This is a genomic window from Maribacter sp. UBA3344 (genome assembly GCF_002362375.1).
Classification (GTDB): Bacteria; Bacteroidota; Bacteroidia; order Flavobacteriales; family Flavobacteriaceae; genus Maribacter; species Maribacter dokdonensis.
Map to the genome: position 1 here is coordinate 57,672 of NZ_DERI01000001.1, position 57,671 is coordinate 115,342.

At 34.9% G+C, this 57,671-nt stretch carries 58 protein-coding genes and 1 pseudogene (1 of these 59 only partly in view); 14 read left to right on the forward strand and 45 right to left on the reverse strand.

Annotation, left to right across the window (positions count from 1 at the left end):
- Window positions 1–148 precede the first annotated feature (148 nt).
- A complete protein-coding gene (dprA, locus tag B2Z27_RS00275) occupies window positions 149–1,267 on the reverse strand; it encodes a DNA-processing protein DprA (RefSeq protein WP_286812104.1) in 1,119 nt (372 codons plus the stop codon).
- A 92-nt stretch (window positions 1,268–1,359) separates the two neighbouring features.
- On the opposite strand from dprA, the gene B2Z27_RS00280 reads away from it, so the two are divergent.
- The gene (locus B2Z27_RS00280; RefSeq protein WP_215996809.1) at window positions 1,360–2,331 is read left to right on the forward strand and encodes an SPOR domain-containing protein; all 972 of its coding nucleotides are present in this window, start codon (window positions 1,360–1,362) and stop codon (window positions 2,329–2,331) included.
- A gap of 60 nt (window positions 2,332–2,391) precedes the next feature.
- Entirely contained in the window at window positions 2,392–2,904 is a 513-nt protein-coding gene (locus B2Z27_RS00285; RefSeq protein ID WP_058104512.1) for an acyl-CoA thioesterase, read from the forward strand.
- Between the two features lie 5 nt (window positions 2,905–2,909).
- Here the strand turns inward: B2Z27_RS00285 and B2Z27_RS00290 are convergent, their stop codons facing one another.
- From B2Z27_RS00290 to B2Z27_RS00440, 31 genes are all read right to left on the reverse strand, one after another.
- Window positions 2,910–3,230, reverse strand: coding sequence for a hypothetical protein (locus B2Z27_RS00290; RefSeq protein ID WP_091607828.1), 321 nt, complete (start codon window positions 3,228–3,230; stop codon window positions 2,910–2,912).
- Window positions 3,231–3,377: 147 nt separating this feature from the next.
- Entirely contained in the window at window positions 3,378–4,223 is an 846-nt protein-coding gene (locus tag B2Z27_RS00295; RefSeq protein ID WP_286812105.1) for an aldo/keto reductase, read from the reverse strand.
- A gap of 11 nt (window positions 4,224–4,234) precedes the next feature.
- Window positions 4,235–5,458 carry a murein hydrolase activator EnvC family protein gene (locus B2Z27_RS00300; protein ID WP_286812106.1) on the reverse strand — a complete coding sequence of 408 codons (1,224 nt, stop codon included), beginning with the start codon at window positions 5,456–5,458 and terminating at the stop codon, window positions 4,235–4,237.
- A gap of 4 nt (window positions 5,459–5,462) precedes the next feature.
- Window positions 5,463–6,221, reverse strand: coding sequence for a DUF4292 domain-containing protein (locus B2Z27_RS00305; protein ID WP_286812107.1), 759 nt, complete (start codon window positions 6,219–6,221; stop codon window positions 5,463–5,465).
- Window positions 6,222–6,255: 34 nt separating this feature from the next.
- The gene (locus B2Z27_RS00310; protein WP_286812108.1) at window positions 6,256–7,191 is read right to left on the reverse strand and encodes a tetratricopeptide repeat protein; all 936 of its coding nucleotides are present in this window, start codon (window positions 7,189–7,191) and stop codon (window positions 6,256–6,258) included.
- 16 nt (window positions 7,192–7,207) lie between these two features.
- Window positions 7,208–7,642 carry a dUTP diphosphatase gene (gene dut, locus B2Z27_RS00315; protein ID WP_286812109.1) on the reverse strand — a complete coding sequence of 145 codons (435 nt, stop codon included), beginning with the start codon at window positions 7,640–7,642 and terminating at the stop codon, window positions 7,208–7,210.
- Complete coding sequence (locus B2Z27_RS00320) at window positions 7,639–9,099, reverse strand: lipopolysaccharide biosynthesis protein (RefSeq protein ID WP_091607839.1); 1,461 nt, start codon at window positions 9,097–9,099, stop codon at window positions 7,639–7,641. Before B2Z27_RS00320 ends, dut begins: the two co-directional genes overlap by 4 nt.
- Window positions 9,100–9,150: 51 nt before the next feature.
- Entirely contained in the window at window positions 9,151–9,591 is a 441-nt protein-coding gene (locus B2Z27_RS00325; RefSeq protein ID WP_286812110.1) for a hypothetical protein, read from the reverse strand.
- 80 nt (window positions 9,592–9,671) lie between these two features.
- Window positions 9,672–10,232, reverse strand: a complete 561-nt coding sequence (locus tag B2Z27_RS00330) for a hypothetical protein (RefSeq protein ID WP_286812111.1) — start codon at window positions 10,230–10,232, stop codon at window positions 9,672–9,674.
- On the reverse strand, window positions 10,225–10,719 hold the full coding sequence (locus B2Z27_RS00335; protein ID WP_286812112.1) for an RNA polymerase sigma factor: 495 nt from the start codon (window positions 10,717–10,719) through the stop codon (window positions 10,225–10,227). Before B2Z27_RS00335 ends, B2Z27_RS00330 begins: the two co-directional genes overlap by 8 nt.
- Window positions 10,719–11,561 carry an alpha/beta fold hydrolase gene (locus tag B2Z27_RS00340; protein WP_286812113.1) on the reverse strand — a complete coding sequence of 281 codons (843 nt, stop codon included), beginning with the start codon at window positions 11,559–11,561 and terminating at the stop codon, window positions 10,719–10,721. Before B2Z27_RS00340 ends, B2Z27_RS00335 begins: the two co-directional genes overlap by 1 nt.
- A 73-nt stretch (window positions 11,562–11,634) precedes the next feature.
- Window positions 11,635–12,855, reverse strand: a complete 1,221-nt coding sequence (locus B2Z27_RS00345; protein ID WP_286812114.1) for a TCR/Tet family MFS transporter — start codon at window positions 12,853–12,855, stop codon at window positions 11,635–11,637.
- Window positions 12,856–12,991: 136 nt separating this feature from the next.
- Complete coding sequence (gene atpG, locus B2Z27_RS00350; protein ID WP_074670923.1) at window positions 12,992–13,852, reverse strand: ATP synthase F1 subunit gamma; 861 nt, start codon at window positions 13,850–13,852, stop codon at window positions 12,992–12,994.
- Window positions 13,853–13,882: 30 nt separating this feature from the next.
- Window positions 13,883–14,221: a four helix bundle protein gene (locus tag B2Z27_RS00355; RefSeq protein WP_286812115.1), complete on the reverse strand. Its 339-nt coding sequence runs from the start codon at window positions 14,219–14,221 to the stop codon at window positions 13,883–13,885.
- A gap of 24 nt (window positions 14,222–14,245) precedes the next feature.
- A complete protein-coding gene (atpA, locus tag B2Z27_RS00360; RefSeq protein WP_210707752.1) occupies window positions 14,246–15,823 on the reverse strand; it encodes a F0F1 ATP synthase subunit alpha in 1,578 nt (525 codons plus the stop codon).
- A gap of 60 nt (window positions 15,824–15,883) precedes the next feature.
- The gene (gene atpH / locus B2Z27_RS00365) at window positions 15,884–16,423 is read right to left on the reverse strand and encodes an ATP synthase F1 subunit delta (protein ID WP_210707753.1); all 540 of its coding nucleotides are present in this window, start codon (window positions 16,421–16,423) and stop codon (window positions 15,884–15,886) included.
- An 8-nt stretch (window positions 16,424–16,431) separates the two neighbouring features.
- Window positions 16,432–16,932: a F0F1 ATP synthase subunit B gene (locus B2Z27_RS00370; protein WP_058104527.1), complete on the reverse strand. Its 501-nt coding sequence runs from the start codon at window positions 16,930–16,932 to the stop codon at window positions 16,432–16,434.
- Between the two features lie 87 nt (window positions 16,933–17,019).
- Window positions 17,020–17,214, reverse strand: coding sequence for an ATP synthase F0 subunit C (atpE, locus tag B2Z27_RS00375; protein ID WP_027065438.1), 195 nt, complete (start codon window positions 17,212–17,214; stop codon window positions 17,020–17,022).
- A gap of 38 nt (window positions 17,215–17,252) precedes the next feature.
- Window positions 17,253–18,431: a F0F1 ATP synthase subunit A gene (gene atpB / locus B2Z27_RS00380; RefSeq protein ID WP_414673396.1), complete on the reverse strand. Its 1,179-nt coding sequence runs from the start codon at window positions 18,429–18,431 to the stop codon at window positions 17,253–17,255.
- Between the two features lie 90 nt (window positions 18,432–18,521).
- The gene (locus tag B2Z27_RS00385) at window positions 18,522–18,914 is read right to left on the reverse strand and encodes a DUF6168 family protein (protein WP_286812116.1); all 393 of its coding nucleotides are present in this window, start codon (window positions 18,912–18,914) and stop codon (window positions 18,522–18,524) included.
- A 4-nt stretch (window positions 18,915–18,918) separates the two neighbouring features.
- Complete coding sequence (locus tag B2Z27_RS00390) at window positions 18,919–19,152, reverse strand: AtpZ/AtpI family protein (protein WP_058104529.1); 234 nt, start codon at window positions 19,150–19,152, stop codon at window positions 18,919–18,921.
- Complete coding sequence (locus B2Z27_RS00395) at window positions 19,130–19,552, reverse strand: bactofilin family protein (protein WP_058104530.1); 423 nt, start codon at window positions 19,550–19,552, stop codon at window positions 19,130–19,132. Before B2Z27_RS00395 ends, B2Z27_RS00390 begins: the two co-directional genes overlap by 23 nt.
- A 3-nt stretch (window positions 19,553–19,555) precedes the next feature.
- Entirely contained in the window at window positions 19,556–22,066 is a 2,511-nt protein-coding gene (locus B2Z27_RS00400; protein ID WP_414673397.1) for a tetratricopeptide repeat protein, read from the reverse strand.
- Between the two features lie 410 nt (window positions 22,067–22,476).
- On the reverse strand, window positions 22,477–23,196 hold the full coding sequence (locus B2Z27_RS00405; RefSeq protein WP_058104532.1) for an ABC transporter ATP-binding protein: 720 nt from the start codon (window positions 23,194–23,196) through the stop codon (window positions 22,477–22,479).
- A 215-nt stretch (window positions 23,197–23,411) separates the two neighbouring features.
- Entirely contained in the window at window positions 23,412–24,881 is a 1,470-nt protein-coding gene (locus B2Z27_RS00410) for a DUF5687 family protein (protein ID WP_286812118.1), read from the reverse strand.
- A 377-nt stretch (window positions 24,882–25,258) separates the two neighbouring features.
- Window positions 25,259–25,879 (reverse strand): hypothetical protein, encoded by a 621-nt coding sequence (locus B2Z27_RS00415; protein ID WP_286812119.1) that lies wholly within the window; start codon window positions 25,877–25,879, stop codon window positions 25,259–25,261.
- Window positions 25,870–26,541, reverse strand: a complete 672-nt coding sequence (locus B2Z27_RS00420; RefSeq protein ID WP_286812120.1) for a hypothetical protein — start codon at window positions 26,539–26,541, stop codon at window positions 25,870–25,872. Before B2Z27_RS00420 ends, B2Z27_RS00415 begins: the two co-directional genes overlap by 10 nt.
- A 10-nt stretch (window positions 26,542–26,551) precedes the next feature.
- Window positions 26,552–26,890 (reverse strand): PadR family transcriptional regulator, encoded by a 339-nt coding sequence (locus tag B2Z27_RS00425; protein WP_286812121.1) that lies wholly within the window; start codon window positions 26,888–26,890, stop codon window positions 26,552–26,554.
- A 73-nt stretch (window positions 26,891–26,963) separates the two neighbouring features.
- The gene (locus B2Z27_RS00430) at window positions 26,964–28,208 is read right to left on the reverse strand and encodes an RNA polymerase sigma factor (RefSeq protein ID WP_286812122.1); all 1,245 of its coding nucleotides are present in this window, start codon (window positions 28,206–28,208) and stop codon (window positions 26,964–26,966) included.
- 5 nt (window positions 28,209–28,213) lie between these two features.
- Window positions 28,214–28,561, reverse strand: a complete 348-nt coding sequence (locus B2Z27_RS00435; protein WP_286812123.1) for a YciI family protein — start codon at window positions 28,559–28,561, stop codon at window positions 28,214–28,216.
- Between the two features lie 442 nt (window positions 28,562–29,003).
- A complete protein-coding gene (locus B2Z27_RS00440) occupies window positions 29,004–29,249 on the reverse strand; it encodes a hypothetical protein (RefSeq protein ID WP_133671313.1) in 246 nt (81 codons plus the stop codon).
- Between the two features lie 249 nt (window positions 29,250–29,498).
- Here B2Z27_RS00440 and B2Z27_RS00445 point away from each other — a divergent pair, with 249 nt between their 5' ends.
- A complete protein-coding gene (locus B2Z27_RS00445; RefSeq protein WP_286812124.1) occupies window positions 29,499–30,548 on the forward strand; it encodes a ferredoxin--NADP reductase in 1,050 nt (349 codons plus the stop codon).
- 158 nt (window positions 30,549–30,706) lie between these two features.
- Entirely contained in the window at window positions 30,707–32,554 is a 1,848-nt protein-coding gene (locus B2Z27_RS00450) for an SLC13 family permease (protein WP_286812125.1), read from the forward strand.
- A gap of 4 nt (window positions 32,555–32,558) precedes the next feature.
- On the opposite strand, the gene B2Z27_RS00455 is transcribed toward B2Z27_RS00450, so the two are convergent.
- Together B2Z27_RS00455 and B2Z27_RS00460 are read right to left on the reverse strand one after the other, a co-directional pair.
- A complete protein-coding gene (locus B2Z27_RS00455) occupies window positions 32,559–33,332 on the reverse strand; it encodes a patatin-like phospholipase family protein (protein ID WP_286812126.1) in 774 nt (257 codons plus the stop codon).
- Between the two features lie 78 nt (window positions 33,333–33,410).
- Complete coding sequence (locus B2Z27_RS00460; protein WP_286812127.1) at window positions 33,411–34,925, reverse strand: Do family serine endopeptidase; 1,515 nt, start codon at window positions 34,923–34,925, stop codon at window positions 33,411–33,413.
- A gap of 373 nt (window positions 34,926–35,298) precedes the next feature.
- Between B2Z27_RS00460 and B2Z27_RS00465 the strand changes: the two genes are divergently transcribed.
- The 8 genes and pseudogenes from B2Z27_RS00465 (at window position 35,299) to B2Z27_RS00500 (ending at window position 45,424) form a co-directional block, all read left to right on the forward strand.
- Window positions 35,299–35,988: a TIGR04282 family arsenosugar biosynthesis glycosyltransferase gene (locus B2Z27_RS00465; protein WP_286812128.1), complete on the forward strand. Its 690-nt coding sequence runs from the start codon at window positions 35,299–35,301 to the stop codon at window positions 35,986–35,988.
- Between the two features lie 53 nt (window positions 35,989–36,041).
- The gene (locus tag B2Z27_RS00470) at window positions 36,042–39,245 is read left to right on the forward strand and encodes a SusC/RagA family TonB-linked outer membrane protein (RefSeq protein ID WP_286812129.1); all 3,204 of its coding nucleotides are present in this window, start codon (window positions 36,042–36,044) and stop codon (window positions 39,243–39,245) included.
- Between the two features lie 10 nt (window positions 39,246–39,255).
- Complete coding sequence (locus B2Z27_RS00475) at window positions 39,256–40,680, forward strand: SusD/RagB family nutrient-binding outer membrane lipoprotein (RefSeq protein ID WP_286812130.1); 1,425 nt, start codon at window positions 39,256–39,258, stop codon at window positions 40,678–40,680.
- A gap of 80 nt (window positions 40,681–40,760) precedes the next feature.
- Window positions 40,761–42,101 (forward strand): sodium:solute symporter, encoded by a 1,341-nt coding sequence (locus B2Z27_RS00480; RefSeq protein ID WP_286812131.1) that lies wholly within the window; start codon window positions 40,761–40,763, stop codon window positions 42,099–42,101.
- Window positions 42,086–42,715: pseudogene (locus B2Z27_RS00485) on the forward strand (metallophosphoesterase family protein); the annotation flags it as partial. The gene B2Z27_RS00480 and the pseudogene B2Z27_RS00485, both read left to right, overlap by 16 nt.
- A 240-nt stretch (window positions 42,716–42,955) precedes the next feature.
- A complete protein-coding gene (locus B2Z27_RS00490) occupies window positions 42,956–43,291 on the forward strand; it encodes an arsenosugar biosynthesis-associated peroxidase-like protein (protein WP_082642972.1) in 336 nt (111 codons plus the stop codon).
- 212 nt (window positions 43,292–43,503) lie between these two features.
- The gene (gene arsS, locus B2Z27_RS00495; protein ID WP_074670891.1) at window positions 43,504–44,559 is read left to right on the forward strand and encodes an arsenosugar biosynthesis radical SAM (seleno)protein ArsS; all 1,056 of its coding nucleotides are present in this window, start codon (window positions 43,504–43,506) and stop codon (window positions 44,557–44,559) included.
- Window positions 44,560–44,806: 247 nt separating this feature from the next.
- Window positions 44,807–45,424: a TetR/AcrR family transcriptional regulator gene (locus tag B2Z27_RS00500; protein ID WP_058104546.1), complete on the forward strand. Its 618-nt coding sequence runs from the start codon at window positions 44,807–44,809 to the stop codon at window positions 45,422–45,424.
- On the opposite strand, the gene B2Z27_RS00505 is transcribed toward B2Z27_RS00500, so the two are convergent.
- Genes B2Z27_RS00505 through B2Z27_RS00515 form a run of 3 tightly spaced genes read right to left on the reverse strand, consistent with a single transcriptional unit; the run spans window position 45,421 to window position 48,031 of the window.
- Window positions 45,421–46,473 carry a glycosyltransferase family 9 protein gene (locus B2Z27_RS00505; RefSeq protein WP_339633774.1) on the reverse strand — a complete coding sequence of 351 codons (1,053 nt, stop codon included), beginning with the start codon at window positions 46,471–46,473 and terminating at the stop codon, window positions 45,421–45,423. The genes B2Z27_RS00500 and B2Z27_RS00505 overlap by 4 nt on opposite strands.
- Window positions 46,460–47,062, reverse strand: a complete 603-nt coding sequence (locus tag B2Z27_RS00510; protein WP_286812132.1) for a DUF4254 domain-containing protein — start codon at window positions 47,060–47,062, stop codon at window positions 46,460–46,462. Before B2Z27_RS00510 ends, B2Z27_RS00505 begins: the two co-directional genes overlap by 14 nt.
- 39 nt (window positions 47,063–47,101) lie before the next feature.
- Window positions 47,102–48,031, reverse strand: a complete 930-nt coding sequence (locus B2Z27_RS00515) for a DUF6427 family protein (RefSeq protein WP_286812133.1) — start codon at window positions 48,029–48,031, stop codon at window positions 47,102–47,104.
- A 40-nt stretch (window positions 48,032–48,071) separates the two neighbouring features.
- Between B2Z27_RS00515 and B2Z27_RS00520 the strand changes: the two genes are divergently transcribed.
- On the forward strand, window positions 48,072–48,293 hold the full coding sequence (locus tag B2Z27_RS00520; RefSeq protein WP_058104550.1) for a DUF6341 family protein: 222 nt from the start codon (window positions 48,072–48,074) through the stop codon (window positions 48,291–48,293).
- Window positions 48,294–48,352: 59 nt separating this feature from the next.
- On the opposite strand, the gene purD is transcribed toward B2Z27_RS00520, so the two are convergent.
- From purD to B2Z27_RS00545, 5 genes are all read right to left on the reverse strand, one after another.
- A complete protein-coding gene (gene purD, locus B2Z27_RS00525; RefSeq protein ID WP_286812134.1) occupies window positions 48,353–49,624 on the reverse strand; it encodes a phosphoribosylamine--glycine ligase in 1,272 nt (423 codons plus the stop codon).
- Between the two features lie 29 nt (window positions 49,625–49,653).
- Window positions 49,654–50,634 (reverse strand): UDP-glucuronic acid decarboxylase family protein, encoded by a 981-nt coding sequence (locus B2Z27_RS00530; RefSeq protein ID WP_286812135.1) that lies wholly within the window; start codon window positions 50,632–50,634, stop codon window positions 49,654–49,656.
- A 7-nt stretch (window positions 50,635–50,641) separates the two neighbouring features.
- Complete coding sequence (locus B2Z27_RS00535) at window positions 50,642–51,994, reverse strand: exopolysaccharide biosynthesis polyprenyl glycosylphosphotransferase (RefSeq protein ID WP_286812136.1); 1,353 nt, start codon at window positions 51,992–51,994, stop codon at window positions 50,642–50,644.
- A 136-nt stretch (window positions 51,995–52,130) separates the two neighbouring features.
- A complete protein-coding gene (locus tag B2Z27_RS00540; RefSeq protein ID WP_286812137.1) occupies window positions 52,131–53,249 on the reverse strand; it encodes a glycosyltransferase in 1,119 nt (372 codons plus the stop codon).
- A 117-nt stretch (window positions 53,250–53,366) separates the two neighbouring features.
- Window positions 53,367–54,170, reverse strand: coding sequence for an O-antigen ligase family protein (locus B2Z27_RS00545; protein ID WP_286812138.1), 804 nt, complete (start codon window positions 54,168–54,170; stop codon window positions 53,367–53,369).
- 25 nt (window positions 54,171–54,195) lie between these two features.
- Between B2Z27_RS00545 and B2Z27_RS00550 the strand changes: the two genes are divergently transcribed.
- On the forward strand, window positions 54,196–54,597 hold the full coding sequence (locus tag B2Z27_RS00550) for a hypothetical protein (RefSeq protein ID WP_286812139.1): 402 nt from the start codon (window positions 54,196–54,198) through the stop codon (window positions 54,595–54,597).
- Here the strand turns inward: B2Z27_RS00550 and B2Z27_RS00555 are convergent.
- The 3 genes in view from B2Z27_RS00555 to B2Z27_RS00565 are tightly spaced (each overlapping or abutting the next) and all read right to left on the reverse strand, a layout consistent with a single transcriptional unit that may run on beyond the window.
- A complete protein-coding gene (locus B2Z27_RS00555) occupies window positions 54,580–55,806 on the reverse strand; it encodes an O-antigen ligase family protein (RefSeq protein ID WP_286812140.1) in 1,227 nt (408 codons plus the stop codon). The two genes, B2Z27_RS00550 and B2Z27_RS00555, sit on opposite strands and share 18 nt — an antisense overlap.
- Window positions 55,778–56,743, reverse strand: coding sequence for a polysialyltransferase family glycosyltransferase (locus B2Z27_RS00560; protein WP_286812141.1), 966 nt, complete (start codon window positions 56,741–56,743; stop codon window positions 55,778–55,780). Before B2Z27_RS00560 ends, B2Z27_RS00555 begins: the two co-directional genes overlap by 29 nt.
- Window positions 56,722–57,671 carry the 3' portion of a polysaccharide biosynthesis C-terminal domain-containing protein gene (locus B2Z27_RS00565; protein WP_286812142.1) on the reverse strand. 292 nt of this gene lie beyond the right edge of the window, so 950 of the gene's 1,242 nt are visible here — the last part of the coding sequence; its start codon lies beyond the right edge, outside the window — the gene reads right to left on this strand; the stop codon is at window positions 56,722–56,724. Before B2Z27_RS00565 ends, B2Z27_RS00560 begins: the two co-directional genes overlap by 22 nt.

Here is a 57,671-nt window from a genome sequence, read left to right on the forward strand (position 1 = left end):
AGACCCTTTGGTCGGTTTTTGTCTTTAATATACTTATCCCATGTCTTAAAATCATCGTCATCATAAAGTCATTTCACGTTAAAGTACAAGAACCTAAGGAAAATACGTAACAAACCTAGAAAAACAGACCCAGTAGTTTGCTATAACTTCATATAGCCTCGAACAATTTCCCTGGCAATGGTCGTATCACCCCTTTCATTTCCATCGTCAATAAGGTAGATGACGTTCTAAAAATTGGCAGTTTACAATCTAAGGCAATACTATCCAATAACTGCTTGCCATTATTCTGTAAATATGTGTAGATGTCTTGCTCAATTTCATCAAGCTCAATGAACAATTGTTTTTGAATAGGCTTGGTTTCCTTTTTTCCTATATCCCAATCTAACAGATAAATCAAATCTGCCGCTGCGGTCATTACATGTGCCTTTTGCTGCTTTATTAAATTATTACAACCCAAACTGTACTTGTCCGTAGTTCTTCCAGGAACAGCAAATACATCCCTATTATAACTATTGGCAATATCAGCGGTAACCAGGCTCCCACCTTTTTCAGCAGATTCTACAACCACTGTAGCCTCACTTATACCAGCGATTACACGGTTTCTTTTTAAAAAATTTTCTCGTTCAGGATTACTTGTACTCCAAAATTCAGTATAGAATCCGCCATTTTTAAGCACTTCAGCTTGATATTTTGCATGAACTTTAGGGTAGATTTGATTTAAACCATGTGCTAGGCATCCTACAGTCTGTAGCCCATGTTTTATGGCTTCCCTTTGAATACAAATATCCACTCCGTACGCAAAACCGCTTATGATTACAGGATCCAGTGGTGCCACATCTTCTATAAACTGCTCACAAAAAGCCGTTCCATAACTAGTTATTTTACGGGTACCTACTACGCTAATAATTTTTCGTTGGGCTAGGTCAATATTTCCTTTCTTGAATAATAATATAGGTCCATCAATGCAATGCTTTAAATATTTAGGATAATGATCATCTAAAAAATATGTGCATTCAATATCATTTTTAGTAATATAATTGAATTCTGCCTCAGCAGCTTCCAAATGCTCAAGATCAAAAAGATGTTTGATTGTATGGGTACCTATACCATCAATTTTTAATAAATTTTGCTTTTTGTCTTCAAAAATTTCTGTTGGACTCCCGCAATGTGAAATTAATTTTTTTGCGAGGACATCTCCAATATTGGGGACATGTTGCAAACGAAGTATTGCAACAAGTTCATCGGCAGTATGTTGTGTAGTTTTCATTTCTTGTTCACAAATTAGGTGAAAAAATATGTTAATAAAAAGTTACGTAAGAGGTTTTTATACCTCTTTATTTTTTCCATATTTGCGCAACTATGGTTTTAGAACACTATATAAGCGATTTACTTTATAGGTACAACTGTGTTGTTGTCCCAGGGTTTGGAGCGTTCCTTACCCAAAAAAATTCTGCGAAATTAAACGTAGTTACCAATACGTTCAGCGCACCCAATAAATCCATTGTTTTTAATAGACAACTGGTTTCAAATGACGGGCTTTTGGTTTCTTATGTATCCAATGCCGAGAAAGTTTCTTATGAAACTGCATTGGTAGAAATAGAAAACCAAGTGAAAATTTGGCAAGAGGCCTTGATACAAGAAACGTCATTGCACTTAAAGAATATTGGATCTCTTACTAGGAACAACGAAGACAAAATATTGTTTCAGCCTGCAAATGAGACCAACTATTTAACGTCCTCTTTCGGACTTTCCAATTTCAATTCAATTCCTGTCTTAAGGGAAGAACTAAAAGAGGAAATCATAGAAATTGAAGAAAAAATACCGTTCGTTATTAGTCCTGAGCGTAGAGAAAGCGGTCGTTTTAGACCATACTTGAAATATGCTGCTATTTTAATGTTGGCCTTTTCAACAGGAATTACAGGATACAGAGTATACCAGCAGCAACGTACCAATGAGCAAGTTGCAAGACAAGATGCCCAAGAGTATGTTAACAAGCAAATACAGGAAGCTACATTTTTTGATCTTTCACCATTAGAATTACCAACGGTAACCATTGATGCCTCTTCTACTTCAACTACACAACCAACAGTTAACGAAGGTGAAGAAATGCATTATATTGTTGCTGGTGCCTTTAGAGTTAAAGGAAATGCGGACAGAAAAATAGAACAGCTAAAGTCACTTGGCTTTAATGCTGGCTATTATGGCACTAATGCTTATGGATTGCACATGGTTACATTCGATAGCTTTACAAATGCAAACGATGCTTTAAAAGCACTGCGTGAAATTAAGCTTACACAGTCCAAAGACGCTTGGTTATTATCTGAAAAATAAACCTGCACACATTTTATAAGTATCATTGATGCCCGTATCTTTGCGGAAAATTTCTATTTAATGGAAGCAAAATCGCCTTCAGCATCTCGTACTACAATGACAGATATGGTACTCCCTAGTGAGACCAATGCCCTACAAAATTTATTTGGAGGTGAATTATTGGCCCGTATGGATCGTGCCGCTAGTATAGCCGCAGGAAGACATAGCCGCAGAATAACGGTAACCGCATCTGTAAACCACGTTGCCTTTAATTTGGCCATTCCATTAGGAAGTGTAGTTACTGTTGAAGCAGCCGTTTCTAGAGCCTACAATACTTCTATGGAGGTGTATATAGATGTTTGGATAGAAGACCGCTATAACGGAAAACGAACTAAGGCAAATGAAGCAATTTATACCTTTGTTGCCGTAGATGAAACCGGTAAACCCACCGAGGTACCAGAGTTGGTTCCTGAAACACCCTTAGAGATCACTCGTTTTGAGGGTGCCCTACGCAGGAAACAGTTAAGTTTGGTTTTAGCAGGTAAAATGAAACCGGACAATGCCACAGAATTAAAGGCTCTATTTACCAAATAATTACTTTAAGCCACTTGTTCGTATAACTCCCTTTCCAATTCAGACTGATCAACATCAATTTGAAAAGAAACTTCCATGTCCGCACCTTTTGTATTGACCCAAACATAAAGTGCTGCTAGGACTACACTGCCTACTATAAAGAAAATACTGGAGAACAGCAATGAACTAAATAGGGCAATCATTAAACTTACTATAAGAAATACGGCATAGACCATCATAGGAATATATGATCTAAAACCCTCATAGGTTTCCGCTTTTAACTTTGTACTTCTTTTATTATAATTTTTATCGGTAGTTGTCGAATGTAATGTAAAGGTATTTTCCATGATAGTCTCCTTTTAATCAGTTAACCAAATTTCGCAAAAAAAATGAAACCACCTAAACATAACTTCATGTAAATCAGCATAATAACTAATTTTTAAAGAAATGATATTATTCAAATAACATAAAAATCATTATCACAAAATAGGGTATCAAAAATTGAAGTTATCGGGATCAGGACCAATACGTTCACCAGTTTCCAACCCATCTAAAAAGGAAATGTCTTCAGATGATAGTTCAAAGTCAAAAATTTCCGCATTAGCCGCTATACGTTTTGCATGAACAGATTTTGGAATAGCGACAATACCTTTTTGAAGATTATAACGTAGAATAATCTGCGCTACGCTCTTATTGTACTTTTTCGCCAAATCTGCACAAATATCCAACTCAAAAACCTTACCCTGCATAAAGGGAGACCAAGATTCATATTGAATTCCTTTAGCCGCACAAAAATCAATAAGGTCTTGTTGTACCAAATGTGGATGAAACTCCATTTGGTTAACCATAGGCACCACCTTACAATCTTGCAAAATATCTTCTAAATGATGTTTAAGAAAGTTACTTACCCCAATGGCCATTATTTTCTTTTGAGCATACAAATACTCTAAAGCTCGCCAGGTTTCTTTATACTTACCACTAACCGGCCAATGAATAAGGTAAAGATCTAGATAGTCTACACCCAAACGTTTTAAACTCGCATCAAATGCTTTTAGCGTTTCATCATAGCCTTGATCTTCATTCCAAACTTTAGAAACCAAAAATATTTCTTTCCTATCTATACCACTTTCACGAATACCCTTACCAACACCTTCTTCGTTTTTATAGATTGCAGCAGTGTCTATGTGCCTATAACCAATTTCAAGTGCACTTTTAACGGCATTAACCACTTCTTGATCATTATCTGACTGATAAGTACCCAAGCCTAAATACGGCATTTGTACTCCGTTATGTAATGTAAAAGCCCCTGTAAGGTCGGTAATATTGATGTGTTTTTCCATTTGAATACAGTTTAAAGACGGTACACCCATTCTTCTGGGTTTAAACGAGACGTATCTTGATATAAATAAAATTTTAACCTGGTCTGTCCATTGTTCCTATTGGTATATACGATACCCAACTCTTCCTTACTTGATACCTTATCACCTTTCTTCACATAAAGTTCAGATAGATTGTAATACGTACTTATAAAGTTACCATGCTTAATTTGAACACCTTTGTTACCACCGGGTACTGCTAAAATTGCAATGACCTCGCCTTCAAAAATCGCCCTGGCTTTGGCTCCTTCATCCGTGGCAATGATCACACCATTACTTTGGTGCTTGATCCCTGGGTAAACCGGGTCCGCATACACTCCAAACCCCTGACTCTTAATTCCCTTTTCAACTGGCCAGATCAGCTTTCCCTTATTCGCTGAAAAACTGCTGGCTATTCTAGAAGCTTCGGGGGTAAGAACAAATTTGCTGGTATTCTTGGAAGTGCTACCAGATTTTTTGTTAGAAGCAGCAATAGCACTTCGTATCAATTTTTCTATTTGTTGATCGATCTTTCTTGCCTCTTTCTTTTTAGCTTCGATTGCACTTGCATACTTGCTTTCATTTTTACGAATAGTTCCTAGAAGTGCTTTTTGAGATTGAATTTCGGCAAATAATTGATTCTTTGCTTTTTTGTTCTGGGCCAATAATACCTCTTTTAATTTTCGTTCCTCGTTAAGGTCGGCATTCAACCGTGAAAGCTCATCAGTTTTAGCCAATATCTCAGCTCCCTGTTCTTTTCTGTAATCTGTATACTGCTTCATATATTGAAGCCTTTTAAAGGCTTGAAAGAAGCTTTCTGAAGATAGCAGGAACATTAATCTATTTTGTTTGGATTTATTCTGATAAGACTTTTGTATCATCTTAGCGTATTCATCCTTTACCTCTTGTAGTTCGGTTTTTAATTTGCCAATATTTCTGATGTTGGTATTAATTTGCCTGTTCAACAAATTAGATTGTTGATTGGTTACCCGAATTAATTGTTGGCGCACCGTAATTTTTTTATCCAAGGCTTCCATCTGATCCAGAACATTGCCTTTCTCCTTTTTCTCAGCAAATAGCAATCTATTGATATCGCGTATTTCAGATTGAAGTTGTTCGCGTTTTTCCTCTAAAGCTTTTTGTTCGCTAGTCTGCGCTATTAGGTTTACCGAAGTAAACAATAATAGTAACAAAACACTAGGTTTAAATCTGAACAACATCTGTTTAAAGCTCTATTTCATTAAAACCCTTAGGAATTGAATATGGAAAATTGACCGTGCCGTTCAACTCCAAATTCTTAAATTCAAGGTCTATATTATTTTCACTATCCTTAGTAATTGCTTTTACCATAATTTCATTAGGTAAAATTTCATTATCCAAACTTTGATAATTTTTATAGGCAATCTCTAAAACTCTTTTCTCCAGCGGTTGCGAAAGTTGCTGTAAAGCCATCTTAAAGTTCTTTGGCTCAACCTGAAATAATGTTTTGTATAAAATGTCTTGCTCTTTAGGAGTTAAACGATAACTCTCATTTGAGATGCCTATATCGTATTTTCCTTGTCTTAAATCTATAATTGCCTGCCCTGTAAGCAAATTTTGTAAAATGGAAAAGTCAACTTCTGTACCCAATAAATCACTTAAATACGAGAAGTCGCCATCAAAATATTCATTTTCCAATTTATTATAAAAAGACACCCTATCTGGAGTAATATATGCCTTAACAATGCCAAGAGGAGCACTCATCCATATTGCCTTGTCCTTTTCCATACGTAGGCTCACTGATACGTTCTGTGAAGTTTCACCATCAGAATAACTAATTTTTACCCTACCTGCCAATGTTTTAAATCCAGCTTCATTTTGATAATGTGCCTTTATAACTGATTTGGATGATAGCTTAGCATCTACCGTACCACCAGAAATCACCTTTGTACTTTTACAAGATGCCATGAAAATTATCATGACCATAGGTAAGGCATATTTCATTTTTATTATTTTTAAAAACTTCATCATCTATACATCAAGATTTAATTTTACTAAGGTACATATTTGCTTTAGACGTATTATTGGTTGCGGTATAGGCTTTGACCAATTCTTTATAAATGGCATTTTCCAAAGGAATATCATCTATTAAATAATCTAACGCACCCTCTAATATTTCAATAGCATCTTTATGCTTTTGTAAGCTGTTCAAAGCAGCTCCGTTGGCATAATAAAAATAGGGTTGCGACGGAAAACTCTCCATTGCTTCTTCCGTAGTTTTTAACAACATATTATTCCCCGTATCTGTTTTGAGCATTGCCTCTATTCTAGATTTAAAACCTTCTATACTGTTTAAATCTTTATTGGGTGCAGTATTTACGGCTCTAACTGAATGTACAAAAGTCCTTTTCTGGTTAGTAATAGAATCCGTAATCTTTTTTGCCAAATACTCTTGCTTTTTAGAGATGTTTACACCTTTTAACAGCGTTTGTGCGGTAACATAATCTTCGTTCAAATAATAGATCTCCGCTAAATTCACCCTCATCTGAACATTGTTCCATGGTAATTCTTCTCTAACATCGTCTATTACGGATTTTTTGGCGTTAATAACGTCTACAAGTGTTTCTGCATACCAATAATTTTCTGGTTCTCCGTTCAATGCCTCTACCGCATACTCTTGTGCATTGATGTATTGCTTCTCGTACAAATGAAATTTGGCCAACTCAAAAGAAACAACGGTATTTTGAGGTTGTAAACGCTTACATTCCAAGAAATACGTAATTGCACGGTCATAATTTCTAATGCCTTTCTGCTTTAAGCCTTCGAAAAAATTTTCTTGAAAAGTATCAGAATACTCTTCAAGGAAAACTTCTGAACTTTGTTCAATATCCAATTCAGGCGTTTCTTGTGCACAAATGGTTAAGGGGGTACATAAAACCCCGATCACAAAACCCAAAAACACCGCCTTTACCATACTATTTATCAGATTTCTATTTTACACCTGTACTCCCAAAACCGCCTTCTCCCCTAGCAGTTTCAGACAAAATTTCTACTTGGTTCCATTCAGCACGTTCGTGTTTTGCAATGACCATTTGAGCAATACGTTCGCCGTTTTCAATTACAAAATCTTCATTGGACAGGTTTACTAAAATAACACCTACTTCTCCTCTATAATCAGCATCAATTGTGCCAGGTGCATTAAGTACGGTTATTCCCTTTTTAGCCGCCAAACCACTTCTTGGCCTTACCTGAGCTTCAATACCTACAGGCAATTCAATGAAAAGACCAGTTGGTATAATAGCTCTTCCTAAAGGTTGTAGTGTTACCGCTTCGGTAAGATTAGCTCTTAAGTCCATACCAGCAGACGCAATAGTCTCATAATTGGGTAAATCGTGACCTGACTTATTGATAATTTTTATGTTCATCTGTTTAGATATAATTTTTTAAGATTTTCAAATTCCAGCTTATATACCAAGCCCAAGAATACTAATAATAAAGGTATGCCAATAAATAGGTTCCTATCAAAAATGTAAAATGAAAGCGTAGAAAACAAGATGGACATTCCTAAATAAAAGATAATTTTTCTAAAGTTATATGGAATGGGATAATACATACGCCCAAAATAAAAAGAAAGCATCATCATAGTACCATATGCCATTAATGTAGCCACTGCTGATGCCATATAGCCGAAATACGGAATAAAAATCAAATTGATAATTATAGTCAGTACGGCACCTATCATTGAAATATAAGCGCCAAATTTGGTGCGATCCGTAACTTTATACCAAACGGACAGGTTATGGTAAATTCCTAAGAAGAAACTTGCCAAAACAATTAATGGAACTATAGGCATGGCATCCCAATATGATTCATTTAGAACAAGAAAACGCTTTAGAACATCAGAAAAAACCACAACTGACAATAAAATAATACTGCCCAAAACCACAAAATAATTTGTAATCTGAGCATATGCTTTCTGGGGGTTTTTGGTATCTGAATGACTAAAGAAAAAAGGTTCAATTCCCATTCTAAAAGCAGTCGCAAAAAGTGTCATGAACAGGGCAAGTTTATAGCATGCTGAATATTTTCCCATTTCACTTTTGGCAATATCTATTGGCAATAACTCTGATAACAGATAGCGGTCAAAAACCTCATTAATGGTAAAAGCAATACCGGCAACCATAACCGGCATAGCATAGCGGACCATCCTTTTCCAGAGATCTTTATCGAAAACATATGGCTTACGGATGTAAACCCTGATCATCAATAATAATGTAACACCACTAGCAATTAAATTAGCAATTAAAATATAAGGTATCTCATAATCTGGTTTATATAACGAGTTGAAAAAACCTGTTGATGAGCCTGTAGCTATCTTAGGTAAAAAGATCAAGAAAAATAAGGTGAGCCCTAGGTTAAGAGATACGTTTAATATTTTAACAATGGCGTATCGCATTGGCTTTTCATTAGCCCTTAACCAAGCAAAAGGAATAATAGCTAAAGCATCTAATGCCAATATCCCTAACACATAATTCATAAAAGGCAAGTCAATATTCAACGCAGTGGACAATGGCGTCTTAAATAATATGCCCACTAAAACCAATAAAGCTGTTGAGCCCATTATGGATAATAACGACGTGCTAACTACCTTTTTTCTATTTTCTGACTCCTTGTAAAAACGAAAAAACGCCGTTTCCATACCGTATGCCAAAAAAACATTGAAAATCGCAAACCAAGAAAATATTAAAGTAACCTCACCATATTTGCCCGGTGCCATTACATCGGTATAAATAGGTACAAGTAAAAATGAAATCATCCTTGGCAAGACAGTTGCCAAGCCATAGATCGCAGTTTGTTTAAAAAGTTTTTTGAGTGGATTCAAGCACTGTACATTAAGGCGATAAAAGTACCTATTAAAAGCCTAGTTACAAAGTTAGTTTTTGGGTGCGCCTTTATAAATTTGGGGTTGTTTTTGTTTTATGTCTGATACCTTTGCATATTTCAACTTTCCATTTTCGCTGTAACTCACAACGGCCTCATCTTTACCTAGGTTTAAATCTATAGCTTCAGGAGATTTTGAAGCAGTATTAGGTATTCTGACAACGATCACATTTTCGCCATTCACTGTATTGACAATGGCATCTACCTGTTTTTCCCTAAAATAAATATGATTCATTTGAATATCGGAATTCTCAATCAACGAAACCGGAATTCTCAATTCTGTACCAGAACCACTTTCTTCACGACCACTCACATATTCCTGACAAGACGCTTTACCTATATCAAATGAAGGTTCTGCTTGCAACTTTTTCTGAGAAGTACAACTAGTTAAACAAAGACAAAAAAGTAAAAAATAAGTATTAAGATATTTCATTAGACCATATTATACTTATAAAGATAATAAGTAATATGGGTTTAATACGTCATTTAACATGGCTATCACAATTTAATGCACTAATCTGCCTTCTGCAATTGCCTTAATTTATTAAGCTCGTTTTTTACCTGCCTGTAAATAAATACACAGAAAACCGTTAAAAAAACTATGGATGAACATAGTATATATACATAAAAACCATGTGACAGCGATACTTTGAACAGAGGTAACAGAATAATAAACCCAACGGTATAAATAATAATTGCCAATGGAGTAATTATAAAATGTGTAAACCTTCTGAAGAAGTAATATGTAGTCAAATCTTGTTTAAACGTATTATAGTCAGCACTAAAATTGATAGATCTTAATCTTCTTAAACTAAAGAGCTCAATACCTATTCTAACCATTAAACTACCGATCATTAAAGCGATCCCCAATAAAAATGTCGCATTTTTATAGCCGGAAACGTACAGTAGAAAAGCGAACAATGTTATGATTGTAATTGTTAAAACTGCATTCCCTGTTCTTTGTTTGTTTTCAATGGATTTTACACTTTTCAAGAGTGATTTAAAACTCTCTTCAGTTGCAGATATCTTAGATTGGTTTTGCCATGTATTTTGTAAATCTTCAAAATCATTCATGATTTGCACATTTTGTAAGTTGTTGTTTTATTCTATGTATTCTAGTTCTGACAGCGTCATGCTTAATCCCTATGATTTCTGAGATCTCTACTTGTGGTACATCTTCTAGTTCCAACAAAATTATAGCCTTGTTAGTGCTACTTAATTGGTTGATGCATTTGTACAATTGAAAAAGCATATCTTCTTTTTCTACAGGATCTTCACTACTCTCACTTATTTGCAAATCATCAATTTGTAGTTTTTTCTCTTCTTTCTTCTCCCTACGTATTTCTGCCAAACAAGTATTCACACAAATTCTATAGATCCATGTAGCTATTCCGCTTTCATTTCTAAACGTATCTAGGTTTTTCCAAACTTTAATGAACGTTTCCTGGGTCAAATCTTTGGCCAGTACATCATTACCTCCGGTATACCCCATGCATAAACGCATTACTTTAGGGTAATTAATCTCATATATCTTTTTATATGTTGTCTCTTTAGGTGTCATTAATCCTCTAATGCTTTAAGTACATTTTCAATGAACCAATCTGGTTGATCAAACATTATAAAGTGCGAAGAACCCATGGCTAATTCCAAGTTATATTCTTTAAGGGTTTTATATTGACTATTATATGTGGTTTTAGCCATTTCTATCCCATAAGGTTCTGTTGCCGCTAAAATGGTTACAGGTATATCAATTTTAGAAAGGTCGTTACGCAAATCCAATTTTAATAAATCAGTATAACCATAGACATATGTTTCTCGATCAGCTTTTATCATCCAATCTTTTATTATTTCTTGGTTTGATGCATCTAAAGCCATTCCGCTTGCCATTTGACTGACCATGGACTCAAAATCCTTATCGTTCATGCCCAATACTTTCTTATTATAAGGTGAATCATAAACCATATATTCACTTTTAAAGTTAGGCATCATTAAGGCACCGGTTGAGGGCAAAGCATCAATTATGATCAATTCTTTAAAAGCACTATTTTCTGTAGCAATCCAAAGTGCTAATGCACCGCCTAAACTGTGCCCAAGCAGAACAGCATTATCTAATTTGTTACTAGAAATATACTTAACCAATTCATCTTTAATTTTTGGCAGCCAAGGTTTTTCTATAGCGGGCACATCGCCAAAACCGGCAAACGTAAATACATGACATTCATAATCTTTAGATAGCTCTGCAACGGTAGCTTCCCAAACATCACCAGTACAGGCAAAGCCCGGAAATAAAAGTATTGGTTCACCTTTACCAAAGACTTCAACTTTAAAAGGGTTGTCTTGAGCAGTTATTGAAAAGGAGGAAATAAAAAATAATGCGAATACTAATAATTTAATTGTTTTCATCGTAAGAGTTTTTGTTTTGTTCACCCTTTAGATTCAAGAATTAAAAAATGTTACCTTTTTATTTGAAAAAATATTATTCCGGTTCTACATTCATCCTTTTTATAGCCGTTGTAGCCAAAATAAAGGCAATTAAGAGAAGAACCGCGGCAAGGGCATATGGAGCGCCAGGAAAATAAATTGAAGTCTCAGGCCTAATAAAATAATAAAATACGGGCGCAAATATAAATTGCCCTAAAATGGCCGTTATGCTAACCAGACCGGTTATAGAGCCCTGTAAAATTCCCTGCTCTTTTTCCGATACTTGATTAGAAATAACCCCTTGTACGGTAGGACCGGCAATACCACCCAATGCATATGGGATCAAGAACGCATACAGCATCCAAGGTTCATGGGCAAAAGCAAACAAGAACATACCCACTGTCCACAATAAAAAGCCATAGATGATAACCTTACGTTTTCCAAATTTTGTCACTAATTTACCAACCAAAAACCCTTGAACAACGGCAACCAATAAGCCAACTACCATAAGAGACAATCCTATTTGTCTCGGGTTCCAATCATACCGTTCTATCCCGTAATAAGACCATGTAGAAGGTAATGCCTGACCAGCAAGATTTGCCAAGAAAAATGCAGAAATCAAAAGTAGAATTCCCTTATAATTGCGCAATGCGAACAATGAAACCCCAGGAATCATCTTTGCATAGTTAATTTGTCTTCTGTTCTCCATGGTCAATGATTCTGGAACAAAGAAATACCCGAACAAAAAGTTTGCAAATGTTAACCCTGCAGCTATATAAAAAGGCAAACGTATATCTATTTCACCAAAAAAACCACCTATACCCGGACCTATAATAAAACCTATTCCGAATGCAGCACCTATTAATCCGAAATTCTTTGCTTTGTTTTCTTTGGTACTAACATCTGCAATATAGGCGGATGCCACGGTAAAACTTGCACCAGTAATTCCCGCTAAAAATCTACCCAAAAACAACCAAACAATAGAAGGTGCCCAAGCGTGGATCAAATAGTCTATACTTAACCCTAACAAGGCAATAAGCAATATGGGACGTCTACCATATTTATCGGATATTTCACCCAATACAGGCGAAAACAGAAATTGCATACCTGCAAAAGCCGTTGTTAACCACATACCATAGATAATAGCCATATGATTGCCTTCACCCGTTAACTCCATAATCAAATCTGGAATAATTGGAAGAATGATGCCTATACCGATGACATCAACAAGAATAGTTATGAATATAAAAAGTAAAGCGGTTTTATTGGATTTCATGGTGAGGACAAAAGTCGGGTAAAAAAGGTAAATAAAAGCAATAAAAACAAAAACCCCACTGGTTAGTGGGGCTTTTATATATAGTTTAAGGCGTTAAAGGTTTAGACAACATAAAGTCATCTGTATGTGAACATTTTTAATTGTTCAATGCCTCTGCACCACCAACAATTTCTAAAATTTCATTGGTAATTGCTGCTTGCCTTGCTTTGTTATATGTCAATTTCAATTGGTCACGTAGCTCAGTTGCATTATCTGTAGCCTTGTGCATTGCGGTCATACGAGCACCATGTTCACTAGCAAAAGAATCTCTAATGCCTTTATACAATTGTGTTTTTAAGGATTTAGGAATCAATTGCTCTATAATTTCAACTTTAGAAGGCTCAAAAGTATAATCTGCACTTGCCGTTTCTTCTACCTCTAATGGTACAATTGGCAAAAACTGCTCGGTCATAACAATTTGGGTAGCCGCATTTTTGAATTTGTTGTACACAATATCAATACGGTCATATGCGCCAGCCGTGAACAATTCCATTAAGTTCTCTGCTATTGCTGCAACATTATCAAAGGTTAGATCATCAAATACACCACTATGGTTAGCAATAACATTATAGCGTTTACCTAAATAATCATTAGCTTTTTTGCCTACCGCAACAAAATCAACTTCTTTACCTGCATAAACATTTTCAACAAGGTTTACAGATTGCTTTAAGATGTTGGTATTAAACGCCCCACATAGTCCTCTGTTAGAAGTAACCGATACGACCAAAACTTTATTCACCGCACGATTATCGGCATAAACACTACCAGAATCACCTTCTAAACTAGCACTTAGATTTTGTAGTAATTCGGTCAGTTTATCGGCATAAGGTCTCATTGCCGTAATGGCATCTTGCGCCTTTTTCAATTTTGCAGCAGAAACCATTTTCATGGCACTGGTAATCTGCATCGTTGAAGAAACCGATGAAATCCTATTTCGTATTTCCTTTAAATTTGCCATTTATTCAAGTTAAAAGTTATGAATGAAGAGTTATGAGTTTTTAATTATAGAAACTAAAATTCTAATAAGTTCTTCGCATTTAATTTTCATATCCTTTGGCACATTTCTTCCGGTAGCCTCTAATATATCCAACCAATACATGGTTTCATCCGCTTCCTTAAGAGCAATTCCAAACTTATTTTTAAAATCTTTTTTACTAACCCCTCTCTGCGCTTCTCTAGTATTAGTTCCAATACTAGTTCCACTTCTTAACAATTGAGAGGCAAGCTCAAAATCTTTATTTTCTTTTAATTTATCACAGTACAAAACAATATTACAAGCAAATTCAAAACTCTTGACCCGGATAGGGCTTTCATTTAAATAACTCATAACTCATCGCTCTGCACTTTTAACTTATTTGTATTTCGCAGAAAGCTCTTTACAAACAGAAGTCAAGGTATCTGTTACTTCATCTGTAAGCTTACCAGACTTCAAGGTATCTAGAACATCTCTGTGCTTAGCGTTCAAAAACTCCAAATAATCACGTTCGAATTCCTTTACTTTTTCAACAGGAACATCTCTTAACAAGTTTTTAGAACCTGCATAGATTATAGCTACCTGATCTTCAACCGTAAATGGATCATTCTGAGCTTGTTTTAATATTTCAACGTTTCTACGTCCTTTTTCAATTACGTTCAATGTCGCAGCATCTAAATCTGAACCAAATTTAGCAAAGGCTTCCAATTCACGGAACTGTGCTTGATCCAGTTTCAATGTACCGGCAACTTTCTTCATTGATTTAATCTGAGCGTTACCACCAACACGAGAAACAGAGATACCTACGTTAATTGCTGGTCTAACACCTTGGTTGAATAAATCTTGCTCTAAGAATATCTGTCCGTCAGTAATAGAAATTACGTTCGTTGGGATATATGCAGAAACATCACCTGCTTGAGTTTCAATAATTGGCAAAGCCGTTAAAGAACCACCACCTTTTACCATTGGTTTTAACACCTCTGGCAAATCGTTCATTTCTTTTGCGATATCATCATCATTGATAACTTTTGCAGCACGCTCCAATAATCTAGAGTGTAGGTAGAAAACGTCACCTGGGTAAGCCTCACGCCCTGGTGGTCTTCTTAACAAAAGAGACACCTCACGGTAAGCAACCGCTTGTTTTGATAAATCATCATATATAATTAATGCAGGACGACCTGTATCACGGAAATACTCACCAATAGATGCTCCCGTAAATGGTGCATATACTTGCATTGGTGCAGGATCAGATGCGTTAGCAGCTACAATGGTAGTATATGCCATTGCACCTTTATCTTCCAATACTTGAGCAATACCGGCAACGGTAGATGCTTTCTGACCTATGGCAACATAGATACAGTAAACAGGCTCACCAGCATCATAAAATTCTTTTTGGTTTAGAATGGTATCAATACAAACCGTAGTCTTACCAGTTTGACGGTCACCAATAACAAGCTCTCTCTGCCCTCTACCAACTGGGATCATCGCATCAATTGCCTTAATACCAGATTGCATTGGCTCTGTTACAGGCTCTCTGTAGATTACACCTGGAGCTTTACGCTCAAGTGGCATCTCATAAGTATCACCGGCAATAGGTCCTTTACCATCGATCGGGTTACCTAAGGTATCCACAACACGACCAACAATACCTTCACCAACTTTTACAGAAGCAATACGTTGTGTACGCTTAACCGTATCTCCTTCACCAACAGATTTAGAAGGTCCTAAAAGAACCACACCAACGTTATCTTCTTCAAGGTTCAAAACGATACCTTCAAGACCGCCTTCGAATTCAACCAATTCTCCATATTGAGCATTAGCTAGTCCGAAAACTCTAGCGATACCATCACCAACCTGTAATACAGTACCTACTTCGTCTAAAGTAGCGGTAGCATCGAATCCTGATAATTGTTTCTTTAAAATTGCTGATACTTCAGCGGCTTTTACTCCTGCCATTTTTAATTAGATATAAGATATTAGACAATGAATGTAACCATTCGTGGTCTTATATTGTTATTATAGACTATTTGAAAATTCTCTTTTTAAATTATTAAGCTTGTTGCTTACGCTAGCATCATACTGTAAATCTCCAACTCTTAAGATGAAACCTCCAATAATACTTTCGTCAATTTTACTTTCAATGGTAACCTCATCACCAGTAATAGTAGCAACCTGCTTTAATATTTTTTTCTCCATCGCGGCATTTAAAGGTACAGCCGTTGTTACGTAAGCAACGTTCTTACCTTTTAATTGCTCATTTAGGATAATGTATTTTAAGGCTACCTCATTTAACATACCTAAACGCTTGTTGTCTACCAACATTGTTATAGCGCCTTCCGTAATTGAATTACATCCTTTGAAAATTTCAAGTAATGCGCTCTTTTTAGAAGTACCGGAAACAACCGGACTTGCCAATACATCTTTTAATTCTTTACTATCTGAAATAGTAGTGGCGATTGAACGCATATCTTTCTCAACAGCATCCAAGGCTTTATTTTCCTTGGCCATGTCCAATATTGCCTTTGCGTAACGTAATGCAGCTCTAGATTCGCTCATTATTTCTTTTAGTTAAGTTTTATATCGCTCAACATGGTATCTACCAACTTCAATTGCTTGTCATTGCTAGATAACTCCTCTTTTATAACTTTCTCAGCTATTGCCACAGACAATTCTGCAACTTGACTTTTAATATCGGCAACAGCAGCTTTCTTCTCACTTTCTATAGCAGCTTGCGCTTGTTTCAACATTTTGTCGCCTTCAGCTTTTGCCTGCTCTTTAGAATCAGCTATCATTTTTTCTTTGATCTCACGAGCTTCTTTTAACATAGATTCACGTTCAGCACGTGCCTCTTGCAACATTCTATCATTATCCGCTTGTAAGTTTTGCATATCAGCTTTTGCTTTTTCAGCTGCGGCCAATGCTTCTTGAATACCTGTCTCTCTTTCGTTCAAAGAGTTCAAGATAGGTTTCCAAGCAAATTTTACCATTAAGAAAATTAAACCTAATAATAGAATTGTTTGTACGATAAACAATCCTGGTGAAAAATCATTCAATAAAACTTCCATATTCTAATCTTTAAAATCTAAATCAATAATTAAAAACATTTCCTGTAACCAACCGTTACAGGAAGATGTCTTTGGGTTTTCGTGTTCTTATTTTCCTAAGAACAAAGCACCGAATGCTAAACCTTCTAAAAGTGCAGCTACGATAATCATCGCAGTTTGAATTTTTCCTGCCGCTTCTGGCTGACGAGCAATACCTTCCATTGCTTTACCACCGATTTGACCAAGACCTAAACCTGCTCCGATAACGATTAAACCTGCTCCAATTAAATTGTAAGTTACCATACTAATTGATTTATATAATTAAATTAAAAAAACTCTTGTTAAATAAAATCTCCTCTAACATCCTCTACATCTGCCACCTCATGACCGTGAGAATCATGCTCATGGTCGTGATCATGTTCCGCTACCGCCATACCTATAAACAAAGCTGAAAGTGCCGTAAAAATATATGCCTGTAAAAAGGCCACCAACACCTCAATAAGGGTGATGAAGAATGATAAAACCAATGAAAGACCCGTAGCACCTGCCACACCTAAACTTTCTTTAAGCGTAAACATAATCGCAATTAAGCTCATTACAACAATATGCCCTGCAGATATGTTTGCGAACAAACGTACCAATAATGAAAAAGGCTTAATGATAAAAGCACCTGCCAATTCTATAATCGCCAAAATTGGTTTTACGAAAACCGGTACACCTGGCATCCACAAAATGTGCATCCAGTAATCTTTGTTACCGCTAACTGTATATATGATCAAGGTAAATATTGCCAAACAAGCTGTAACCGCTATTTGCCCAGTTACATTGAACCCAAATGGAGTAAGCCCCAACAAGTTCAACACCCATATAAAAAAGAATACCGTTAAAAGATACCCTGTAAATCTTCTGTAATGTTTTTCCCCAATGTTAGGTCTAGCAATCTCATCTCTAACATATAAAACAAGAGGTTCCAACACTCTACCAAAACCAGTTGGTACACTTTTCTTAGTATATTGTTTAGCTAAAGAAGAAAATGCAAACAACAATAACAAACCTACCAACAAGATACCAACAACACTTTTGGTAATAGAAAAATCTAAAACTTTATGCGCATTTGTTGCGTGATGTTCTTCGTCAAAATTTACAGATAAAGCACCAGCTTCCAACTCATAAATTTTGCTGTGAAGTTTTACAAATTTAGAACCGTTCTTTTCAACAATTACGTGTCCGTTATCGTCATGATGAAATTCTGATGACATAAAAGTCACCAAACCATTGCTTGACCAAAGTATTACCGGAAGCGGAAAACCAACATGCTTTCTTTCACCAGCATCATTGGTATAGGAGAATAAATGAAAATCATGAGAATCCTTAAGGTGATGTAAAATATACTCATCTACCTGCTCCTTACCACTTACCGCTCCTTCAGGTGCTGTGTCTGATACCGCGAAACTTTGCAATGAAAAACAAAGTATTAGAAGTTGTAATAAGGTTTTAATCGTATTTGAAACTTGCATCATTAGTTCTTTATCAAAAAATTAAGCTCCTAGAAATTTTGCGCAAAAGTAGTCAATAATAACATAACCATCCCAATTTTAAAGCTTTAAAATTTACAGACTTTTATTCCCCATTATTTTGGCAATAAAAAACACCTCTAGAAATAGAAAAATTAAAATCGGAATCAACAGCATTCCTCTATATAACTGAGGCATAATACGTTCTCCAAGTAGGTATGGGTAAAAGATCATAGCAAACAACGTAATCTTAAATACAAGTGCCGCCATGTATAGAAACCCTAATTGCTGAAAAAATGAATTGTTTTTAGCCGCAATGAAAAAGATAATCACCAATACGAGTGAAAACACATAATGAAATGTATAGGCTTTTTTCAATAATGGAATAAAATAAAGTTCAGCATTGCTTAAAAGCTGATCTTGTAAAATAAAAGAAGTCGCGCCCACAACAGTGAACACGACTATATATAAAATGATATTTTTTAGCAACGTTTTATTTATTTAATGCCATAACCTTTTTTATGACCAAGTAGATAGACAAAAATACTGCAAGTAAAGTAAATGTATCTTCTAAAAACGTTTTTTCATATTTTTCATCTAACCATTCTCCTAAAAGATTGCCCAAAAATATAGTGACACCCATTTGTATGGCAACACCAGATAAGCTTGCGGCGTTTCTTAAAAGCTCAGAATTATCATTGTCTTTACGAGGCTTTTGCGGCTCCATTGTTCGGTGCTTTAAAACCTGCAGGGTTACTTCCTCCTTTTTTACCGCCCATGTTACAAGAAGCATTAAAAGTAGCACCTGGTTCTACTGCCAGCTTACTTACAGATACCGTACCTTCTATTACAGCAGATGATTTTAAGGATAACAGATCAGATACCAATAATTCGCCATTAAAACTACCTTCTATATCTGCATTTACACATTCTACTTTACCATGAATATAGCCGTCTTTGCCAATGACCACTTTGCCAGAGGTTTTTACATTACCATCTAACTTTCCATCTATACGAAAATCTGCTTCTGAGATGATATCTCCTTTGATTTTGGTATTCTTCTCTATTCTGTTGGGTTGTCCTCCTATTTCATTCATAGCTTTAGGTTTTTGTCTGTCTGAAAACATTGTTCACGGTTTTGGGGTTAAAAGCGTATTTCTATAATCGATTATATTTTTGTGTACTTGTATAATCTTATAGTTCTCTGATAAAACTACAAAATTCTCATCAGCAACTCGGTAATCCTTATTATTTTTTAATAGCTCTGCATAGCCAAGTGCATAATCTTTTGACTTAAACCCATGAACTACTACAAATTGATCTTCTAGGTTATAAATATCTTTAGAAATCTTGTTCTTGTATTTAAGATCGGTAATTGATTTCTCTAACAGTTCCATCAGCTTTAGCGCCTTCTCATTATTACTTCTCTTAAAAGGAAAAACAACTTTCCAGTTAGAGGTTCCCTTGGAGTCTGTTTCCGGTGAAAATTCTTTTTGCTCCAGTTTAGGAAGATGCTCTGCTATCATTTGCTCGGCTTTTTTACCTTCTGGATTGTTAGGATACGTCAATGCCACATAGTTCAAAGCTTCTTTAAAAAGCTCAAAACCTTGCAGCCTACCAATGGCATTTGCTTTCAACATTTCAAACTTTGGAACAATAGGGTCACCTGTAAATCTATTGATGTTTTCCTCCGCACCTGTAATTACCTGCAAAAAGTGTTGTTCTTGATATTGTTTGAACAAATTCTCATAGCGTTTCTCTGGACTATCTGAACTGTCTGCCAGAACCGCTTGTGGGTTTAACAATATTTCCGCGTACCTAGAATCTGAGTGGTTGGCAATAATATCTGCCTTCATCCTCTCTTTCAACGGACTATCTACTTCTTCATATATCTTGTACAGGTTATATTTAGAAGGTAAGATCAAACGCTCTTCGGCATTTGAGGCTAGAACGTTTTCCAATTTCTCTGCCGCTAAAAGATTTTCATTGAACTTTTCCTTATAGATAAGCCCTAATTGATAGTTGGCAAAATTACGTTCTGTCTTTAAGCTATCTATAATAGCAACATCTGTAGGTAAACGATCCATGTAATAGTCTAACGAGAATTTCTCATCTTCACTAACTACACTAATACTATCATTTGCTCCCGGAGCATTCTTTAATGCAATATTCTCACTATTAATAAGCGACTTGTCTGACCATCGCCAATCATCTGTCAATTCTCTATTGCCCCAACGGTTTTTAAAGTCATTCTGACCATAGCCCAAACTAGTAATGTTATAGAAATAGAATTTGCCTTTATTCTCTTTACCGCCCTTGCTGTTGTTAAAAGCAGCAAAACCATCTGTAATTCTTTCCTTCTCTTTTTTCTGCGCAGCTTCCTTAGCTTTTTGTAGCTCTTCAATATGTTTACCAAAATATGCCAATTGCTCATCTTTTGGCATTTGGTAAACCGTAATTACACTATCTGCATAATGCACAATGTCTTCGTACTTAATAACATCTTCAAGGTTATCCCTTTTTTTCTTGATCGCCCTAAACTTCTTGGTATTCTCGTTAAGGTTGGTCAATACACTATCATAATAGGCACCTGCGGGCTTATAGATCCTTTCATCAAAATTATATTCTGCTAAATTCTCATAGTTGAGCGCATTCAATTTTGGCTTGTTCTGCGATGCTCTGAGCGATTTGTTGAAATACAATATTGCCAAGCTATCGGATTCTTGTTCTAAGTGAAACTCTGCCAATTGTCTATAAATACCATCTAAGTAAGGTCTGTTCTCCCTATTTAGCTCCATCTTGGTTAAATATTCCAAGATTTCTTCTTTATTCTCACCAGTGACTTGGGTATTCTTTAATTTTTCGATTTTGGCGTTGATCATATAAATCCTAGGGGACTTTCTATTCAACTCGATCACCTTATCAAAAGCATAATTGGCACTGTCCTTATAACCCAATTGATTGTACAACTGACCAATAATATAATAGTACCTTCCTTTTTCAGGATTCTTTTTTGTGTAATGCGATGCAATTTTTAGGTTTTGAACTGCAGTATCCGGAGCATTAAGATTTATATAGGCTTGTGCCAACATTGCCCTTGCATCTGCATACTCTTGATCTTTTAAACGCTCATATTTCATTAAGCGCTTTAAATTTTTTATCGCTAGATCGTCATTTTCTAATCTAATATTTACCTTCTCTCTCCAAATACTTGCTTCATTAAGCTTATCACTTTCCGAATATTTATTAAGAATGTAATTGAAGGATTCCAATGCAGGAATGTAGCGTTCATCAAAATAACGGGCTTTACCTAACAATAGAAAAGCCTCATCTATTTGAGGGTTGCGTTCTTCATCCTTAATATCCATACTATGCTTTTGAATAGCCTTTGTAGCTTTTTCCTCTGCAATAAGAAAATTAGGATTGTTGTCTTCTGAATCTAACTTTATTTCGCCGCTAACTTCTAAACGTTCTATGGGCAACACTTCAAAATAATCATCTTGATAAGTATCGTTCAGGGTTTCTCGCCCTTGTTCAAAAGCAATGTTTCCATTATACAACGTGTTGTACTTGGTATTGAGCGCGTGCCAATTTCGGTTTACGAACTTGTCTTTCTTAACGGAACATGCATTAAAAAGCATACTCGTTAAAACACCGGATAAAATAAGTTTGTTTCTAAGATTCAAAATAGATAATCTACGTATGTATGTTTAACTTAAAAACAACCAGATTATTATACCGTTTATCGGTAAACTGCATATTTATTTTTAAGCCGTGTCACCATTTATGAACCGCTATACCAAATTTTTACCGACCATATAGTTTGTTTTACAATAAAATGATCAAGAGCTTATGAGTTTACTGCCGATAATCTGATCCAATGCAACTTCGTCGGATTCTAACTTACTTGGATTAAAATTTAGAAAAGAAAAACCGACCTAATGGTCGGTTTTAAGTTCTTACACTAACTGTAGTACGTCTTATTGAAAACCAGTTAAATTTTACCATATGTGGTTCTTAACTGCGCTCTAAACGGACATATATTTTTAAATTATTCCACAACTACCTCAGCCTTTTCAGACCCAAAGAAAACTTCTAATTCTTTTAAAGTCTCGGCAGATGTTTCAATGTCTTTGACTACCTCACCTTTGTTCAGTACAACAATTCGCTCACATACTTCGGTTACATGAATTAAATCATGACTAGAAACCAATACCGTTACATCTTGCTGTGCAGCCAGATCTTTAATGATCTGCTTAAGGCGTATTTGTGTAGTTGGATCTAAATTTGCAAATGGCTCATCTAAAATAACCACTTTGGGGTTGCCAATAAAAGATGCCACTATACCTGCTTTCTTCTGGTTTCCTTTAGATAAATCTCTCAAGTATTTCTTTTGACCTAATATTTCGCCGTGAAAGAAGTCCTGATATTGTGCCAAGAGTGCATCTACATCGGCTTTATTTTGCCCACGTAGGTCCCCTATGAAATAAAAATACTCTTCGGGAGTCAAATACCCAATTAAAAAGGTTTCATCAATAAAGGAAGAGGTAAACGGTTTCCAATTTTCACTGGTATTTACTTGTACCTCGTTATTAATAATATGACCGGTAGTTGGTTGTATTAGGTCTAGCAACAAACTAAAAAGGGTTGTTTTACCTGCACCGTTATTACCTACCAATCCAAAACTTTGTCCTGTTGGTATTTCTAGGTTCTCTATATTCAATACTTGTTGTGAACCATATATTTTTGATAAATTTTCAATTGTAATCATAATCGTGTTATTTACTTTGGCTACGCTCAGCAACCTTTTTGTTCGTTATTGGTTAAAAGAAATAAATCCAATTTATCTGTCTGAATAGCTTATTAACAACTAGCCGACATTTAATGTCCTTATTCCTGTAACTTTATATTCCTTACTGAATTCTTTAAGCTTTCCTAATAAGCTTTTTTCTTTGTACTTATTACTTAATACCCGGTACTTATCAATCAACTCGCCTTTTCTTTAAAACCTGCAATCATTCCATATTTCTTTTTCTTGTATTGCTCGGTAATTAAACCTAATAAGTAATTCTTCATGGCAAAGCCTATAATTCCCATTACTGAAAGTACTCCTACCGCCACTTCTAAATTAAAAATGTAGTAAAAGATAGAGAATATAATGATTGGTACAATTAATACCGGAAGCATCACCAAAAACTGAGTAGCACTTGCACCCTGCATGTTACCAAACGGACTCTGATCTAACTCTATCCTTTTCTTATTAAACGAACCAAAATATAATATGACAGGTATGTTTACACCCAAGTTATATAAGGCACATCCAAAATTAATTGCCAAGGCATCCCAACCAAAGTAAACGTAAGGTATCGTCAATAAAAACATAGCTACAATGCTCACTGTAATTAGTGAAACCTTTGACTCCAGATACTTTCGCATGGGTATGTTTTGCGACATCATCATACTATAGTAACTACTATCCCAAGCCGGAATAAACTGCCCAAAATTACTTAAGAAAATACCTGTCATAAATATACCCACAAAGGCTTTCATAGGCATCATGCTACTATATATCTCCTGGGTATAGAATACCAGACCATAAAAGACAAACAATAGCGAAATATACACTTGTGACTTGGTTCTTTTATTTCTCCAAATCATTTTAAGATCTAACTGAAGAAAAGAGCCCATTTCGCCAAAGCGTTTGGTCCAAGCTAAATCTGAGGTATTTGCCTGTACCGATTTTGCTTTGAGCTTTGCATCTAGGTAAATTTTATCTTTTAAGTATTTATAATTTACATAGTACATAGCGACTGCAAGCGCAATAGGAATCAAAACCGTAATTGGGTATGCGTAAAGTGCATGAAAAACAGGAGCAAAAAAGGCCTTTACAGAAAACACACCGAAATAATCCAATCCGTAGCCTAAAACAAGTATGCTAACAATACCTATTAAAACCTTATCGTTTTTATTCACCAAAAGGTTTACATAATTTATGCTCAACACAATTGCAATAATGGCAACTACCCATAACAATACATTTAACGCCGGGTAACCGTTAAACAGCAAAACGACGGCAAATGGCACAATGAAAAATAATGTGAGTAAATTATAGATAGATGCGGCAGATCTACCTAAAATATAATGTGCAATGGTGCTTTTCTTTACCGGTGTGGTCAAAAAAGGTTTAATGTCCATTACCGGTAATTTCTGCATAAAATACCTGAGCATTAATTCCATCAAAATCCAGTAGATAAAATATTGGCTAACAATCCATAGCGGGCTTTGGTCCGGAAAGAACTTGCGGATTAAAAAATACATACCCCCACCGGTTACGGCGAGCGATATCAACATATACACCGCAAAAAACCCCATGACTATTTTTATCCCTAAACTTTTTCCAAGATTAGAGGATCTAAAAAAAGATTTCCATTGTAAGGAAGAAAATCGTTTAAACATTCGGTTGGTTTTAGTATTCTAAATATAAGTAAGAAAAATCTTGAGTTTGTTACAAGATGAATCGAATTTATATTTAAGACACCTTGAATGTCATTTACTACAACGACTATTCTTTATATTATTGATTCGAAATTTCTTTACAAACCAATAAATAAAATACACAATTTCAAATCACACTCAACTCCCTGTACACCATAACTATTCCAACAATTATAAAAATAAAACATCCAAAAATTATATTGATATCGTAAGAATAGTATGTTGAACTATAATTGTTATCATTCACAAAATCCTTCACAACTTTTATAAGGCGAAGTGAACCACCAATAAGCAGTATGACACCAAAAAATAAATTGATAAAGTCTATTTGTAGTACTTCATTCATTAATATTTAATTCAATATATAGATTAATCGTTTTTAATCTACAGTTGTAAAGCACTAAAAGTCCAGCAATATTAAATACAATGGCAAGAAGCCAAAACCACATAAAGTGAAAAGTGTTAAACCAAAAATATGATGTATTTAAAAATAATGATGGCAAGGACATTATTGAAAACATATATTGAGCTGAATGTATTTTCTTATATACTCCTTTAGGACTATAATACCAATAGAAGGCAATTATCTGCGGAATTATTAGCGACATCAAGGCTATTACTTTAAGGGTTTTATCGTTTAAAACTAATTGAGTAAAATAAATTGCAAACCCAATCATCATCAACACCAGAAAATAACTTGGTTTTTTGAAAAAGTTAAATATAGTATTGAATAGTGCTTTTTGATATGTCCAGTGTCTTTTTTTGTGTAGACTCTTTTGAAAATTAATAATGAAATTCTTCTTAGAATTAAGAAAATCTATCAATAAAACGTAGCAAGTATTATTTTCATATTCTGTTGCTAAGTGATCAATAAGCTCTACTCTTACATCTAAAAACCTGATACCGTTCGCAGTTAGATATTCTTCTATTTTCTGTATTTCAATAATATTTAATGCCATAGTACTTTTTGATTATTAAATGACATATGAGAATTATATAAGCTTGAAAAGTAAAAGAAAAATGAGATTGCAAATGCATGAAGCCCTATTGAAATATACATTAAAGAACCATCATCATATATAGACATAAAATTTGTCCACAATGGATTGTAAAGTACATAAACAAATCCAACCCCTATCGCATTAATTTTGAAAAGAAAGCTAAATGTAGTTTGATAGTCAGTGGTCTTAATTCGGTAATCGTAAACCATAAGGATTACAAAAAAAATTATATATACAGCTCCAATAATTTTTGATATCGAATCTAAGAATGTTATTGAAAAAATACCATTTAAAATAAAAGCAGTTAAGACTATAAAAAGAGAGGCTAAAGTTGATTTGAGATATACCTTCTTAATTTGTTTTACACTTTTACTAATCATTATTCGTGGACCATTCCAATACAAACCTAACCAGAAGCTAGAATAATTATCTAGCTCTATATTCCAACGTTGAGTCTCAACAGAAAATGCTTCATCAAAATCAACCGAATTCAATCGCATATTTTGACAAGTACTTTCAATTATATGATCATAAATTTCAGCACGTAAATCTATTTGAAACAATTCCTTTTTATCTAAAAAATCACGAATCTGTTTTAATTCTGATTGTTGTAATTTCATAACTCAATATTTAGTTAATGCTCCATTTTGGGTTTACCAATTGTTCCATATTTCTAATGAACTCTTCAAGTTCTGCTAATCGATTGGTCTTTTCTCTAACACCTTGCTCCGTAAGTTTGTAATACTTGCGTAACCTATTATCAACCCTTGTAACCTCAACATCTAATAAACCTTCTGCTTCTAATTTGTGCAGTGCAGGGTAAAGAGCACCTTCGGTAATTTTCAATTCCCCTTTTGTTATCTCTTTTACCTTTTGGGTAATTTCGTAACCATACATTTTTTCGCCTTCATCTAATAATTTGAGAATGATGGTATTTAAACTGCCCTTATATAATTTGGAATTTGCCATTGTTGTTTAAACTATAGAAGGGAAAGATACATAATTTTCTTATGCATAAGAAAATTATGTATAAAAATTCTATTTACTTGTTAGAAGTCAAGTTTCTTTTATTACCCGCCAAAAACTCCCGCTCCAATTTATTCGTAGTCTCAGCCAATGCTTTATCTAAAAAAGAAATCGCTAATTGTTTCTTTCCTATTTTCATATAATATTCCGCATAACAACCGTAATATAAATAAGCCCTTTGACCAAGTTCTGCAGCATCAATGTGCTTTAACAATTGATGTGTTTTTTCAAAATCAGATAACTGAAGACATACTGTTGCATGATTTAACAACGTAAACATATTGGGTTTAAACATATACAATTGTTCGTACCAATAAGAGATGTTTTTCCAATTGGTATCTTTAAATGTTTTGGCATTTAAATGCTCAGAGGCTATCGCAGCTTCATAATGATACACAGAGGTATCTTCATACTCCGTAGCTTTAAGCATAGCACTATTCCCCATCTTTATCAATGGAAAATACCACTTGGTACGGTCTTGATACCGCAAATTAACTATTTGATTGTCAGAGGAAACTTTGCTTTCCAGTCGTGACATATGAAAACAAAGCAATGCAAAAAGTGCATACAAACTGCCACTTCTAAATTGCTCCTTTTTTAAGAGTAGTTGGCAAAGGCGAATAGCTTCGCCACATAAATCTTCTTTTATTAACTTTTCCTTGTTTGTAGAATGAAAGCCTTCATTGAACGTTAAATAAATGACTTCCATAACCCGTGCCATTCGTTCTTGAACAGTTTCAGGACTTGGGTATTGAAACTGAATATTTTTATCCTGAATGGTTTTTCTTGCCCTTAGTAATCGCTTAGCGATAGTTTCCTCTTTGGTCAATAAGGCAGCGGCAATTTCTTTGATACTAAAACCGGAAATGGTTTTAAGTGCAAAGGCTATTTGTTCGCTAGGGTGTAAACTTGGGTGACAAGCAACAAAAATCATTCGCAACTGACTGTCTGCTACCTCATGATCTAAAAACAGTTCCTCTATTTGTAAAGATGATGCTCCAGTTGTAATGCTAAGGTTCCTATTTTTTTCGGCTTGTATACTACGAAGAATATCAATGGTTCTGTTTTTGGCGACACGGTTCAACCACCCCTCTGGATTATCGGGTATTTTAGTACGCCATTGCGAAGCTGCTTTTATAAATGTATCCTGTACCGCATCTTCAATGGTTTCTATATACGACAACCCGAAAAAACGGGTTAAAATAGCGACCATCTTCCCGTAATGATGTCTAAAAAGATGGTCAACTACTTTTTGTTCCATTTAATTTACTGCTCAAAAACCATTACTTCCCTAATCTCAACAGTACCGTCTAAATCATAATCTGGATAATCTTTAGCGATTTCAACTACAGCTTCAGCATTCTCTGCCTGTACAATATAGTAACCGCCTATCAATTCCTTACCTTCGATCAAAGGGGCGTCTGTAACGGTACGATTTGGTCCGGATACTCTTTTTACTTGGGGCATTAATGCATCGCCAGATTTAACAATGCCTTGTTTTTGCATTTTTTCGTTCCAAGCGAACCACTTACCCATTCGTGATTGTAGTTGTTCTGGTGATAAACCTAATTCTTGGTAATCTGCACCGATGAAAATCATCATAAAATCTTTCATAATTTAACTATTTTAATTTTATATAGAACTCGCTCTAAGTTCTCAATGTTTACCCCATGACGTTACCAAAATCAAATTAGGGACATTTTTTAGAACTATTTTTCAAAAAAAGATAAGTTAAGGATTATTTAAACTGAAATAACTTCTGTTACCATCCTCCACTACCACTAATATTTAATAATAGCTTGACAGTTCGAATTGAGCAACCACTATAAATTAATTTTTGTAGCTCTTTTTCCTCTTGTGGTTACTGTTACGGCACGATTTAAAAACTCAGGCTAGGTTTTACTTATATTATTGGCACTATGGGGTTTAATAATATTCCTCTATCTAGTATGGAGCCTCTTGCAAACGAGCACCAGTGTAGAGATTATATTATATTAATTTATTAGACCTGTACTTACTTGGCACAGCACTCGTCAAAGACCTGCGCTAGCGGGGGCTATTCGGAGATAGAAATATCAATCAGCTCCAGTTCCGATAAAAGAAATATAATTCCAATCAACAGCGAAAACATGCCAAATAAGAGTAGCTTAAAATTAACCGTCGCACCATAAAATTTTAACTCATCCTTTAGATTTTTAGACAAATCGTCATCAAATTCTTTATCATATTTTGTTTTTTTTAGTGAAAAATAAATCATTATCAACCCCAAAATCAGTAAACCAATAGCTTTGAAAAATTTCATAATTAGGATTTAACTATTTTAGTATTTAAAAAGAACCTACCCTAAGTTCTTATTGATTACCCCATGACGTTACCGAAATCAAATTAGGGACAATTTTTATAGGTTTTTTTCAAAAAAAGATAAGTTAAGAATTATTTAATATGATAAAAACCCTTCAAATACCATTGATGATTAGACTTTTTTGACAAATGTCATATGATATCGCAAAAGCATGCTTAATTTTGTAAATCGATTTAAAGAAATGAACATATGTCGCAATTTCACCCATTAACGGTAAAACATATTAAGAAATTAACGCCAACATCTGTTGCCGTTACATTTTCAATTCCTAAAGAATTGGCACAGACTTTCACCTTTACGGCGGGTCAGTATATCACAATAAAAAAAGAAATAAAGGGCAAAGAACTTAGAAGAGCATACTCCATTAGTTCATCTCCTGAAAAAGATGGCATCACAATTGGGATCAAAAAAGTAGATAATGGTGGATTCTCAAATTACGCCAACTCAGAATTAAAAGTAGGCGATACATTAGAGGTGATGGAACCAGAAGGTCGTTTCGTTTTTAATACTACTAAAGAAGTACAGAACATAGCAGCATTTGCTGCAGGTAGTGGTATTACCCCTATTATGAGTATTGTAAAGTCTGTTTTAGATAGTAACCCAAAAAACAAATTTGTTTTAGTTTACGGAAACAAATCTTACGAAGAGACTATGTTCTATACAGATTTGGTGAAATTGGAATTAGAATATGCCAATCGGTTTTTTGTGTACTTTACCAATAGTCAAACTCGTGAAGACAAGGCTTTATTCGGTAGAATAGATACCTCAACGGTAAATTATGCACTATTGAACAAGCATAAGGACGTTGATTTTGATGGATACTATTTATGTGGACCAGAGGAGATGATCCGTTTGGTACAAGATACTTTAATAGAGAATGAAGTAGATAAGGATAAAATCCATTTTGAACTTTTTACACCCACTGAAATAAAAGAGGAATTACCTATACAGGCCGATGGTCAAACAGCAGTTACCGTACTTGTTGATGATGAGGAATTTCAGTTTACGATGGACAAGAAAAACATAATTCTTGATGCCGTTCTTAAAGAAAACATTGATGCACCATATTCTTGCCAAGGTGGAGTATGTAGCAGCTGTATAGCCAAAGTAACCGAAGGAAGTGCTGAAATGGTCATGAACCAAATTTTGACCGATAAGGAAATTGCGGACGGATTTATTTTAACCTGTCAAGCCCATGCCACCACACCTACTATAAAGGTAGATTTTGATGATGTATAAAACTATATTAGTATAATTAAAAAACGCCATTATTATAATTTAGTAATGGCGTTTTTTATTTCCTTGGCTACCTTTTCAAAGGCAAAATTAAATTGGATTGCGTTATTGTTTTTAGGGGGTTAAAATACCTTTAATAGTATTTTCAATTCGCTAAAGGTATGTCTATAGAAATCATTGGTGTTTTTATCATCATTGCGGTAGTTATAATTTTATTTGCTTTTGAGGTTTTTCCGATGGATAAAATCGCTTTCTGCATTATTGCCGCATTACTATTGACCGGCTTGGTTTCACCTGAAGAAGCCGTCAGCGGATTTTCTAACAAAGCCGTAATCACCATTCTATGTTTAATGATCTTAGCGATCGGACTTGAAGAAAATGGAGCCATTTCTTATCTCGCAAAAGGCTTAAAGGTGCTAAAGAACTGGCCGGTTGTCCTGGCCATGGTCGCTATTATGCTGATTGCGGGAAGTATTTCTGCCTTTGTAAGCTCTACTGCCGTGGTCATTGTCTTTATTAAAATTGTTGCAGAACTACGCGAAAAATATCAGTTACCCCCAGGCAAATTGTTATTGCCTATATCTTTTGCAAGTATTTTAGGGGGCAGTTGTACCCTAATGGGCACATCTACCAACCTTTTGGTAAGTAATATAGCCGCAAGGTATACCGGTGAAAAATTGGGTTTCTTTGAATTTACATTGACCGGCATTGTTTTTTTAGGAATTTCAATGGGAATTATTGCCCTTTTTTATCGGTTTTTGCCAAAAGACACTGGTAAACTTTCAGATAATTATGACCTTGATCGATATCTATTGACGGTGACGGTAGAAAGTGATTCCCCTTTGGTAAACAAACCAATAGGCGAAAGTTTCATGTTCAAAGAAGTTGACATTACCGTTTTGCGACTAACACGAAAAGGCTTTGACCAAAACCTATTGAATCATGATTTGTTAATTCAACCTAATGATATAATTCTTCTGCACTGTAGTTTGGAAAACCTTCAAAAAATGCGTGCCGAAGGTTATTTTGAAGTGGATTCGGAAGACAAAGACCATTTTACATCCACTAAAAATACCCAAATCAAAAAAGTTAGTGATGCCCAAGTAAAAAATGATGAAAACAATGAGGAAGATGATGAAAGCCTTTTGTTAGAATTATTGCTGTTACCCGGTTCTAAATTTTTAGGCAGAAACTTATCTGAATTAAAAACCATGTTGATACCAAGGGCAATCCCTTTAGCGGTAAACAAGCGAAAGAAGCTACGTATTCTTCAGAACCGACTTCATCAAAGCAATCATGAGTTTACAAAGCTTCATGTAGGAGATCGATTATTGATACAAACCAAGCCCGAGTACGTATCTAATTTTGAAAACAGCAATAATCTAGCGGTATTAAACCAATATGAAGGTCGTGTGCCTGCCACGCCGTTTAAAAGAAACTTATCTATCCTTATATTAATTGCCACCATTGCCATGGCAGCTACCGGAGTTTTTGAAGTAATGACAAGTGTAATTACAGGAACCTTAGCTATGCTCCTTTTTAAGTGCGTAGAGTTAAATCGTATTTATGAGAAGATCAATTGGCAAATTATTTTCTTATTGGCAGGTATGATACCACTAGGTATAGCAATGAGCAATGCCAAGGCAGATACATGGATCACGGAAGAACTGTTGGCATTAATGTCCGGTGAGCAACCTATATTCATTATCGGATTGTTGTTTTTAACGACCATGATACTCAGTAGTGTAGTATCAAACAATGCTACGGCAATTATAATGGCACCTATTGGAATTTCATTGGCCAGCGAATTAAGTCTTGATCCTAAGCCATTTATTCTTTGTGTAATGTTTGCGGCAAATTTCAGTTTCTTTACTCCCTTAGGATATCAAACAAATGCGCTTATCTACAGTATGGGAATTTATAAATTCAAACACTTTTTAGTAATCGGCGGGGTTATATCCGTAGTGCTTTGGATTGTGGGTACCTTACTTTTGAGCGCAATGTTGTAATCAACTATTTGGTAAATACCTCCTCGAACTTTTTAACAGCAGCTTCATAGCCAATGGCGTAGGCTTTTTCTATACCCCTTCTATCTAACAAGCCAATATGTTCCAATTCTTTAGATTCAAGCACCAAATGACAATTATTGATCTTTTGTCGGTTAATGGCATAGATCATCAATCCGGTAACCCTGCCCGTTAATTGAAATGAGTTGTTTAAGTGCTTTTTCTCCAATTGAGATACGACAGATACATTACTTCCAATAACAAAATCTACCTTGGGCAAAACCGGTTCAGAAGGAAAGTTATTCATGATCCCACCATCTGCATATAATTCTCCATTATATTCCACCGGACTGAAAACCGGTGGTAATGCAGCGGAGGCCAATAAGGGTTTAATAAGCTCGCCTTCATGAATAAACAGCTCTTCACCTTTCTGTAAATTGGTTGCCACAACATATAGTTCCCTATTTAAGGCGGCAAAACTATCCACTGGAAAATACTGTTTAAAAGAAGTAATATAACTTTCACTATTGAGCAAACCGGGTTTGGCAACCGCAAAGTAATTATACTTAAAGAGTGGCGTTTCCTTAAAAAACCGAAGCATATCTTCTACTGGCTTATCCGCAGCATACAAAGCACCTACCAAGGCACCTATACTACTACCCGAAACCACATTAGCCTCAAGACCGAATTCTTGCATTGCCTTGATCACACCTATATGCGCCATGCCTCTAATACCTCCGCCCGAAAGTACCAAACCTATGGACTTAGAACCTATTTGCATCTATCTAAAATTAATTTCAAAAAAAATGCCAAGCGAATACTATTATTCGCTTGGCATAAAATTAATCATAAATACGGACTAAGAATCCAATCCGAATGCATAATAATATTTACTTCCGTCTTCATAAACGCCCTCTAACATTACTCCGCCTTTTTTGTTTTCCAAAACATCGGCTACATCTTCAATATCATTGATACGTTTACCATCTATATGTGTTATGATAAACCCTTCTCGCATTTGGGTTTCCTTCTTAATTTTACCAGGGTAAAGTTTAGAAACCTTAACACCGCCATCTATTTTCAGTTTTTTAGCGATTTCCTTATCCACATTCTCAAAATCCGCTCCTAAAAGGTTAAATACCTCTTTCTTTTCTTTTTTGATAAAATTGGTCCCACCTTGAGAATTATGTAACTCAACCTCAAACTCTTTTTCCTTTCCGTTTCTATTTACCACGATAGTTACCTTATCACCTGGTCTTTTACCGGCAATAATTTCTTGAAGTCTAGGTGATGTTGCCGTTTCCTTTCCGTTAACGCTAACGATAATATCACCAGATTCCATTCCCGCTAAATCTGCACCGCTATCCTCACCAACTTGCTCTACCCAAACACCTTTAGTAAAATCAACATCTTTTTCTTTTGCCAAGTTGCTATCCATAGTTCTAATGGTTACCCCCAACATACCACGTTGCACATTACCGAATTTTAACAGGTCTTCTACTACTTTGGTAACTATATTACTAGGGACTGCAAATCCGTACCCTGTATACGTACCCGTTGTACTAGCAATGGCCGTATTGATCCCTACTAGGTTTCCGTCTAAATTTACTAATGCACCCCCACTGTTACCTGGGTTAATGGCAGCATCTGTCTGAATAAAACTTTCTACCGCAAACTTATCGGTATTTATATGTATACTTCTTGCCTTGGCACTAACGATACCTGCTGTAACCGTAGAGTTCAACCCTAAAGGATTACCAACGGCCAATACCCACTCACCTACTTCAACATCATCCGAATTTACCAAAGACATGGTTTTTAAATTATCTGCTTTGATCTGTAATAGCGCCAAATCTGTAGTAGGATCCGTACCAATTACCGTAGCCTTGTACGATTGATTATTATATAAGGTTACCTCAACTTCATCCGCATTGTCAATGACATGGTTATTGGTAACAATATATCCTTGATCATTGATGATTACACCAGATCCCGTACCTACTCTAGGTCTAGATGAGGATCCTTGTGGAGACTGCCCCTTGAACATATCACCAAAAAACTCTTTGAACGGATCAGGCAGTTCACGAGCACCTTGATTTTGATATGATGATCCCGTTTGTGTAGATTTAATGTGTACAACGGCATCTAAAACTTTCTCTGAAGTTTCTGTAAAATCCAATGGTTTAATATTACCATCGTTGTCTTTGGTATATAATGCCTGTGCCCCGGGTATAGATTCTACCACGGTTACACCGCTAGATTCTTTTACATCTTTTTTGTTGAAATGAATTACCCCGTAACTTACGGCAAGGGCAATAATAGCTGAGAAGAAGTATACCTTCCAAGCTCCTCTAGAATTTGTGTTTGATTTCATATGTATATAAATTTTAATATTCTTCTAACTGCCTAGTGTCAATAGCTATGCCATGTATAGCCATGTCATTGCTAAAAAAAATTTAAAAGTTTTTGAAATTTTAAGGGATTTTTTAGACTAAGTGGTCTGTAACCTTAAAATTACATTACTTGAAGCATAAAAATTATGCTCATCAACTGATATTATAGCTTGTTTATAGGCTTTTGCAATTTGTAAACCCTAAAATGCTTTAGAGAAACAAACTGCTTGGTCTAAAACTGACATTTTGACTTAAAGTAAGGCGATTCTTATATTTTAATGATACAATTTATGTATAGTTAAAAAACCTTTGCCATATTTTTACGTAAGTTTAACAACGAGAAAGAAAATTGAATTGAATTCACTAGGTGCTACTGCTATATTGGTATTTGCTAATTCCGCCAAGGAAGATTTAGCCAATAAGCGTATTGCCAAAGGTGAACAATTGTTTAACATTCTTACCACGGCCACACTTCGTAAAGCAAAAAATACAGGTTTGCCCGTTTTTCATTTTTCCGAAGAAAACCAAATTGGCAACAGTTTTGGTGAACGTTTCACGAATGCCATAGCTTCCGTTTTTGAAAAAGGTTTTACAAGTGTTATTACCATAGGGAACGATACTCCTCACTTAAAGACTCAACAACTTAAACATACTGCCAAGCAATTGGCAAAGGGCAAGTCCGTTATTGGACCATCAATTGATGGCGGGTTTTACCTTTTAGGTTTACAAAAATCGAATTTTGAGGTAGGCGAATTTCAAGATCTACCTTGGCAACGCTTTGGCTTGTACCACAAAATTACCATGTGGCTACAAGAAGAATCAACGGCATTGGTGAAATTGCCCGTTTTACAGGATCTGGATACTGAAAAAGATCTAAAGGCTATTTTATCATTCTCAAAAGACTTACCCACTACCCTGCTATTGGCGATAATAGCAATATTACGAGTAAACAGAAGTCTATACTACACTAACCATCACTTCTTTCGTCTATTTCCAAACAGTTTTCTATACAACAAGGGCTCGCCTTTGGTTTCATTTATCTAGATCCCCCTTTATCCAATGGTTGGATAAATGAAAAACCAGTCGAAAAACTATATATGAAACACTTATTACTAGTGTTGACCTTGTTTATATGTACTATGGTCAATGCTCAAGAAACAATTACCGGTACTGTAAAAGATACCGATGGAAATACCATACCTTATGTCAACATTGTTTTGTCTGGCACGCTAAATGGCACTACCACTAACGAAAACGGCATATATACAATTGATGTACCCGAACTTTCCGGTGCTCTTGAATTTTCCGTTTTAGGGTATGAAACCAAAATAATTACCATAAATAACAGACGAACAATTGATATAGTCCTAGGCGACTCTTCCGAGGTCTTAGATGAAGTGGTATTAACGGCTTTAGGTCTAAAACGAGAAACCAAAGAATTAGGTTATGTAGTTCAAAGCTTGGATGCCAAAGGAGTTACAGAGGTAAAATCGGTCAATTTTCTAGACAACCTTTCGGGTAAATTGGCAGGGGTAACCATCAACCAAGGTGCTACGGGTGTAGGATCTTCCTCTAAAATTACCATTCGTGGAGAAGCGTCTTTCTCTAACAACAATCCTTTATTTATTGTAGATGGCGTTCCTATAAACAATAATTCGGTTTTCAATTTCACCAATGAAGCGGCAGCCGGATTTCAAGAAATCGATTTTGGAAACGGAGCCATGGAGGTAAACCCAGATGATATTGCAGAGGTATCGGTTTTAAAAGGACCAAGTGCTGCGGCATTGTACGGTACTAGAGCTTCTAACGGAGTGATTATTATTGAAACAAAAAGCGGCAAGAATTCAAAAGGATTGGGCATTAGTTATAACACCAGCTTTTTTGTGGATTCAGCTTTTCAATTGCCCGATTTTCAGAATGAATACGGACAAGGAAATTCAGGAGAGTTCGCCTTTGTAGACGGATTAGGTGGTGGAACCAATGACCTTATTACGTACAGTTGGGGACCACGTTTAGATGTTGGTAATCTTATTCCGCAATATGATAGTCCGGTTACCTTGCCAGACGGTACCGTTGTAAGAGGTGGAGACACCGCTCTTTATAGTGGAATACCTATCACCCCTACAGAATTTAGATCACAACCGGACAACTTAAAGAACTTCTATGAAACCGGTACTACATTAATTAATAATATTGCTATTTCCAACGGATTTGATACCGGTAATTACCGACTTTCATTTACGGACTTACGAAGCGAATCTATTATACCGGGTGTTGATCTAGACCGGCAAACGGTGAGTGCACGACTCAATTTTGAACCCATTGATCAATTACGAATAAATTCATCCATAAGTTATATCAATTCTAATTCTGACAACAGGCCGTCTAACGGTTATGGTTCAGAAAACGCAAACTACTCTTTGGTAGCTTGGGGACCACGCTCGCTGAATATAGAGAATCTAAAAAATTACTGGCAACCAGGTTTAGAGGGTATACAACAATACTCGTACAACTATACCTTTTTTGATAATCCATATTTCATTCTTAATGAAAACAGAAACTCGTTCAATAGAGATAGGGTATTCGGAAATATTTCCGCTAGCTATGATATCACAGATCATTTAACGGCAACAGTTAGAACAGGGATGGATTATTCTAGTGAACTACGCCAATTGCGAAGAGCCTATAGTTCTAATCGTTTCGTAAATGGTGGTTATGCGGAGCACGATGTATTCTATAGGGAGGTAAACACTGATTTTTTAATAAATTATACCAATCAGTTCAATGATTTTAATATAGATGTCTCTTTAGGTGGAAACCGATTAGACCAAAAAGCGTTTACTTCACAATCGCAAACTACAAGTTTGGCACAACCGGGTATTTTTAGGTTATCTAACGCAGCATCACCTATTGAAGTTTTCGAATTTGAATCAAATAAGAGAATCAACAGCTTCTATGGCTTAGCAAAAATTGGATATAAGGATTTTCTATTTTTGGATGTCACCGGAAGAAACGATTGGTCTAGCGCATTGGCTACCCCTTTTTCAGTAGATAATACCTCTTTCTTTTATCCATCGGTATCCAGTAGTTTTATAGTATCCAAGGTGGTCAATTTACCTGAGGTAATTTCATTTGCCAAGTTACGAGCAAGTTGGGCACAGGTTGGTAATGACACAGACCCATACCAAACTACAGGGGCATTTGTTGCACAAACGCCATTTAATGGGCAACCAACATTCAGCAATTCAAACACTATTGCAAATGCCGATCTTGTTCCTGAATTGACATCCTCATTTGAGGTGGGTGCTGATCTACGCTTTTTCAATGATCAACTTCGCTTTGATGTTTCCTTTTACAATGCTTTGACGAAGGATCAAATTATCTCATTACCTATAGGCATTTCTTCAGGATATACACAACAAGTGGTCAATGGAGGTGAAGTTCGCTCTAAAGGACTTGAGGTCATAGTAGGTGTTTCCCCTGTAATAAGTCAAAATTTTAAATGGAACAGCACCTTAAATTTTAGTACCAATAGATCAACCGTTGAAAGTTTACCGCAAGATGAGGGTAGGCTAACATTGGCGTACTCTAGAATCTATGACAGTCAAAACCAAACGGTATTTTTACAGGCAGAAGAAGGTGGTCGCGTAGGAGATCTATATGGAACCGGATATTTAAAAAATGAAAATGGAGATTTCATTTTAACCGATGAGGGTAGATATATACCGGACAATGAACTACAAAAATTGGGTAATTATAATCCTGATTTTATGTTGGGTTTCAACAACCAATTCAATTATAAAAATTGGAATATGGGCTTTCTATTAGATTGGCGACAAGGTGGAATCATAGTTTCTAGAACAAGGGCATTAGGAAATGTTGGTGGTCAGTTGGCTGAAACGGCCTTTAGACCAGAAACAGGTATTGTACCAGAGGGTGTAGTAAATACAGGCACCGATGACAATCCGGTTTATGAAGCAAATACTGTAGCGGTTTCCGCAGAAAGTTACTATCGTCAATTTTATGATAGAAACCACGAAGAAAACAACACCTATGATGCATCATTTTTAAAGCTACGCCAACTATCTATTGGTTATACGTTTAACAACCTTAGCCTGTTCAACCAAGATGCTACGTTGAGTTTATCATTAATAGGAAAGAACTTATTTGCTATAACAGAGAATCCGCATTTTGACCCAGAGCAATTAGCAGTACAAGGCCAAGGATTTATTAGTGGTGTTGAAGATATGTCATATGCCACAACAAGAAGTATAGGTTTTAAAGCCGGATTTAATTTTTAAGAAAGAAAAGATGAAACATATATATAGCATTTTAATCTTATTGTTGGTCATTGGCTGCACAAAAGATTTTGAGGAAATTAATACGAACACAAACGATCCCGTAACCGTACAACCTAGTCTTTTGTTAAGACAGGTAATTTATGACTATGGGGAACAAATGTCATATGAAGGTTTTACTGCCGGTAACCTACTAGGACAATATAGTACCGCTCTAGACTTTAACTTATTTGACAGGCATGATTTAAAGTCGCCCCAATTAGGTGGTAATCCGTGGCCTATATTCTATCAAAACTTAAGGGATAATGAAATCATATTAAAATTGTCCCAAGAGAATGCTGCATATGCCGTTTATGAAGGTCCGGCAAGAATTATGAAGGCATACATGGCGGCCGGGTTAACAGATTTATTTGGTGATGCTCCCTATTCAGAAGCATTTCAAGGAGATACAGAAACGGTTACGCCGTCCTATGACACTCAGGAATCAATCTACATGGATGAAGGTGGTGTTTTTGACAATCTTGACAAAGGAATTTTAGCCATTCAGAATTATTCAGGTACCATAGCTTTAGAGGGAGATATTCTCTTTAATGGTGATTTAGATGGATGGATTCGTTTTGCAAATTCATTGAAGATAAAATACTTGATGAGAGTTTCTAATAAAATAGATGTTGCATCGCAATTACAGACCATAGTAAGTGAAGGTAATTTCATTGATGATAATGAAGAAAATGCCATTTTCAACTTTACCGATGGTGAACCTAATAGTTTTAGACTTGCGCAACTTAGGGTTGGGGACTTTAACAACTATGTACTTTCTGAAACTATGGATGAAATTTTGACCAACTTGAACGATCCTCGTATTGGTCGTCTGTACCAACCTTTTGCCAACAGTGCAGATGGTGAATACAATGGGCTTTTAAACGGTATAGACGCATCAGTTGGGGTATCATTGGCAGATTACTCATTATTAGGTACCATTTTTAGGGAAAACACCGGTTTATTGGATGCGAATTTTATGACCAGTATGGAAACCCACTTTTTGTTGGCCGAAGCTGCTGAAAGAGGATTCATTTCTGCAGATACCCAAACTTTATACAATACCGGCGTAACACAGGCATTTGCCTACTGGCAGGTGGAACTACCTGAAAATTACCTAACAGAAGATGCCCCGTTGGATAACGGCAATACTATAGAGAACATCATCACTCAAAAATGGATTGCAAATTCAATAAACGGTTATGAAGGTTGGATAGAGTATAGAAGAACGGGTTTTCCGCAATTGAAAACAATATCGGCTAGTTTAAACAATAATTTGATACCTACCCGTATGCCTTATCCATCTGAAGAAGAAGCATTAAATAATGCCAATTATACCCAAGCTTCAAATAACACGGATGGCAATAGTATTAATGTACCTGTGTGGTGGGATGAATAACCGAGTTAGGAGTTAGGAGTTAGGGGTTAGGGGTTAGGAGTTAGGAGTTAGGAGTTAGGAGTTAGGAGAAAAAAGAAAAAATGACTGAAGTACAAATTTGGCAATGGGGATTAGTGATCACATCTAGTTTGGTGTTGTTCTTACTATCACCGTGGGCAAAAGATACCAATCAGTTTTTTAAAGCCGTGCAAAAGAAGAAAGCGCCCAATACCTTTATGTTAATGGGCAGCCTTATCATCTCATGGATATTTGCCAAAAGTATCACCAACGCTGCAAACTTAGGTCTGGATTTTGGTATCGTTGGTGGTGTAGCCTATGCAGGCTATTATTTGTCATTTGTCGTAGCAGGTATCGTCATTTACAAAATGAGGCTGCACGGTAAGTATACTAGCATACATCATTTTTTAACCTCAAAATTTGGTAAAACTGCCGTAACTATATTCTCCATATTGATTGCCTTTCGTTTGTTCAATGAAGTATGGAGCAATACCATGGTCATAGGTTCTTACTTTGGTGATATGGGCACTAACGCTTACTATTGGTCCATTTTAGTATTTACAGGTTTAACCCTAGCCTATGTTCTAAAAGGCGGCATGAGCAGTTCTATTTTTACCGATGTTATCCAAATGGGACTATTTTCAATACTATTAGCGGTAATATTGTTCACCATCTTTGGTAAAGACAATGCTATAACCACCACCGAAGTAGTAAATTCTGGCATTTGGTCTTTTGAAACCGGGCTGAATTTATTGTTCGCTGCCTTGTTGCAATCGTTCAGCTACCCTTTTCATGATCCCGTGTTGACCGATAGAGGTTTTATTAGCAGTCCTAAAGTAACATTGAAAAGTTTTCTGTGGGCAAGTGTACTTGGAGCTATTTGCATTGTTCTATTCAGCATTATAGGTGTTTATGCACAATCGCAGGGTATGCAGGGCCAGGCAGCTGTTCAAGTTGGTAAGGCGTTTGGTACTGTTATACTATTGGTCATCAATTTTATTATGATCACTTCGGCAGCATCGACCTTGGACTCTACCTTTTCATCTTTTTCCAAATTATTGGCTCTTGACCTAAACCTTGGCAACACGGTTAAATTTGGTCGTTGGTCAATGGTCGCTGTAGCAGTATTGGGTACGGTTCCGGTCTTTTTAGATGCTGAAATATTATCTGCCACCACCATTAGCGGTACTATGGTCATCGGTTTAACCCCCGTTTTTTTATTTTGGAAAGGTAGTGCTCCTAAAATCAGTTTTCATTTAAGTGTTTTCTGCGGATTGTTATTCGGTTTTTTATTGATTTTCAATTGGTTTCCAGATAGCTTAATATTTACCACTGGCAAGTATGCCAATTTATTATGGATTAATTTTTGGGGCATCTTATGCTGCCTTTTCGTTTATATGATACCTACATGGATAAAGAAATAAAACATTTGGGCACTAAAACAGGAAAGCTGTTGCTTTTTGGAGGTGTGTACAGCAACCTACAAGCTTTGGAAAAACTAATTTCAATAGCCAAAGATGCCGGTATTGCACCAGAAAACTGCATTAGTACCGGTGATATTACCGGTTATTGCGCACAACCGGAAGAAACTGTTCAGTTGTTTCAAAAATGGGGCGCTTTAAGTATTGCGGGCAATGTAGAATTGCAATTGGCAAATGATAGTGAAGATTGTGGGTGCGATTTTAAAAGCGGTAGCCGTTGCGACGATTTTTCAAAAATGTGGTTTCCGTACACCAAAGGGCATTTATCACAGCAATCATTAGAGTGGATGCATGAAATTCCTGAATACATCAGTTTTGAATATGGTGGTAAAAAAGTAACGGTAGTCCATGGAAATTATGGAAATACCTCTGAATTCATATTTAAGTCGAACGCCACGGAAAGTAAAGAAAACTGTTTTAAAGAGACTAATAGTACTATTATCATAGCCGGTCATTGCGGGTTACCTTTTCATCAAACTCTAAAGGAAAATGTATGGCTAAACCCAGGTGTAATAGGTATGCCTGCAAATGATGGTACTCCAAGGGTATGGTATATGATATTGGATATTATAGATGATGAAGTTGCTTATGCCCATCATTCATTTGAATATGATGCCGAAACCGCTCAAAAATTAATGTACAAAAACCATTTACCTGAAGCATATGGAGACACGCTTACATCTGGTATATGGGATAATATGGAAATACTCCCTGAACTGGAAAAAATGGGACAGGGAATTCCAATATATTTTAACCAAGAACAAAAAGATACGATACAAACTAAAACTCAGAAAAAGATGGCAAATACGTACTATGACCCAGCAGATTTAAGAAAATTTGGAAAAATTACAGAATGGAGCGAAGAGCTTGGTACCAAATTTTTTGACTATTATGGTAAGGTTTTCGAAGAAGGCGCACTAAGTGCTAGAGAAAAGTCTTTAATTGCATTGGCCGTATCTCATGTTGTCAAATGTCCATATTGTATTGACGCCTATACTAAAGACGGCTTACAAAAAGGCATTACCAAAGAGGAAATGATGGAGGCGGTGCATGTAGGAGCAGCTATTGAAGGTGGTGCCACCTTGGTGCATGGAGTACAAATGATGAACAAGTATAACAAATTGTCAATGTAAATTTCGTTGTTGGTTGTTCGTTGATGGATGTTCGTAACAGCCTTCTTCAATAATCAATACAATGAAATTAAAGCTGGTTTAAAAAAAAGTGCAAATGGAATATTCGCTATGAATATCCATGCAAAAAAAAGAAATTAAATGTTGTGAAGTTAGAGTTTAATGCATTTGTACAAAATGCCAACAACGAACAACGAACAACGAACAACTAAAAAATGGCTACAAAATCATTAAAAGCAAAAGGAAACGATTTAGCAGTTTCCAACAAGCAGTTAGAAATATTGAACGGAGGCATATTTGCTGATGGAGAGCTTCCTTATTTTAAAGACAAAATCGCAGATATTGGGCATTTTCCATTACGCCCCAAGAAACTTGAGATCCTACAGATAAACGTAGGCTATATGTGCAATCAAGTCTGTGAACACTGTCATGTAGATGCTGGTCCAGATCGTAAAGAAATCATGACCCGTGAAACCATGCAGCAATGTATTGAGGTAATCAAGAACACGGGAGCACATACCTTAGACTTAACGGGCGGTGCACCAGAAATGAATCCTGATTTTAGATGGTTTGTTGAAGAAGCGGCAAAAGCCGGCATTAAAGATTTTATTGTTCGTTCTAACCTAACCATTATACGTGCCAACAAGAAATACTACGATTTACCAGATTTCTTTAAAAAGCATAATGTGCATGTAATATCCTCTATGCCGCACTATACCCGTGGAAAGACGGATAAACAAAGAGGAGACGGAGTTTTTGACAAATCGATAAAAGCATTACAAGAATTGAACGAAAGGGGTTATGGCATGCCTGGCAGTGATCTAAAATTAGATTTAGTCTACAATCCGTCTGGCGCATATTTACCAGGAGATCAAGCCGCCATGGAGAAAGATTTCAAAAAAGCGCTTAAAGAAGATTTTAATATTGACTTTCACAACCTATTTGCCATTACCAATTTACCCATTGCACGTTTCTTGGATTATTTGATCGCATCAGAAAATTATGAAGATTACATGTATGCATTGGTAGAAGCATACAATCCGTCTGCAGTGGCAAATGTAATGTGTACCAACACCATTTCCATTAGCTGGGACGGTTGGTTGTACGATTGTGACTTTAACCAAATGTTAGATTTAAAAGTAGCCAGTAAGGTAAAGCATATAAAGGATTATAATGAAGATATCTTAAACGATAGAAACATTATAATATCACAACATTGCTATGGCTGTACAGCGGGTGCCGGTAGTAGCTGCCAAGGTACCGTTGCTTAGTAACAATTACCGATAATAAATGAACCGTTCAGTGAATGCATTGAGCGGTTTTTCTTTTACAAACCTTTTTATTTTTATAGCCACAAACAACCAAGGAGTATGTTTATTAACGCTATAGTATTGTTTTTCAACTAAAAGGGTGTGTTTACCGAATAAAAACGCATCTCATCTATAAATTCCATTAAATTATATAAATCTCAAGTTCTATAAACAGACCATATGGTCTAAATACCCAAATCTCAGTATTATGAACAAGAGTTTAAAGCGCATGGCTACCATGCAACGTATGCAGACTACAGGATTAGAATTGTTCTATTCCCAAGGATATTATAATACAAGTATAGACGATATCCTAAAAAGACTAGACCTCTCTAAAGGTGCTTTTTATTATCATTTTGATTCTAAGGAAGATTTCTTTGTTCAAATCATACAGAATTTATTGGCCCGTAAAATATATAGCACATTAATAGAGCCTATTGAAGGTCATGAGAACCCTTTAACGCTGATTACAAAATGTTTTGACGATGCTATGGAAACTGCCGTACATAATGAAATGGATTATGGTTTTATTCTAAGTAACTTCTTATCTGAATTCAACGGAAAGAACGAAGTCATCATGAAACATTTAAATGAAATTGTAACGGTTTGGGAAGTTAACTTGGTAACTACCTTACAAAAAGGAAAATTCAACGGTTTCTTGGACAGACATGTAGATTGCGAAGCCGCTGCAACCTTTTTAATGAGTTCTTATTTTGGAGTACGCACATTAATGACCAGCTCTGCTCCAGCTGCTAAAAAATACCGATTCATGTCTCAATTAAGACAATATTTTAAAAGTATAGAAGCAAAGGTTACTACCCCTTAAGTTGTAGGTTTTAAAATATCAACTATTTTCTGAACGATGGTTTCTGGTTTTATGGTTTCCATGACCTTATCATAATCTTCAGGGTGCTTATTTCCATAAATAGAAGTTGGAATAGCAGGATATAGATTCCTGTCGGATAAAAGGGCATTTTCATCGGGCTGATTAAAAGGTGAGAAACCAGCATAAGGGTGGGTAACCCCCCAAATTGTTACGGTTGGCACAGCATACATGGCAGCTAAATGAGCGTTACCGCTATCCATGGCCAGCATAAGGTCAAGATTGGATATTAAGCCGAGTTCCTCTGAAAATGATAGCTTTCCCGCAGCGCTAATACAATTTTTAAACTGCTTTTCCCATGAAGTAAGAATTTCTATTTCGCTGGTACCACCGCCAAATAACACCAATTTATAGCTCTCTGAAGAATCCAATTGTAAAACCACTTTTTGCATTAAGTCTAAAGGATACATTTTTCCTTTAAAAGCAGCAAAAGGAGCTATACCTATAACTTTCCGGTTATGGTTTTCAAGCAAAGTGGCAAAATCGTTAGACATGGGCTTTTTGGACATGGTCTCCATTTCGTTTTTACCAATGGGATAGCCTAATTTGCCGAATACAACGGCATATCTTTCAAAAGTGGATTTCAATGGCTTAAAAACATCTCTATCGGCATTTATCAAAGCTTTCTTTTCTGCCCTACCCTTGTCTAATTGTACAAATGGAATACCTGATAATTTAAAAAACTGTTTTAGTATTGAACTTCGTAAAACATTATGAATATCCGCAACGGCATCAATCTGCAATAATTGTAACTCCCTGTATAATTTCCAAAGACCTAAAATTCCTTTATGCCTACCTTTTACATCTGCCTTAAAAACTGAAACATTAGCTATATTATGGAATATAGGAGCAGTAAATGCTTTTGTTAGAACAGTGATTTTTACCTGAGGATATTTTTTAACAATACCTGTGATAACAGGAACCGACATAGCAACATCTCCCATAGCGGAGAGTCGGATGACCAAAATGTGTTTATGACTATTTATTGCCACGAAGGATGGGGTTTAGTTCCTCATCATTATACATCTTCATTTGTTTATAGACCTTCATATACTTAATGCCACTTTCAATGTCAGCAAGTAACTGGTCTATAGCTTGTGAAAGATCACTTTTTTGTTCCAACAAAACTTCTAACTTGGCCTGGCATTTTTCTCTATGTGCCAAAGCAGCATCTGACCTTGTTGCTTCTTCTTTCATGTGATAGATCTTTAATGCCAATATGGACAATCTATCTATTGCCCAAGCCGGACTCTCTGTATTGATAGTAGCGTTCGGCTTAACTTCTACCGATTGGTATTTTTTTAAGAAATAACTATCTATAAATTCTACCAAATCTGTTCTATCTTGATTGCTGGCATCAATTTTACGTTTTAAAACCAGGGCATCTGTAGGATTAATGTCCGGATCTCTAATGATATCCTCATAATGCCATTGAACCGTATCGATCCAATTTTTTCTATATAATAAATGCTCAATCTCCTCCTTGGAATAGGGGTTTTCAAAACTTTGGTAAACATCATCTTTTACATGATATTTTTCAATACTGTCATTAAAAATTTTAAACGCGAATTCGCTAAACATATGAGCCTTTTTTACAAAGATAAAGTTTATAGTTGTAACCTATAATTTGACCAGATAGACTATTAACGGAACTACAATGCTAGAAATGATTACAAGCTCTAAAAACTTAGGTTTTTTAATAGATTGAAGATAATTTACAATAAAGATAACCGATGGGAAAAAAGTAATTATGACCGCATTATTGTTATCTGAGGTCACTAAAATATTCACTACCAGACCAATGATAAATGAAAATGCAATTAACCTAATAACAATAACCTTACCGACACCAGATTTACTTAGGTGGATAAATGCAGAAAATGCCATGGCCATATTCAATAGAGCATAAAGCGTCATTTTTAAGCTGGTCCACCATTTTATTGGAAAAATGGCATCATAATCAATTGCAAAATCATAATGCTCAGCTATAAAATTAGGCTTATCAAGAAGTAAGACAACTCCATAAAGAATCATAAAAAAACAAAATCCAACGGATAAAATTACCATCCAATTTCTAATATTCTTAGGCTCATAGATATAAATTGCCGCGAATACTAAAAGCAAATATAGCAGTGCCCATTCGTAAAAGACACTTGAAATACAGATCCATAGACCTGCATCAAAAATCTTTAGCTTAATATTCTTCAAGGATTTAATACTCAGCAAACGCCTCATGGTCAATAGAAGAAAAAAACTGGTTAAAATAGCCTTACTATCACCCAAAGTTTCTGGAAAGACCACAAAAAGTAACGTAAAAAATAATATGGCATAAGAGTTTGTACCAGTAAGCTTATTGCGTTTTACAATAAAATCAACAACGAATACACTGAAAAGAAGAATGGCCAAAATACCAATAGATGGCATAATTTCCACTTCACTTATTTCAAAATCAAACAAGTAAAATTGAACCGACCAATAAAATAGAAACAAAAAAACCAGAAGAATTATGAAATTCACCGGTTTTGTTTTCTCAAAAATGCTTGAAATCATCTAAGCTTTTTATATTTTTGCTGGTAAATATAGTAATAAGATGAAATCATTTTTTGAAGGTATCGCGGATTTGTTCGTAAATGTATTGTTTGCACCGTTGGATTTTTTGCGTTTTACTGATAGTTGGGCATTAGCAAATATTCTTAATTGGATATTTATGCTAATAGGTTCAGTAGCATTTGTGTATTGGATGCTAGAGTTGAAAAAATACAATGAAAAGGGAGAAGAAGACAAGTCAAGTACTTCTCACTCTTACCTATAAAAAAAGTATATTTATTTCATCGGATTTTATAAATTGAAATCCGATGAAATAAGTAATTGTTAAAGATCAAATCCAAGATCTTTTCTATAGTTCATACCTTCAAAGGAAAGCTTCGCTACATTTTCGTAAGATTTGGATAGTGCAGTTTTAAAATCACTTCCAAAAGAAGTTATTGCCATTACCCTACCACCATTAGTTACGACCTTACCTTCTTTAAGCGTAGTACCGGCGTGAAAAACCAAGGAATCTTCAATAGATTCAATACCAGAAATTTCTTTACCTTTCTCGTAAGACCCTGGATAACCACCGGAAACGGTCATAACCGTTGTAGCGGTTCTTTCATCCAATTGTAATTCTATGTCAGCTAGTTTCTGATCGGCTACGGCCTTTAATAAATCGACCATATCATTTTGAATACGTGGTAATACCACCTCTGTCTCAGGATCTCCCATTCTAACGTTGTATTCAATAACCTTAGGGTCATCTCCAACTTTTATAAGTCCTATGAAGATAAAACCCTTGTACGGCATATTGTCCTTTTTAAGCCCCTCTACGGTAGGTTTTACAATTCGCTGCTCTATCTTGTCCATAAAGACTTTATTAGCGAAAGGAACAGGGGAAATAGCTCCCATACCGCCCGTATTCAATCCGGTATCGCCCTCTCCTATTCTTTTATAGTCTTTTGCAGTAGGTAACACTTTATACGAATCGCCATCTGTAAGCACAAAAACGCTTAATTCGATTCCGTCTAGAAACTCTTCTATAACGACAGTAGCACTTGCTGAGCCAAACTTTTTGTCTACTAACATAGATTTAAGTTCATTTTTGGCATCATCAAGATCATTTAAAATAACTACACCTTTACCAGCGGCAAGTCCATCTGCCTTTAATACATAAGGAGGATTAAGCTGTTCTAAAAATTTGAATCCGTCTTTAACTGTTTCTGAAGTAAAGCTTTTATACTGAGCGGTAGGAATTTGATGGCGCATCATAAATTCTTTAGCGAATTCTTTACTTCCTTCTAGAGTAGCCGCCAACTTTTCCGGACCAATTACAGCAATATTTTTTAAATCGTTATCATCTAAAAAGAAGTCATGGATTCCATTAACTAGAGGATCCTCTGGACCAACTACCACCAATTGAATATTTTCTTTTAAAACCAATGTTTTGATTTCTTCAAAATCATTTACACCAATTGGTACATTCGTTGCTATTTTATTAGTTCCTGCATTTCCTGGCGCCACAAAAAGTTTAGAAACTTTTTCACTTTGTGCTATTTTCCATGCGAATGTGTGCTCGCGACCTCCCGATCCTAATATTAAAATATTCATTTTATAAATAACCTTGTTTATTGCATAATTTATCTTGTTGTCGAAAAATCCCTATGTTCTTTCTTCTGTAATTCCTCTGTAGACAACGATTTGAAATAATCGTATACGATTTTTAGTCCTTCTGCCCTATGTACCTTTGGTTCCCACCCCAAGATTTCTTTAGCTTTACTAATATCAGGTTGCCTCTGTGTAGGATCATCTTGAGGAAGAGGCTTATAGATAACTTTTTGTTTAGTTCCTGTTAATGCTATAATCTCTTCGGCGAATTCCTTAATAGTAGTTTCGTGCGGGTTTCCAATATTAATAGGATCTGTATAATCGCTAAATAATAATCGGTATATTCCCTCAATCTGATCATCAATATAGCAAAAAGATCTACTCTGAGAACCATCACCAAAAACAGTTAAATCCTCTCCACGTAATGCTTGTCCCATAAACGCAGGTACAACCCTACCATCGTTTAAACGCATTCTAGACCCATAGGTATTAAAAATACGAACAATACGTGTATCTAACCCATGGTGTCTATGATAAGCCATTGTAATGGACTCCATAAAGCGTTTGGCTTCATCATATACTCCACGCGGTCCTATTGGGCTAACGTTACCATAATACTCTTCATTCTGAGGATGAACTAAAGGGTCTCCATAAACTTCTGAGGTAGATGCTACCAAAATCCTAGCATTCTTATCTTTTGCTAAACCAAGTAAATTTAGCGTACCTAAAGAACCAACCTTTAAGGTTTCAATAGGAATTTTCAAATAATCAATAGGACTGGCTGGAGATGCAAAATGTAATATATAATCCAGTTTACCTTCTAAATGAACAAATGTTGAAACATCATGATGATGAAATTCAAAATGCTCTAATGGAAATAGGTGGGCAATGTTCTTTAAATCTCCTGTAATAAGATTGTCCATTCCTATAACATGAAACCCTTCAGTGATAAAACGATCACAAAGATGAGAACCTAAAAAACCGGCAGCACCTGTAATTAGTATTTTTTTCATAATAATTCTAGTACGCTTTTTCTTCTCCTTTAAATAAGTTGGTAACCGTTTGAATAATAATACCCAAATCCAACAATAAAGACCAATTTTCTAAGTAAAAAATATCATATTTTACTCTATTGATTATATCCGTATCTGCTTCTATCTCCCCTCTAAAACCACTTACCTGGGCTAAACCGGTAATTCCGGGCTTTACACTATGTCTTAACATATATCTATTTGCTTTTTTCATGTATACCTCAGATAACGAAACCATATGCGGTCTTGGACCCACAACAGACATTTGGCCAAAGAAAACATTATAAAACTGTGGCATTTCATCTAAGCTTGTTTTCCTAATGAACCTACCTATCCTGGTAACTCGCATATCATTTTTTGTAACATGCAGAGCATCATTACCACGATTAACTGCCATCGACCGATATTTAAAACAATAAAACTCACGATTATCAAGACCATGTCTTTTTTGCAGAAACAACGTAGGTCCTTTAGACTCTAATTTAATCAATATAGCCATTAAGGGTGTAAGCCAGGATAAAACCAATAAAATAACAATTGAAGAAAAAATAATATCGAAAGTCCTTTTTATGAATGCATTTATTGAATCATGTAAGGCAATCTTTCTCAACGAAAGAATTGGAATATAGTCGTAGTATTCGTATTTCAGGTTTCTAGCAAAAATATCCTTGTTGTCAGGAATAAATTTAAGTGTTCGTAGGTTATTCTCTGCGAAATTAACAAGATGTGTTATTTGATCATTGGATAATTCGGCAACAGAGAAATAAATTTCATCAATATTATTTTCAACTACATACTCTAAACATTTCATCAGAGAAAAATTCTTATCTCTGACAGAGAATTTTTCTTTAAAATTTAAACCATAGTCCAACTTTGTTTGAAAAATCTTTATGAGCTGTCTTGTTTTTGCATTGTCCCCAATTACAATAACACTTCTTCCGTTACCCTTTAATAAAACCCTGAACTTTTTTAAAAGGAAAAAGCTTAAATATTTAAAAGAAAAAACAACACAAGTAACATAAACCACATAATTGGCTAAAGCCAGTCTACCCACATTAGGCTGTTTAAAAAATCCCATATAGGCATATAAAACTATTATGAACAGAAGAATTTGTCTTATTAAAAGTGAGAACAGTTGAATTACCCTAGCTTGTCTTTCTACTTCATAGAAACCATTTTTTAAAGAAATAATGGTCCAAGCAACAGACACATAACCTATGAACAAATAATAATTAACTAATTGAATTTCAAACAAAAAAACACCACAAATAAGTATAGTCAAATCAATTAGCCCCATTAAAGGTCTTAATAATTTCGACCACCTTCCCTTTCTATATTTCACTTGAGATTATTTATTAATTGTACAAGGTTTAAAACAACCTAAACATGATTGGTTACGTGTAATATGCAAATTAAAACAATTTGAATAAGAACAACTATGTTTCTATAGCTTTTGAACATAACTAGCATAATCAAATTCATTGATTAGATGAAACTATACTATTTACGTGAGAACTGAACCGTGATAAAAATTGATCCTCCCCAAATTTTCTAGCGTGACCCCTAATCCATTCCGCATCATATTTTGCCTCGTTCAATTCAAATATATCAATACATTTTTGAATAGAATAAGCTGTCTGTTCGTCGAAAAAGGCGCCGCTGGATTCGTCTATATTTTCATTCTCAATTACCGTTTCTAAGGCACCGCCTCTTTTATATGCTAAAACAGGAATACCATATGCCATTACCTCAAGAGGAATCATTCCGAAGTCCTCTTCTCCCGGAAAAATTAAAGCTCTCGTTCTATCTAAAAAAAACTCAATCTCGTCCCAAGACAAACTACCTAAAAAAGAAATATTGGAATTAGCCAATGAAGAAAGTTTTTCTTTCTCTGAACCATTCCCTATTATTACTAACTTTTTACCATTCTTATTAAACGTCTCAACTAACAAATCAATTCTTTTGTAAGGAGTAATAGCGCCAAAGCTTAAGTATATATCACGCTCTACATTCTTCACTAAAGGTCTTTCGAAAAGATTCAATTCAATAGGCGGATATATCACTGTTGAATTTTTTTCATAAAAATTTTTTACCCTTTTTGCTACATTTTCTGAATTAACCACATAACTGGTCACATTATCAATTGTTGTTATGTCCCATTTACGCAATCTTTTAAAAAAGTAATTTGCAATTGGCCTCAGCGGTTTGGACATACTCAAAAGATAATCTTCAGTAAAGCCCCAGCAATAACGCATTGGAGAATGAACATAGCAAACGTGCGGCGTCCCCGCCTTTATTTCGATTCCTTTGGCAGGCCCTGATTCTGAGGAAATAATTAAGTCATAGTCTTCTTTTAGCTTTAATGATTTTATACCTATAGGATATAATGGAAATAATTTTTGATAATACTTTTTCAAAAATGGCTGATTTAATACAGAAGAAATAATAGTATTCTTAGGTAAATTAACACCATAAATACTTTCATCCAGGAATAATGTATAAATATCTGCATCAGGATAAAGTTTTAAAATACTTTCTATAACCTTTTCTCCCCCTCTTCTGGTAATTAACCAATAATGTACTATAGCTACTTTCATATTTTTCAATAGTTAATAAAATACTGTTACCCTTGCTTACTATAAAATAAATCTGAAAAGAATGACACAAGTTTTAGGCAAAACTTAAAACAAATAGTTAAAAGGTACCCTAAGGCACTAATCTTGATGGTCATTTATTTTGTTAATATTAACAGCTCTCAAATATAAGATTGCTGAAATTACCGTAAAAAATACAATACCTTTTAAACGGTATAAAAAGGACTCTGACAATAAACCTAGCGCGAAAAGAATTAAGAAAGAAATATTTAAATCATCGTTAAAAATACTTTTTTCTTTATTTAAAATAAGTGAGTAAAACAGTAAGATCAATAAACTTATAATACCTAATATGCCCATGTCCATGTATTGTCTTAAATATTGGTTATGCAAATCATAACCGAAATACCTAATTCGTTCATCTCCATTTTTAATTACTTCTCGCCTTAGTACTTCATTGCTCTGACCTAGACCTTCACCAAGAACAAAATAATTATCGGAAATAGTTCTAAAAGCGGTTGGCCAGTGATATATACGCTCATCATTTTTAATAATATCTAATTTACCTGATAATAAGGGCAGCTTGGAACCTAAAAAGAATAGCGTAACCAATAAAAATAATAGACTTAATCTTTTTGCCAAAGAAACATTGTTAACCATTATATACTTTCCCAAAAACAAAAGATGAACCAAAAGATTTACCAATAACGGCATTCTAGAAGCTAGAATAACCAAGTTGAGATTTAAAAAAGAAATTAAGATTATAGCCCAAAAACTACTTTCATAGACCTTTAGCACTTTATTTGATAAAAGAAATATTATAGCACTTATTATCAAATAACTCCAATAAGTAGGATGAACACCGATTACATGTGGAAATTTATATTGTAAGTATAACAACATACTTCCTTTTTCTGCAGCCATATGTGTAACCCATTCATAGTTATTAATGACAAACCATGAAAATTTAATAATAGCATATAAGCCAATAAAAAAAGTAGTCAATATAAAAGTTTTGACAAAAATTTTAATCCTAGATGAATTCCATTTTGCGACAACTATTATAAAAGGAATAACTAACAACGAAATCTGCCTTTCAAGAATTTTTAATGCCAATTTAAAATCCGGAGATAGAATTGTAAACGTTATGAAGACTACGATCGCAATAAGAAAAGGGAATAATACCTTCTTATTGAAATATAGATTTTCTTTTTTGTTTTTTTCAAAAATAAGGGCAAGAGCAAATAAAATATATAAAAAGGGAACATACTTTTCCCCTAGGAAAATACCTATGAAAGGAAATATTCCTAAAAGAAAAGGCAGTGTATCATTTTTAGTCATTCAAAAATGATTTTTCACGTTTGTAATGACCAAGTCTGTTTTGATTTAAAAAGACAGCTAAAAATAGTCCATAAATCCACCCAGTTTGAGCTGCATAAACGTAAGGGTTTACCAAAATTTCAAAGTGTAAAAAGACAAAAAATCCGAAAAGGGTTAAATCTGTTCCTTTCCTATTTTTAAAAAACATATAACATAAATATATTACCAGAGTTAAATATCCTAATAATATTAAAATTCCATTTCTATAAAAAACGTCAACTATGAAATTATGAGAAGACTCATAAGGTGATCCATTAACCATAAAATTTATACTGCCCATACCATGCCCAAACAAAATTTCTAATATTGATGAATTTTTAATATGATTATTATACATGTCCCGTACAATTAAACCTCTGCCGGAAGATGCTTGCTCAATTGTTGTTTCACCTGAAAATATACTCAAAAATCTTTCACTGAACTGTAATGCTATATCTTGAGCTGCATTAGAGTATAATAGTACTATAAAACCAATTACAGTTAAGAAAAAAGAGGTTTTCAATAAAGAAGAGAGGATTTTTCCCTTAGGATCGTACAATGCTACCAAAAACAATGTTATTACCAACCCAAATAAAGCACCACGAGACATTGTAAGAATTATTACAATTATAAAATAAAGACATGATATAACTTTTACTATGCCTTTTTTTAAATGAAAGAAACTGATAATGAAACCTAGCCCAACAATTAGGCCAAAATTATTTACACCACCCGCAAAAATAGCCTCTACCCTAAACCCCCTTACAGAACTCAAATTAAATACTTTGTCCCAGTCATCTATAAAAATTCTTAACGAAAAAAGTAGGATGGCATAGTACAAAATTTTAAATAAAACCTCTTTGCTTATATAGTTTGAGTAATAATTACCCAATAAAAAAACAAGAATAAGCTGTAGATGGATTACAGAGAATACTAATTGTTCCTTCAACAAAAAACCTTTACTAACTAAAACATTAAAAATTGTAAAAAGTAAGAAGTAAATAAAAACACATATTGCGAAAAATGCTTCTTTTTTTAATATTAATTGTCCTTTAGATAAGAAAAGGACGATTATAAAATTTAAAAATATTAAAATAGTAGACAGATATACGCTTCCTACACCGTCCGTTAAAATAAAATTAAACGGAAGGGACAATAAAAGTAAGGATAAGCTAAACTTGGCTAACGAGAATGTCTTCAAAATCAAGTGTTAAATCAAAGTTTTTATAAATTTCATGATCAATGTTAATACCCTTAATTTTTATACCGATCGTTTTAAGATTAAAAATTTTAGCATCTATTAATGCCGTTGAAAAAAAACTATAAGCGTTTTTAGATTTTTTAAAGCCATCTATCATGTCCTTTACCACAATGACATTTTTTGGTAAATTGATACTATCTAACTGATTAATGCAAGCCGGATGAAGTTTTATTAACACGTTTTTATATTTATTAGATAAATATTCAATAATAACATTGGTATATTTAATTTCTTCTTCAGCTGAACATAATCCTGCTAGATGTAAACATTGCATTAAAAAAATAGCTGTTTCTGAATCTTGTTCTACTGCGCTATTATTGTAATGAGATAATAAATCTGCCTTGATAAAATCCAATTTCGCATCAACTTGATTGTCTTTCCAATTTTTATATTTAATTAAAAAATTCTTTTCCCTAAGAGAATATACATAATATGAATTCAATAAAATACCACCAAAACCGGCTCCTATAGCATATACTCCAAAAATCGTCTTCGAAAAACTGTTGACTATTCCTCTAGCTAATTCCTTACCTTTAGAAAACTTTAGAGGAAATACACCATGCTGTAGGGCTATATAGTAAATGTCAGGAAATTTAGTTTTTAAATGACATACTATATTATGACTTATAAAACCTTCCGATGATGAAAAATAAACAGTATCTAGCTTGTTCTCTATTATAAAAGCTTCTATTTCAGCGGTAGTTTTTAAGAGACTTTTTTTGGATAATAATCTTTTAAAGATATTTTTTATCGGGTTGCCATCAAAATTATTTTCCAAATTTGCCCTAAAGACCTCTAAACCATGAATATTTGCCATATCCATGAAGCGTTTATTCATTGCTTTTTCAAAGATTATTAAACCTTTATTTCCCTCCATTTAAATTGTGCTCTTAATAATTTTAATAGTAGAACTGTAAAATAGGTAACCATAAAACTGTATGCAGCCCCTAAAATTCCAAATTTAGGAATTAGAACGAGGTTAAGACCTAAATTTATTATAAATGAAACGGCCATAATGACTGTAATAGCCCTTTCATCATGACTAACATACAAAAACAAATGGGGTATCAATGACAAATTATTAAAAACAAATCCTAAAAGGAATATGTACAATAAATCTATATCAGCTATAAAGGCTTCTTTATCAATTAAACCAAAAATAAAAGGACTGATCAACGGAATTACTATTGCTAAAGAAATACTTGATACTAATGTCAACAGACCAAACTTTTTTAATTCAGAAATAAAAATCTTTTTATTATCTGCAAAACTTTGAATTAATTGTGGCAGATAGATAATGTAAAAACCACTTACAATAAAAATATGTATTACTGAAGCTATTGAAAACAGGAAAGAGTAGATTCCGGTATCCTCAAGACTAAGTAACTTACCTATTATAAATTTATCGGAGAATTCAATTCCTTTTAAAAAAATTATCAATACTACAAAGGGAAATATAGCCTTTAAACTTAGTTTCAGCTGTTCTGATGACATTCTTGTAAACATAGAACTTGTAAACGTGTGCAAAGTTCTAATAAAGCCCCTGTAAGCTATAATAAATAATAAAATGTAGGAAACTAGCATTATCCACAGAACTATTTCAAAAGTCAATGCTCCAAAAAAAACTTTATAAATAACAATTAAAACAACAAAAAGTAAACTTTTATAAATAAGCTGTATGTTACCTTTCCTAAAAGATTTATTTATCATCAAATACCTGTAGACCTCTTGTGAAAAATAATCACAAAGTCCAATTACCAGCACTAACACTACATTTACCGATGTAATCAATTCATTTGGAAAAA

Excerpts from the sequence above, each read along its gene's own strand:
- dprA (WP_286812104.1), bottom strand. The coding sequence starts at position 1,267 with ATGAAAACTACACAACATACTGCCGATGAACTTGTTGCAATACTTCGT.
- B2Z27_RS00280 (WP_215996809.1), top strand. The coding sequence starts at position 1,360 with ATGGTTTTAGAACACTATATAAGCGATTTACTTTATAGGTACAACTGT.
- B2Z27_RS00285 (WP_058104512.1), top strand. The coding sequence starts at position 2,392 with ATGGAAGCAAAATCGCCTTCAGCATCTCGTACTACAATGACAGATATG.
- B2Z27_RS00290 (WP_091607828.1), bottom strand. The coding sequence starts at position 3,230 with ATGGAAAATACCTTTACATTACATTCGACAACTACCGATAAAAATTAT.
- B2Z27_RS00295 (WP_286812105.1), bottom strand. The coding sequence starts at position 4,223 with ATGGAAAAACACATCAATATTACCGACCTTACAGGGGCTTTTACATTA.
- B2Z27_RS00300 (WP_286812106.1), bottom strand. The coding sequence starts at position 5,458 with ATGTTGTTCAGATTTAAACCTAGTGTTTTGTTACTATTATTGTTTACT.
- B2Z27_RS00305 (WP_286812107.1), bottom strand. The coding sequence starts at position 6,221 with ATGAAATATGCCTTACCTATGGTCATGATAATTTTCATGGCATCTTGT.
- B2Z27_RS00310 (WP_286812108.1), bottom strand. The coding sequence starts at position 7,191 with ATGGTAAAGGCGGTGTTTTTGGGTTTTGTGATCGGGGTTTTATGTACC.
- dut (WP_286812109.1), bottom strand. The coding sequence starts at position 7,642 with ATGAACATAAAAATTATCAATAAGTCAGGTCACGATTTACCCAATTAT.
- B2Z27_RS00325 (WP_286812110.1), bottom strand. The coding sequence starts at position 9,591 with ATGAAATATCTTAATACTTATTTTTTACTTTTTTGTCTTTGTTTAACT.
- B2Z27_RS00330 (WP_286812111.1), bottom strand. The coding sequence starts at position 10,232 with ATGAATGATTTTGAAGATTTACAAAATACATGGCAAAACCAATCTAAG.
- B2Z27_RS00335 (WP_286812112.1), bottom strand. The coding sequence starts at position 10,719 with ATGACACCTAAAGAGACAACATATAAAAAGATATATGAGATTAATTAC.
- B2Z27_RS00340 (WP_286812113.1), bottom strand. The coding sequence starts at position 11,561 with ATGAAAACAATTAAATTATTAGTATTCGCATTATTTTTTATTTCCTCC.
- B2Z27_RS00345 (WP_286812114.1), bottom strand. The coding sequence starts at position 12,855 with ATGAAATCCAATAAAACCGCTTTACTTTTTATATTCATAACTATTCTT.
- atpG (WP_074670923.1), bottom strand. The coding sequence starts at position 13,852 with ATGGCAAATTTAAAGGAAATACGAAATAGGATTTCATCGGTTTCTTCA.
- B2Z27_RS00355 (WP_286812115.1), bottom strand. The coding sequence starts at position 14,221 with ATGAGTTATTTAAATGAAAGCCCTATCCGGGTCAAGAGTTTTGAATTT.
- atpA (WP_210707752.1), bottom strand. The coding sequence starts at position 15,823 with ATGGCAGGAGTAAAAGCCGCTGAAGTATCAGCAATTTTAAAGAAACAA.
- atpH (WP_210707753.1), bottom strand. The coding sequence starts at position 16,423 with ATGAGCGAATCTAGAGCTGCATTACGTTACGCAAAGGCAATATTGGAC.
- B2Z27_RS00370 (WP_058104527.1), bottom strand. The coding sequence starts at position 16,932 with ATGGAAGTTTTATTGAATGATTTTTCACCAGGATTGTTTATCGTACAA.
- atpE (WP_027065438.1), bottom strand. The coding sequence starts at position 17,214 with ATGGTAACTTACAATTTAATTGGAGCAGGTTTAATCGTTATCGGAGCA.
- atpB (WP_414673396.1), bottom strand. The coding sequence starts at position 18,431 with ATGATGCAAGTTTCAAATACGATTAAAACCTTATTACAACTTCTAATA.
- B2Z27_RS00390 (WP_058104529.1), bottom strand. The coding sequence starts at position 19,152 with ATGGAGCCGCAAAAGCCTCGTAAAGACAATGATAATTCTGAGCTTTTA.
- B2Z27_RS00395 (WP_058104530.1), bottom strand. The coding sequence starts at position 19,552 with ATGTTTTCAGACAGACAAAAACCTAAAGCTATGAATGAAATAGGAGGA.
- B2Z27_RS00400 (WP_414673397.1), bottom strand. The coding sequence starts at position 22,066 with ATGCTTTTTAATGCATGTTCCGTTAAGAAAGACAAGTTCGTAAACCGA.
- B2Z27_RS00405 (WP_058104532.1), bottom strand. The coding sequence starts at position 23,196 with ATGATTACAATTGAAAATTTATCAAAAATATATGGTTCACAACAAGTA.
- B2Z27_RS00410 (WP_286812118.1), bottom strand. The coding sequence starts at position 24,881 with ATGTTTAAACGATTTTCTTCCTTACAATGGAAATCTTTTTTTAGATCC.
- B2Z27_RS00415 (WP_286812119.1), bottom strand. The coding sequence starts at position 25,879 with ATGGCATTAAATATTATTGAAATACAGAAAATAGAAGAATATCTAACT.
- B2Z27_RS00420 (WP_286812120.1), bottom strand. The coding sequence starts at position 26,541 with ATGAAATTACAACAATCAGAATTAAAACAGATTCGTGATTTTTTAGAT.
- B2Z27_RS00425 (WP_286812121.1), bottom strand. The coding sequence starts at position 26,890 with ATGGCAAATTCCAAATTATATAAGGGCAGTTTAAATACCATCATTCTC.
- B2Z27_RS00430 (WP_286812122.1), bottom strand. The coding sequence starts at position 28,208 with ATGGAACAAAAAGTAGTTGACCATCTTTTTAGACATCATTACGGGAAG.
- B2Z27_RS00435 (WP_286812123.1), bottom strand. The coding sequence starts at position 28,561 with ATGAAAGATTTTATGATGATTTTCATCGGTGCAGATTACCAAGAATTA.
- B2Z27_RS00440 (WP_133671313.1), bottom strand. The coding sequence starts at position 29,249 with ATGAAATTTTTCAAAGCTATTGGTTTACTGATTTTGGGGTTGATAATG.
- B2Z27_RS00445 (WP_286812124.1), top strand. The coding sequence starts at position 29,499 with ATGTCGCAATTTCACCCATTAACGGTAAAACATATTAAGAAATTAACG.
- B2Z27_RS00450 (WP_286812125.1), top strand. The coding sequence starts at position 30,707 with ATGTCTATAGAAATCATTGGTGTTTTTATCATCATTGCGGTAGTTATA.
- B2Z27_RS00455 (WP_286812126.1), bottom strand. The coding sequence starts at position 33,332 with ATGCAAATAGGTTCTAAGTCCATAGGTTTGGTACTTTCGGGCGGAGGT.
- B2Z27_RS00460 (WP_286812127.1), bottom strand. The coding sequence starts at position 34,925 with ATGAAATCAAACACAAATTCTAGAGGAGCTTGGAAGGTATACTTCTTC.
- B2Z27_RS00470 (WP_286812129.1), top strand. The coding sequence starts at position 36,042 with ATGAAACACTTATTACTAGTGTTGACCTTGTTTATATGTACTATGGTC.
- B2Z27_RS00475 (WP_286812130.1), top strand. The coding sequence starts at position 39,256 with ATGAAACATATATATAGCATTTTAATCTTATTGTTGGTCATTGGCTGC.
- B2Z27_RS00480 (WP_286812131.1), top strand. The coding sequence starts at position 40,761 with ATGACTGAAGTACAAATTTGGCAATGGGGATTAGTGATCACATCTAGT.
- B2Z27_RS00490 (WP_082642972.1), top strand. The coding sequence starts at position 42,956 with ATGGCAAATACGTACTATGACCCAGCAGATTTAAGAAAATTTGGAAAA.
- arsS (WP_074670891.1), top strand. The coding sequence starts at position 43,504 with ATGGCTACAAAATCATTAAAAGCAAAAGGAAACGATTTAGCAGTTTCC.
- B2Z27_RS00500 (WP_058104546.1), top strand. The coding sequence starts at position 44,807 with ATGAACAAGAGTTTAAAGCGCATGGCTACCATGCAACGTATGCAGACT.
- B2Z27_RS00510 (WP_286812132.1), bottom strand. The coding sequence starts at position 47,062 with ATGTTTAGCGAATTCGCGTTTAAAATTTTTAATGACAGTATTGAAAAA.
- B2Z27_RS00515 (WP_286812133.1), bottom strand. The coding sequence starts at position 48,031 with ATGATTTCAAGCATTTTTGAGAAAACAAAACCGGTGAATTTCATAATT.
- B2Z27_RS00520 (WP_058104550.1), top strand. The coding sequence starts at position 48,072 with ATGAAATCATTTTTTGAAGGTATCGCGGATTTGTTCGTAAATGTATTG.
- purD (WP_286812134.1), bottom strand. The coding sequence starts at position 49,624 with ATGAATATTTTAATATTAGGATCGGGAGGTCGCGAGCACACATTCGCA.
- B2Z27_RS00530 (WP_286812135.1), bottom strand. The coding sequence starts at position 50,634 with ATGAAAAAAATACTAATTACAGGTGCTGCCGGTTTTTTAGGTTCTCAT.
- B2Z27_RS00540 (WP_286812137.1), bottom strand. The coding sequence starts at position 53,249 with ATGAAAGTAGCTATAGTACATTATTGGTTAATTACCAGAAGAGGGGGA.
- B2Z27_RS00545 (WP_286812138.1), bottom strand. The coding sequence starts at position 54,170 with ATGGCTGCAGAAAAAGGAAGTATGTTGTTATACTTACAATATAAATTT.
- B2Z27_RS00550 (WP_286812139.1), top strand. The coding sequence starts at position 54,196 with ATGACAAACCATGAAAATTTAATAATAGCATATAAGCCAATAAAAAAA.
- B2Z27_RS00560 (WP_286812141.1), bottom strand. The coding sequence starts at position 56,743 with ATGGAGGGAAATAAAGGTTTAATAATCTTTGAAAAAGCAATGAATAAA.